Below are 55,126 nucleotides of genomic sequence, written 5' to 3'. Positions count from 1 at the left end.
ATAACTATCGAAACTCTGTCACCATTTTATGCAGGGCAGATTCGGGCGATTGGAATGGCGTCCCGATCCACAAACAGCGTGCGCGGGCACGCCGGGCCCATATTGCGAACAGCGGGCCCATGATCTATCGTGGGCCCGCTGTTCGGGCCCGGGCCCGGGCCCGGGACCGGGCCCGGGACAAAGTGCAGGGTGTGAAACGCGGCAAGGGGGGCATGGAGCAGGACGAGGCCCCACGGACACTGCGGGGCGGCAGGGCAAGAGTCTCGGCGCACAGCGAGAGTCCACTGAACGCTGCGGCGCTCAGCGAGAGTCCACTGAACGCTGCGGCGCTCAGCGAGAGTCCGCTGAACGCTGCGGCGCTCAGCGAGAGATCGGGAAAACAGTGACATACCGGGTGCAGACCCCCAGATCGCGGGACTACCGAGCCGGCAGTCGCGTCGTTAGCGTTACGGCTTACGTAGACCTCGGCGAACACGACTTACCCTCGTAGCGCCAAGCCTGCCAGCCTCGGTCACCGCACCCTCGATGACCGGTCGTCTTGCCCCGAACAACCAGCGCGGCCGTGTCTTTCGCGGCAATCAGTACCCGACGCCATTGCTTTGCGAGAAGGATCCCATGGACGACCCGAAAATGCCCCCGTCGCCGACCGACAATGCGGGCAGGCACGAGACCCCCGCGGCGAGCGACGCCATCGACTGGCACCCCGTTTCGGCCCGCGATGCGCTGGACGAGAGCCGCCCCGGTGAGGTGCAGGTGCTGCCCCAGCTCCGTGCCCGCACCCGGTCACTCGCCGACGCCACGACCGGCACAGTGCCGGAGCAGCGCCACGTCCATGCCGCGCCGTTCGACGAGGAGCCACCGTTGCCATCCGCCGACCAGCCTCAGCCGGTGCACCCGCTCGAGCCGGCCGATAAAGCGCTCGGTCCGATCGACGCTGACCTGCTCGCGGCGCTCGAGTGTGTCGTCGCGCAGCACGGTTCCGACCTGCACGTCACCGTGGGGTCCCCGCCGAAGATCCGCCGGGACGGGGGTCTGGGCTCGATCGACAATGCGCCGATCTGGTCGGCGGAGAAGGCGAGCCGGGCGATCCGCAGCATCCTCTCTGCCCCGCAGCAGAACATCTTCGACCGCGATCACGAGCTGGACTTCGCCTACACGCTGCACGGCGCAGGCCGGAAAGCCAGCCGGTTTCGGGTCAATGTGCACCAGCAGCGGGGAACGCCCGGGGCGGCCTTTCGACTGATTCCGAGCGAGATCCAAGACCTCAAGTCGCTCGGTATCCCCGAGTCCGTGGCCGAGTTCGCGCAGCTTCCCCGCGGGCTCGTGCTCGTGGCGGGGCCGACCGGCTCGGGAAAGTCGACCACCCTCGCCGCGCTCGTCGACCTCGTCAACAGCACGCGGGCCGACCATATCGTGACCGTGGAGGATCCAATTGAGTTTCTGCACGCGCACAAGAAGTCAGTGGTGACCCAGCGCGAGGTGGGAGCGGATACGGCCAGTTTCGCATCCGCTTTGAAGCACGTGTTGCGGCAGGACCCCGACGTGATTTTGATCGGCGAGCTGCGGGATCTCGAGACAATTCAGGTGGCGCTGACCGCCGCCGAGACCGGGCATCTCGTCTTCGCGACCCTGCACACGCAGAGCGCGGCCCAGACCGTCGACCGCATCGTGGATGTTTTTCCGCCGCACCAGCAAAACCAGGTGCGCGCGCAACTGGCCCAGACGCTGCAGGGAGTGATCTGCCAGGCCCTGGTCAAGTCGGCGACCGGCATCGGGCGTGTGGCGGCCACCGAGAATCTCGTGACGACTCCGGCGATCGCCAACCTCATTCGCGAGGGCAAGACACACCAGATCGAATCGATGATGCAAACCGGGCGCGAGCGTGGCATGCACACCCTGGATCAGCACCTCGCCGAACTCGTGAACAGAGGACAGGTCACGCGCCAGGCCGCGCTGGAGAAGGCCCAAAACGCCGTGGGACTCGAGAAACTCATTCGTCGCAGCGACACGCCAGGACAGACCGGCGGCTTCTCGTTCGCCGCCGATCCGGGCTTCGTGGAGGCCGGTTTCGCTGCGGCTGGACTTGCGCCGGCGGGATTTGCGCCGTCTGGATTTGCGGAGAAGCCGTTTGTCGAGCCCAGCTTTAGGCAGACCAGCTTTCGTGAGGCGGCGGCCGGCCTGCCCGGCGCGAACGGCGTGGCCGCGGCGGACAGCCCGACCGCTGCGACCGCTGACCTCGCCCGGTCGGCGAGCTGATGTCGACCGCCGTCGCTTTTTCTTACACCGGGCGGGACACCGCCGGCAAGAACGTGAAGGGGCAACTCGATGCCCTGAGTGAGTCCCAGGTGGCGTCCCGGCTGAACACCCTGGGTATCGCCCCCATCTCGATCGCCCCGGTCGTGCCGGGAACCGGGCTCGGGCGGTCACTGACTCTGTCGGTCTTCGCGCGCGGAGTGCGCCTGAAGGACCTCGCCATCATGAGCCGGCAGTTCGCCACCATGATCGGGGCCGGGCTGTCGCTGCTGCGCGCCCTGAGCATCCTCACCGAGCAGACCGAGAGTAAACCCCTCGCGGCTGTGCTCGCCCTGGTCCGCGACGACGTCGAAGCCGGGCAGTCGATCTCGGAGTCGCTCGCGAAGCATCCGCTGACCTTTCCGCCGATCATGGTGAACATGGTTCGCGCCGGTGAGACCGGCGGCTTTCTCGACGGCGCGCTGAACTCGATCGCCGAGAACTTCGAGAAGGAGGTCAAGCTGCGCGGCACCATCAAGTCGGCGATGACCTACCCGGTGATCGTGCTGGCAATGTCGTTCGCCGCCGTGCTGATCATGCTGATCTTCATCGTGCCGATCTTTCAAGACATGTTCACCGGCCTGGGCGGCGCCCTGCCGCTGCCCACCCAACTACTCGTCACCCTCTCGGAATCGATGATCTACGTTGTACCGATCGGCGCGGTGCTCGGCGTCGCCTTCGCCCTCTGGTGGCGACGCAACAAACACACCGAGGCCGTGCGCCGTCGACTCGACCCGTTGCGGCTGAAACTGCCGGTGTTCGGGTTGCTGCTCAAGAAGATCGCGGTGGCACGGTTCAGCCGCAACTTCTCCAACATGCTCGGCGCCGGCGTCCCCATTTTGCAGGCGCTGAAGATCGTGGGGGAGACCAGCGGCAACTGGGCCATCGAAAATGCGTTGACCGAGGTCGGCGAGGCGGTGCGGCGCGGAAAGTCCGTCTCGGAGCCGCTGCTCGAACACCCGGTCTTTCCGGCCATGGTCGTGCAGATGATCGCCGTAGGAGAGGATGCCGGAACGCTCGAGTTGATGCTCGACAAGATCGCCGACTTCTACGACCAGGAGGTGCAATCTGCCACCGAGCAGCTCACCGCCATGATCGAACCGCTGCTGATCGCCTTTCTCGGCGTCGTCATCGGCGGCATGGTGATCGCCCTCTACCTGCCCATCTTCAGCATCGCCAGCATGATCAAGTAAGCCAGCACTGCCCTCGACCCCGCCTCGCGGGTCGAGACGCTGGCGTAAAGCGTGCCGGCTTCTCGACCCGCGGTGTGGGGCGTTTGGTGTGCCCGCGGAGTGCGAACGATCCCGTTGTGGGGGTGGGTAATACCCAAAATCACCCTCACTTGTGGGTCGTGCGGAAGAAAAATGGCCCCCTAATCTGAAGCTCCGATCGCACCCTCGGTCGCCAAGAAACACAGCACGTAAGAAACACGGAACCACGAGCCCTTACCCGGCTCGCTTTGTACGGCCCACTTCCAACCCGAATGGACACACCATGATTATTCGCCTGCTCGCTTCACTGAACCAGCGCCGCGCACGCTTCACCGAGAACCAGAAAGGGTTCACGTTGATCGAGCTGCTCGTCGTCGTAATCATCATCGGCATCCTCGCCGCCATCGCCATCCCGGTGTACCTCGGCGTGCAGAACAACGCCAAGGACGCAAGCGTCAAGAGCGACCTCGCCAACGCCAAGACCGCGATCATCGCGCTGCAGACGGAAGCCGGTGAGATGGTGGACGACGCCACTGCGATTGCTTCTATGCCGGGCATTGTCAATTATGGCTACACCGACGGCCCCAACACTGAGTCGATCGGATACAAAGTACTCACAGTCGCGGCAACTGGCGATCCCACATTCTGCATCGGCGCCACGAGCTCGACAGCAGCGAAGTTCTACGTGACCGACCTCCTGGGTATCACCAACGATGCAACGGACGCAGCACCGACCGGTTGCGTCTTCGAGTAACAGCCCCACCGGCGTGAGCCGGGGCCACCCCTTCGGGCCGCCCCGGCCACCCGGTTCTGCAACACCTCGACCTGATTCTCGCGAAGGAGGCCCTCGTGCACGCTCCAAAACAGCTCAGCCTGGGCCGCCGCCTCGCCCGAAACGACGACGGCGTCAGTCTCATCGAAGTGCTCGTGGCCATGCTGATCTTCGCCATTATCGCCGTCGGTGTCGGCTACGGACTCGTCACCTCCCTCTATCTCGGCAACGACGCACGGTCCCGCGAATCGGCCGTCAACCTGGCCGCGCAGGAGATCGACCTCGCCCGCTCGGCCGGAAACGTATTCGCCGTGCTCGAAAGCACCAGCACGGTCGTACAAAACGGCACGACCTTCACCCTGCACCGCTCCACCGACTGGGAAACCACCACCGGTGCCGACGGCAACTGCGGTTCCGGCGGCGGCCAGCTGCGTTACCGCCGCGTCAACGTCACCGTCACCTGGGATAGCATGCGCGCCACGACTCCGGTCGTGCGCGCCGACAGCGCACTCGCCCCCGGCAGCCGCATCAACGATCCAGCACTCGGCACCATCCTCGTGTCGGTGCTGACCGCCTCCGGCAGCGGCGCCGCCGGCGTGGCCATCTCCGCAGCGCCGGGTGTCGTCCCGAACGGCGCTGCGATGCTCAGCGAGGCACCAGCGGCAACGGATGCCGAGGGTTGCAGTTATCTGCTCAAGGTGCAGCCCGGCACCTATGACGTCACCGTCTCCCGCCCCAACTTCGTCGACAAAAATCAGGCGACCAGCGGGGCGCAGACGGTCGGCGTCGCGGCCGGACGAGCGGCATCCGTCGCCTTCGCCTACGATCTGGCCGGAACGGTCACGGCCCACTACGGCACCAACTATTCGGAGGGCACGACGCTGCTGCCGAGCAACCTGAGCACCACCTTTCGCAGCGCGTACGAGCCCTACGCAGCTGTCAACCCGAGCAGCGCGAACGTGCAGACCTTTCGACTGCACCCGTTCGGCTATGAGGTCCTCGCCGGCCGTTTCATAGCGGCTACCCCGGTCGCCCCCGGCTGCGTATCGGTCGACCCTGCTGCCTGGACCACCGCGGCCGCCGATGGGGCCATCGGCACCGCGGCCGCCTCCATCGGTATCCTTCCCGGCGGCAGTGCCACCGTCGACGTGCCGCTCGGCGTGCTGTCCGTGACCGGCCTGGCCGGGCAATTCTTGCGGGCCGAGACGACGACCGCCCCGGCCGGCAGCGGAGATCCGGGCTGCGGAGTCGCCACGACCTACAACTTCGGGCAGCTCCCCGCCGACGCCACGACCCAACTCGGCCTGCCGTTTGGCTCCTGGACCTTCTTCTCCGGTGCCGCCAGCGGCTCCGAGACGACGCCCGTGCCCGCTGCAAACCTCGCCGTGCTCACCCGGGGCGTGGCCGCCGGCGGCGTCGTCACCCTCGACCCGCGAGCGGTGGCGCCATGATGCCGTCCCGCACCAACGAGGCCGGTCTGTCGCTGGTCGAGCTGCTCGTGGCGATGCTGCTGCTCGGCGTGTTCATGACCATGATCTCGAGCCTCTATCTGAGCGCCTCCCGCTCGCTCGGCCAGGCCAAGCTGCTCACCGCGAACACCCGGCAGGTGTCCAACGGCATGAACGAGGTCGCCCGGGTCATCCGTGCGGCCACCGAGAACCCGGTGTCCGGGCATCCGCTGCCCGACCCGGCCCTCGTCGAAGCGACCCCGGAAGTGGTGATCCTCTATGCCTACGTCAACCTCGGCATGCCCACCCAACAGCCGGTGAAGATTCGCCTGTCCCTCGACGCCGACCGGCGACTGGTCGAGACCCGCTGGGCAGCCACCGCCCTCAGCGGCGGGTATTTCGGGTTTTCCGGCGAGCCGGAATCGTCGCGCATCATCGCCGAAACCGTGGCGCCGGGCGACCCCGGCACATTTCTGTTCGGCTACCGTGACGCCGCCGGCCTGCCTCTGCTCGGCTCGGGGGGCGACGGCAGGCTGCTCACCAGTACCGAGCTACGCAGCGTCGCATCCGTTTCGGTGAATCTCACGGTGCAGGCCACCGTGACGGATGCCCGCAGCGCGGTCACCCTGCACAATACCGTCGGCATGCCCAACGTTGCCGTCGCGGCGGGGGCGTCATGAGCGCCTACCCGTTCTGGCGCCCCTCCCGGCGCCGGAGCACCTGGACGCCCCGAAAGCGATTCGCGTTGCTGAGCGTCTTTCGTCGCCTCATCCGCCGAGAACCGGACGAACGCGGCGCCGCCCTCGTCGTCGTGATCGGCCTCGGCCTGCTGCTGCTCACCCTCATCGCTACCGCGATGACGTTCTCCGTCAGCGGCAGCCTCAAAGCCTCGAGCGACCAGAACTGGAACGGCGCCATGGCCGCCGCCTATGCCGGTGTGGCCGACTACGAAAGCCGCCTCGCCAACGACAACACCTACTACCGGTTCGGCAACCCGGCGGCAAGCTTCAGCGCGGGCAGCACAGTCACTGCGCCCTCGGCGGCCACCGAGAACCCGGCATTCGGCCTCGGCACCGACGGCGCCTGGGACACCGTCACCGGCAGCGACGGCACCGCGTCTTTCCGCTACGAGGTCGACAACGCGGCCTATGCGTCGTCGGGAGTGTTGCGCATCCGCTCCACCGGGCGGGTGGGAGCCGTGGCCCGCAGCATCGTCGCCAATATCCGGCAGGACGGCTTCATCGACTACCTCTACTTCACCGTGTATGAGATGCAGGACCCGGCGCAGAGCGGAATCACGACGTCCGGCTGCGCCGACACCTACGCCTGGGCCGGTCGGCCGATGCCCTCCGGCGGCACGAGCGTGTGCGGCGACATCGCCTTCGGCAGCAGCGACGTCGTCAACGGTCCGGCGCACTCCAACGACACCATGCGCATCTGCGGGGCCACGTTCAACGGCACGATCACGACGGGCGATCCGGGAGCGCCCGGTGCGAATTACCTCAAGAAAGCCTCCGACGGCAGCGACTGCTCTGGGCAGGTTTTCAACGGCGGCCAGCCGACGACCAGCCCGGTCATCGCGATGCCGGCTACCAACATGCAGCTCAAGCAGGAAACCCGGACGGACGCCGGTATCGACGCTCCGGGTTGCCTCTACACCGGCCCGACCAGCATCGTACTGAACAGCTCGGGCACCATGACCATCCGTTCGCCCTGGACCAAGAAGACCCGCATCGTCGGGGACCCGGCGACGTCGGGCAGCACGCCGGCGGCCTGCGGCCTGCCGGGAACGGCCAATGGCCAGCTTGGCTCGACGGCCGGCGCCACCGTCCCGGTGTTGAACGCGAACCTGCTCTTTGTCCAGAGCGTTCCGGGCGTCGTCACTGATCCGAACTATATGAGCAGCACCGACTGGCCCAGCGGCCAAAGCGCGGCCACCTGCTCCGTCGGCAACGGTATCGGCTTTCCCGTGACGCATGAAACCGCGCCAAGCGCCCGGTCCTATGACTGCCGCAAGGGGGATGCCTTCGTGATGGGCACCCTGGACGGCACGATGACCATCGCCACCGACAACTTTCTCTACGTCACCGGCGACATCATTTATTCGGATGCATCCACCGACGTGCTCGGGCTGGTCGCGCAGAATGCCATCTGGGTTTGGAACCCGTACTGCGACAGTACGCATGGGGAGGTTTGCCCGGGGGTTGGCCTCGGTGAAGGTGGCGCCATCCTGCCTGACAATCGGCGCATCGACGCGGCCATGCTCTCGCTCGACCACACCATTCAGGTGCAGAACTACGATCGCGGCGGCAATCAGGGCGTGCTGACCATCAACGGGTCGCTCGCCCAGAAATATCGCGGCTCCGTGCGAATGACCAACAGCGGCGGCGCCAACGGGTACAGCAAGAACTACACCTACGATCCGCGCTTTCGCTACATTGCGCCGCCCAAATTCCTCTCACCGGTGTCGGCCCGCTACAGCGTGAACCTGCTGGTTGAAGTGAGTTCGGCGTTCACCGCGCGGGGAGCGACGATTCCGTAATGACCGGCCGCGCCCAGCATCCACTCGTCAGTTCACCCATCCCTATTTATAAGGAGCACTTCTCGTGGCTCAGAGCATCGTCGGAATAGACATCGGCACCGCGCACCTGCGCGCCGTCGAGGTGCGGGGTCCCGGCAAGCCCCGGCCGATGCTGCTGCGCTATCACGAGGTGTCGCTGCCGCCTGGAGCCGTCATCGCCGGCGAGGTGATCGAGCCGAATACGGTGGCCGCCGCGCTCAAAGCGCTGTGGTCTGGCGGTGGGTTCCGTTCCCGCCAGGTAGTACTCGGCATGGGCAACCAGCGCGTGCTGGCCCGCGACCTGAGCGTGCCCAAAATGTCGCTCGCGCGCATTCGACAAGCGCTCCCGTTCGAGGTGCAGGACCTGCTGCCGGTACCGGTCGCCGACGCACTGCTCGACTTCTATCCCATCTCGGAGTCGACGACCGAGCACGGCCAAACCGTGAACGGGCTGCTCCTAGCGGCCGTCAAGGCGGCCGTCGTCGCCAATGTCTCCGCGGTACGTCTGGCGGGACTCAGAACCATCGACGTCGACCTGATCCCCTTCGCGGTCAGCCGCCTGCTGGTCACCCGCCCCGGCATCGACGGCGTCGTGGCCGTCATCGACCTCGGCGCGACGACCACGAGCATCGTGATCACCCGCAACGGTGTACCCCAGTTCGTGCGCATCATCCCCACCGGAGCCAACGATCTCACCCAGGCTCTCAGCGACGGTTTGCAAACGGATGCCGCCGCCGCCGAGCAGCTGAAACGGCGCGTCGGTCTGCCGGCCGCGACCGAATCGTCCGCCGCCGCAGTGCTGTTCGCCGCCGCAGTGCCGGATTCCAGCCCGATCGAGGCGGCCGCCGCCCGCATCATTGCGGACACCATGCACGACCAGCTCGGCAGCATCGTCAACACGCTCAGCTACTTCGCCAACACCCGGCCGAGCGATCCAGTGTCGGCCATCATACTCAGCGGTGGGGGAGCCGAGCTTCCCGGCCTGGCCGAGGCGGTCTCGAAATTGACCCGCCTCGGCGTGACCCGGGGGGATCCGCTCGCAACGGTGGGTCTCGCATCCGTTATCGATGCTCAAGCGCTGCGGCTGAGCAGCTCCGCCTACACCGTGGCCCTCGGCCTCGCGCTCGGGCGTGCAGCATGAGACGAGCTTCGAACGACGATGTGCCCGTCATCGGCGGCGACCAACGGGTCGACCTGCTGCCGCCGGAGGTGCGAGCCGAGCGGCGCGGCCAGCGGCAACGGCGCAGCCTCGCCCTCGGCGTCACGGGCATCGCCGTGCTCGTCGCCCTCGGAGTCGGCGCGTCAACAGCGCTCGCGCTGAGCGCCCAAACCAAACTCGCGACCGAGCAGGCCCGCACCGAAACCCTGCTGACCGAACAGGGCAAGTACTTCGCCGTGCGGTCGTTGCAACACCAGATCGCGCTGAGCGAGGCGGCGCAGCAGCTGGGCGCCTCGACTGAAATTGACTGGAAGGGCTACCTCGACGCAGTGCAGGGCACCCTGCCGAGCAGCGTCGCGATCGGCACGGTACAGGTGGATTCGGCGACCCCGCTCGCGGCATACACCCAGGCGACCGCACCGCTGCAGGGACTGCGGGTGGCGACCGTGTCGTTCACCGCGACGAGCGCCGTGCTGCCGGACATTCCAGCCTGGCTGAACGCGCTCAGTACGCTCGACGGCTTTGCCGACGCGCTGCCGGGCTCGGTCTCGCTCGACCAAAACTTGGGCAGCTATACCGTTACCATCACGATGCACGTCAATGACGTGGCGTTCGCGCACCGCTTCGACCCGCCGAAAAAGGACTAGCCATGGACAAGAACAAGCTCTGGCTCATCGGTTCGGTGCTGGTGACGAGCGTCATCGTCGTTCTCGGCGTGCTTCTCGGAGTGCAGCCGCAGCTGGACAGCATGAACGCCGCCGACGCGAGCCGGGCGGCCGTGCAGAGTACGAATGCCGGGCACGTCGCCCTGCTCGCCCGCCTCAAGCACGACTTCGAAGACCTGGACGCGCTGACCGCGACGGCTGAGGCGCTCGCCGAATCCGTGCCGAGCGGCTCGGCCATGCCGGCCTTCGTTGACCAGCTCGACGCCCAGGCCCAGGCGGTGGGCCTCACCCTCACCGGAATGACCGTGACCGAGGCGCAGGCCTATGTGCCTTTGCTGCCCGAGGTTCCGGCGGCTGCGACTTCTACGGGGTCGGCTGCGCCGGATTCAGAAGGCGCGTCTGCGGCGGCTTCTTCGGCCGCGGCGGCTGCAACGCCAGCGCCCGTCGCGCTGATCACGGAGAGCAACTTCGCCGCCTTCCCGCTGCAGATCACCGTGACGGGAACCTACGCCCAGGTGCTTGAATTCGTGGCCAGTCTGCAATCCGGGAGCCGGTTGTTCCTCGTGCACGGGCTCGATACCGCGCAGGCCTCCGGCGAAGAGACCTTGGTGGACGCGACCATCTCTGGACTGGTGTATTCGCTGGTAGCGGCGACGACATCCGTTGGATAATGGCGCGGCACGCCGAGTCTCCGTGGCATTTGCCGTGCCCTTGGTACAATAAAGGCCAGTCACGGCGAAGGCCACGAGGAGTTCAGCATGAGCGACAACACGCCACTTGACGGCAAGAAGAATTCTGAAACGGATGCAACGGCGTCGCCCGACGAGACCGCTCGCGGGCATGCCGTGCCGGAGCCTGCAGAAGTACTTTCAGCGGAGGCAGCTTCGCCTGAGCCGGTGCAGGAGCCCCTCGTCATCGACTATGACGCCATCAACGCCAACCTGACCGCGGCCGAACGTGCCGATGCCGCGACCGCTTCGGCGAACTCTCGCAACCTGTCGCCGATGTCGACGGCCGAGCCGGTTGCATCGGCTGACGTTGACGCCCCGAGCCTCGCCGACGACTACGCCGACTCCTATACTCCGGCGGCCACCGTGTCGGCCCGGAGCACGGCCATCGATTCAGAACCCGTGGTCACCCCGTCGGCTCTTCTCGTTGTCGGAACGCCCGCCGCCGCTTCCACTGTGCCGGTCGATGACGTGCCGGTCGATGACGTGCCGGTCGATGACGTGCCGGTCGCCGCGCCGGCGCCTGCTGCTCCGGCTTACGCCGCGCCCGCAGCCCAGTCGCCGATCTACGTGCAGGCGCCGACCAAGCCGCGCCTGCGCAGCAACCGGGGCGGTGGCATCCTGATCGCCTTGCTCGCCACGGTGGTTTTCGCCCTGCTCTACGCTGCAGCAGCCTTCATCATCATCGGAGTGACCAGCACCAGCGTCGCCGCGACCGTGACCGGGTTCACCACCTTTGCCGCACTGCCGGTCTTCTACATTCCCATCCTGTTCTTCTTCCTCGCCTATGTCGGACTGATCGCTCTGGTCAACCGGGGCGGCTGGTGGGCGTACGTGCTGTTCGGATTCATCGTCGCCGTCGTCGTCTACTTCTCTTACATCGGCGGGGCGCTGCTCGGCCTCGTCTTCGATGGAACGGCCGACACGGTCGGTGCCGCCGACCTCAGTCGCTTCGTGTCCTCGCTCTGGCTGAACCCGGGCGCGATCGCCGCCGGACTCATCGCCCGCGAGGTTCCGATCTGGGCCGGCGCCTGGATCGCCCGTCGCGGACGCCGCGTCACCGCCCGCAACCTTGAGGCCCGCACCGAGTACGAGCGCCTGCTCGCCGACGGCCCCCACCCCACCCGCCCGTAGCGTTCTGTTTTTGGCCCCGACCGTGGGGCCAGTTTAGAAACTTGGCCTGGGTTCACAGGGTGGGCCCGGTCTTCACGCCAGCCGCGGCATCCGCTTCGCTGCACCGTGTGCGGCGGCTCGCGCTGCGCCCGCGGGCCTACGCTAGAGCCATGCGGGAATACCGAAAGTACGCGATCACCATGGCGGCCTTTTCGGTCGTCCTCTATGTGGCCCTCATCGTGGCGTCATTCGGGGTGCTCAGCCTGCTGCTCAATCGCGACGTCATCAACGAAACGGATGCCGGTGCCCTCCTCGGCCCCCTCATGGTCACGACCGCGGTCCTCGCCCTGGTCTGGGTCATTCTCTCCGCAGTGCTGCGCTCGCCCGAGCGCCTCACCCAGGTGCCGCCGCTGCCGATCTTCCTCGCCGGAGTCGCTGCCTACCTGACCTATTGCGTCTTCGGGGGAGTCTTCTACAGCCTCGGCGCCGGCGAACTCTTTCGCTCGGTAATCTTCATCGGCGGCGAGATGACGAGCCCCTTCGCGATCTCCGTCGCGGTCTGCGGCTGGCTCATCGCGTTTCTCTACTTCGTCGTGCTGCTGGCCAAGCCCGACGGATCCGGCACTCCCGAGTGGCCCTGGCAGAAGGACGACGACAACGAGCCCCGATGATGGGGTCGTTCGTGTCCCCTCGCGGGTAACGCCGGTCGAGTACCCTTGTGCAGTATGGAAGGGTCCATCGAATCGCGCGTCAACCATGAGGTTGAGAACTGGCTGCGTTGGATCACCCGGTGGCGGCCCGCAACGCACCGCGGCCGCGCACGGCTTTGCCGTCAGTGCTTCGGCTCGCCGATCATCGCGTCGGCCGGACTTGCCGTCGACGTGCCCCACGTCGTGCAGCACGCCCTCTCAATGCACATGAAGATCGTCATCGACGCATCGGTCGATGAATACACCGAGCGCAACCTCCCGCTGCTCGCGCACGAACTCAACCTGAGCGAGCGCCGCCAATCCGCGCAGGCGTATCGCCCGGCCGAAGGACTCGAGCCGGAATTTCGCGGCCTCGACCTTGACCCGCAACCGGCAGCGGATGCGCCCTACCTCTTCACCTTCAGCGAGCTCGCCGGCCTGGAACCCCCCGACTCACCGCCTGCGGCCCCCAAGCCTGCCGCCCCGGGCAGTGATTTCGAGTCCGAACCCGGTCAAGGTCCCGGCCGGAACCCCCAGGCCGACCACGACCCAGACGAAACAGCAAAGGAGCGCCTCCCGCCGCTCACCCCCGAAGAAAAGGCCGCCCTCCGGGTAGAAATCGGCCTCGCCGACGAGTTCGCCACCCAGGTCGGCCGCCGGGTCTGTGCCCAACTCCGGCAACAGCAGTCTCGCCTGCTCGCCGCGATCGCCGAGCACGTCGAGCCCCAGGTGCAGGCCCTGCTCGCCGACCTCGACAGCACCCTCGACTCCCCGCTCTGGCCGCGCAATCCCTAGCCGAGCCCGCGCATCCGCTCTGATACGAGAAGCAAATACCGACCGGGCCCGGGCCGGGAAACTGGGCCCACGATAGATCATGGGCCCAGCGACCGGGCCCAGGCCCGGGAAGTAGAAGTGCAGGAGAAGGGGCGCGCGGCGGCACCTGCGACGCGGGGCACAACCCATTTGACCGTCAAGGCCCCGCCGGGCTAGAATTACCCGGTGTGCGCTTTGTCGTGCGCCTGAATTATGCCCTCCTGAGAGCACAGGCCGAGATTCCACACATGTAGGGCTGGTCGAAGGCCATGCCCCCACGGCATACCCACCAAAACACGCGCGAGCAATCGTGTGGGTTCAAGCGGGTCCAGATGAACTCGACCTAACTCGCAAGAGCTAAGTCGAATGCTAACCATCACAAAGCTGTCACCGTGCAGCAATATCAAGGAGTATTTAGTGCCCACCATTCAGCAGTTGGTCAGGAAGGGCCGTAGCCCCAAGGTCACCAAGACCAAGGCTCCCGCCCTGAAGTCCAACCCGCAGCAGCGCGGCGTTTGCACCCGCGTCTACACCACCACCCCGAAGAAGCCGAACTCGGCTCTTCGCAAGGTCGCCCGCGTCAAGCTTTCCAACGGCACCGAGGTCACCGCCTACATTCCCGGCGAGGGCCACAACCTGCAGGAGCACTCCATGGTGCTCGTGCGCGGAGGCCGTGTTAAGGACCTCCCCGGTGTGCGTTACAAAATCATTCGCGGCGCACTGGACACCCAGGCCGTCAAGAACCGTAAGCAGGCACGTAGCCGCTACGGCGCAAAGATGGAGAAGAAGTAATGCCCCGTAAAGGACCCGCTCCCAAGCGCCCTGTCATTGCCGACCCGGTTTACGGTGCACCCATCGTCAGCCAGCTCGTCAACAAGATCCTTCTCGATGGCAAAAAGGGCCTCGCCGAGCGCATCGTTTACGATGCCCTCGCCGGAGTGTCCGCCAAGAACGAGCTGGATGCCGTTGTCACGCTGAAGAAGGCACTCGACAACGTCCGTCCGACCCTCGAGGTGCGTTCGCGCCGCGTCGGTGGTTCCACCTACCAGGTTCCGGTTGAGGTCAAGCCGCACCGCGCCAACACCCTGGCGCTGCGCTGGTTGACCAGCTACGCCAAGGCGCGTCGCGAGAAGACCATGACCGAGCGTCTCACCAACGAGATCCTCGACGCGAGCAACGGCCTCGGTGCCGCTGTCAAGCGTCGTGAAGACACTCACAAGATGGCTGAAGCGAACAAGGCCTTCGCTCACTACCGCTGGTAGCTAGCTCCATCGAGCATTCCTGATCAGCTGTTCAGGCGCGTGTCGGCATAGTCGGCGCGCGCCTGAACACAGCTGAGAAGCGGATGCTTACGGCCCTGTTCTGCATTTCCACCCCTACCCGCTGGAGGACCCCCGTGGCACTTGACGTGCTCACCGACCTGAGTAAGGTCCGCAATATCGGCATCATGGCTCACATTGATGCTGGCAAGACCACCACGACTGAGCGCATCCTGTTCTACACGGGTGTCAACCACAAGATCGGCGAGACCCACGACGGCGCCTCGACGATGGACTGGATGGCGCAGGAGCAGGAACGTGGCATCACGATCACCTCCGCTGCGACGACCTGTTTCTGGGACAACAACCAGATCAACATCATCGACACCCCCGGACACGTGGACTTCACCGTGGAGGTGGAGCGTTCGCTCCGCGTCCTCGACGGTGCTGTTGCCGTGTTCGACGGCAAGGAGGGCGTTGAGCCCCAGTCCGAAACCGTGTGGCGTCAGGCCGACAAGTACGACGTTCCCCGCATTTGCTTCGTCAACAAGATGGACAAGCTCGGCGCCGACTTCTACTTCACGGTCGACACCATCATCAAGCGCCTCGGCGCCAAGCCGCTGGTCATCCAGCTGCCGATCGGTGCAGAGTCTGACTTCGAGGGTGTCGTTGACCTCGTTCAGATGCGCGCACTGACCTGGCGTGGCGACTCCAAGGGTGACGTGGAGATGGGCTCGAAGTACGCCATCGAAGAGATCCCCGCCGACCTCGTCGAGAAGGCTGCTGAGTACCGCAAGCTTCTGCTCGAGACCGTTGCCGAAACCGACGATGACCTCATGGAGCGTTACTTCGCCGGCGAAGAGCTGACGGTTGCCGAGATCAAGGGCGCCATTCGCAAGCTCACCATCAACAGCGAGATCTACCCGGTTCTCTGTGGTTCTGCATTCAAGAACCGCGGCGTTCAGCCGATGCTCGACGCTGTCATCGATTACCTTCCGACGCCGCTCGACGTGCCTGCCATTGAGGCACACGACCCGCGCGACGAAGAAAAGGTCATCATGCGTCACCCCGACGCCGAGGAGCCCTTCACGGCTCTCGCGTTCAAGGTTGCGGTGCACCCGTTCTTCGGTCGCCTCACCTATGTTCGCGTGTACTCGGGCCGTCTCGACTCCGGAGCCCAGGTCATCAACTCGACCAAGGGCAAGAAGGAGCGCATCGGCAAGATCTTCCAGATGCACGCCAACAAGGAAAACCCGGTGGCCTTCGTGACCGCCGGTCACATCTACGCGGTCATCGGCCTCAAGGACACCACCACGGGCGACACCCTGTGCGACCCGAACGCCCAGGTCGTACTTGAGTCCATGACGTTCCCTGACCCGGTTATCGAGGTCGCGATTGAGCCGAAGACCAAGCAGGACCAGGAAAAGCTGGGCCTTGCCATTCAGAAGCTCGCCGAAGAAGACCCCACCTTCCGTACCGAACAGAACCAGGAAACTGGCCAGACGGTAATCAAGGGAATGGGTGAACTTCACCTGGACATCCTGGTCGACCGCATGAAGCGTGAATTCAACGTTGAGGCGAACGTCGGCAAGCCCCAGGTCGCGTACCGCGAGACGATCCGCAAGGCCGTCGAGCGTCACGACTACACGCACAAGAAGCAGACCGGTGGATCCGGCCAGTTCGCGAAGATTCAGATCGCGATCGAGCCGATGGAAATCACTGCTGAAAAGTCGTACGAGTTCCTGAACAAGGTCACTGGTGGCCGTATCCCGCGTGAGTACATCCCCTCGGTGGATGCTGGAATTCAGGATGCGCTCCGCGTAGGCGTCCTGGCCGGCTACCCGATGGTGGGCGTTCGAGCCAGCCTGCTTGACGGCGCTGCGCACGACGTTGACTCCTCGGAGATGGCGTTCAAGATTGCCGGATCGATGGGCTTCAAAGAAGCCGTTCGTAAGGCGAACCCCGTTCTGCTCGAGCCGCTGATGGCCGTCGAAGTTCGTACCCCTGAGGAATACATGGGTGACGTAATCGGAGACCTCAACTCGCGTCGTGGGCAGATCCAGACCATGGAGGATGCGCAGGGCGTGAAGGTAATTCGCGCTCACGTTCCACTGTCGGAGATGTTCGGATACATCGGTGACCTGCGGTCGAAGACCAGCGGCCGTGCGGTGTACTCGATGACGTTCGAGAGCTATGCGGAGGTCCCGAAGGCTGTTGCCGACGAGATCATCAACAAGAACAAGGGCGAATAGCCCTCTATTCTGGCCTTCGGGCCGAATCGCTTCGGCCACCTGGCCCGAGTAACATAAGTAGACACATCCAGCGCATACCGGCCGCTCATAACGGCGGCCGTGAATTTGCACGCGAGTCCTGAGGAGGACCCACAGTGGCCAAGGCCAAGTTCGAGCGGACAAAGCCGCACGTAAACATCGGAACGATCGGTCACGTTGACCACGGAAAGACCACGCTGACTGCAGCGATCTCCAAGGTTCTTGCCGATAAGTTCCCGTCCAAGATCAACGTTCAGCGCGACTTCGCGTCGATTGACTCGGCTCCGGAAGAACGCCAGCGCGGCATCACGATCAACATTTCGCATGTTGAGTACGAGACCGACAAGCGTCACTATGCTCACGTCGATGCTCCCGGCCACGCTGACTACATCAAGAACATGATCACCGGTGCTGCTCAGATGGACGGCGCAATCCTCGTGGTTGCCGCTACTGACGGCCCGATGGCTCAGACCCGTGAGCACGTTCTTCTCGCCAAGCAGGTCGGCGTGCCGACCCTCATGGTCGCGCTGAACAAGGCCGACATGGTTGACGACGAAGAGATCATGGAGCTCGTTGAGCTCGAAGTTCGTGAACTTCTCTCCAGCCAGGGTTTCGATGGCGACAACGCCCCCGTTATCCAGGTCTCCGCACTCAAGGCGCTTGAGGGCGACGAGAAGTGGACCGCCAACATCCTTGAGCTCATGAAGGCCGTTGACGAGTACATCCCGGACCCGATCCGCGACAAGGACAAGCCGTTCTTGATGCCGATCGAGGACGTCTTCACGATCACCGGCCGTGGCACCGTTGTTACGGGCCGCGCCGAGCGTGGAACCCTCAAGATCAACTCTGAGGTCGAGATCGTCGGCATCCGCCCGACGCAGAAGACCACGGTTACCGGTATTGAGATGTTCCACAAGCAGCTCGACGAGGCGTGGGCCGGCGAGAACTGTGGACTTCTTCTTCGTGGCACCAAGCGCGAAGACGTTGAGCGCGGCCAGGTCGTCGTCAAGCCGGGTTCGGTTACGCCGCACACCGACTTCGAGGGCACCGCGTACATCCTCAGCAAGAACGAGGGTGGGCGTCACAACCCGTTCTACGCGAACTACCGCCCGCAGTTCTACTTCCGCACCACGGACGTCACCGGCGTCATCACGCTGCCCGAGGGCACCGAGATGGTTATGCCTGGCGACACCACCGACCTGACTGTCGCGCTGATTCAGCCGATCGCCATGGAAGAGGGCCTCGGCTTCGCTATCCGTGAAGGTGGCCGCACCGTCGGCGCCGGCACGGTGACCAAGATCATCAAGTAGTCTTTTTCACCTACTGATCTCCTAAAAAGGGTCGGGCCTTCGGGCCCGGCCCCTTTTTTGTACGCACGCGGCTGTCGGCACTTTGCAGACGGATGCCTCGGCCCCGCTCGTCGCGAGGGTGCCAGGGTCTGGGTTCCGGCGAATGGCGTTGCCCCCGGTTCCCTGCAGGATCCTCAGTTTTCGGTTATGGTCTGCCCATGCAGATATCTAAGCTCGAAGTGCGCATCCTGATGGCGATCGCGATCCTGGTGGTCGGCATCCTCGCCGTGGTGATCGTGCCGCGACTGGTCGGGTCCGCCCCCGCTGCCCAATCGGCCGTTGGGCCGGGAGCGTCCGCCCCGGCGCCGAGCACGATCCCTACCCCGACGCTTGCGCCGACACCCATTTCCTCGCCGACTGCGAAGACGGAACAGCAGATCCTCGACGACATTGTGGCGAGCACGGTCAGCGTCTACAGCATGTTGGTCTGCAACAGTCTCGACGAGTACGCCGCCCTGTCGATCCCCGAAATCATCACCAAGGTGCTGGCCGAATACCCGACATCGGGCCTCTCCGACCAGTCGCGTCAAATCATGGCCGAGCGAGTGCTGACCGAGTCCGCCGCCAAGAGCTGCACCGACCAGAGCCCGCGCGTCGCCGCCGGCATTCAGGGCTAGCCCCGCACAGCGCAGCAGAGTGTAGGACCGCGGCCGGCCGCGGGCCTACGTCTGCGAATCGCCCGACAAGAACGAGCCGACGAGACGCGTGCGACACGCCCGGGTTGCATGAAGTGGTAACTGTGTGGCAGACTCTTCTAGTTCAACACTTTCGGCGTGCGCTACGCGTCGCCGGAATCACTGCCAGGCAGTGCATAGTCGCGTCACCCTCTACGAAGAACACTTGTCGCAAGAGCAACGATCGCAGGCTAGGCCGCAGGGAGCAGAGCGCAGCATAAATCAACGATCTGGTCGGCGTGGGTAAAACCGTGTCGTCCCCCAGGTTCTGCTCTGGGAGTCGGCGTTGATGATGAGCGTCGTTTATTCGTACGTGAATCAAATTGACATTTGAACAGTGGTGCTTTCAGCAGCAGTGCTACTACGGCGTCCAATGCAACCTCGGCAAACAGTGCCGTTGTCTGTAAGACGCCTCGACAGAGAGAGAGTTCGACATGGCGGGACAGAAGATCCGCATTCGACTTAAGTCGTATGACCACGAGGTCATCGACATTTCGGCGCGCAAGATCGTCGACACAGTGACCCGTGCGGGCGCTACAGTCGTCGGCCCGGTGCCGCTTCCGACCGAGAAGAACGTGGTGTGTGTCATCCGTTCTCCTCACAAGTACAAGGACAGCCGGGAGCACTTTGAAATGCGCACCCACAAGCGTCTGATCGACATCATCGACCCGACCCCGAAGGCTGTTGACTCGCTCATGCGCCTCGACCTTCCGGCCGACGTCAACATCGAGATCAAGCTCTAGGGCCCGCGATGTCTTACGCAGATACCAAAACCACCAAGGGTCTCCTTGGCAAGAAGCTCGGCATGACCCAGGTGTGGGACGAGAACAACAAACTTGTTCCCGTTACCGTCATCGAAATCGCGCCGAACGTTGTCACGCAGGTTCGTACCAAGGCCGTCGACGGCTACAACGGCGTTCAGATCGCCGCTGGCCCCATCGACCCGCGCAAGGTCAACAAGCCCCTTGCCGGTCACTTCGACAAGGCCGGCGTCACGCCGCGTCGCCACATCACCGAGCTCCGCACCGCGGATGCCGCTGACTACAACCTCGGCCAGGAGCTCACCGTTGACGGTGTTTTCGCTGCCGGCACCAAGGTTGACGTCATGGGCACCAGCAAGGGTAAGGGCTTCGCCGGTGTTATGAAGCGTCACAACTTCAAGGGTGTTTCCTCTTCACACGGTTCGCACCGTAACCACCGCAAGCCCGGTTCCATCGGTGCTTCTTCGACCCCGAGCCGTGTCTTCAAGGGCATGCGCATGGCTGGTCGTATGGGTGGCGAGCGCGTAACCGTGCTGAACCTCAAGGTGCACGCTATTGACGCCGATAAGGGCCTCATGCTCGTCAAGGGTGCCGTTCCCGGTGCTCGTGGCCGCCTCGTATTCGTTCGCAACGCAGTGAAGGGAGCGTAGTCCTTATGGCTACAGCACTCGACATCATTGACGCCAAGGGCAAGAAGGCAGGCTCTGCCGAGCTTCCCGACGAGCTCTTCGACGTTCCCGCCAACATTCCTCTCATCCACCAGGTCGTTGTTGCGCAGCTTGCTGCCGCACGCCAGGGAACGAGCAAGGTCAAGCGCCGTGGAGAAGTTTCCGGTGCCGGCCGCAAGCCGTTCAAGCAGAAAGGAACCGGTCGCGCTCGTCAGGGCTCGATCCGCGCTCCTCAGATGACCGGTGGTGGAATCGTCCACGGACCGACCCCGCGCAGCTACGACCAGCGCACCCCGAAAAAGATGATTGCCGCAGCCCTCAAGGGCGCACTGAGCGACCGCGCCCGCGGTGGCCGCCTGCACATCGTCGAGGCACTGTTCACGGCTGAGACCCCCAACACGAAGATTGCCCTGGAGCTGCTCTCGCAGATTGCCACGAGCAAGCACGTGCTGGTTGTTCTTGAGCGTACCGACGAGATCACGTTGCGCAGCATTCGCAACATCCCGACGGTGCACATCCTCTCGTGGGACCAGCTCAACGCCTACGACGTGCTCGTCAGCGACGACATTGTCTTCACCACCGCCGCGTTCAACGCGTTTGTGGAGAGCAAGACCAAGAAGGAAGAGGTGGCCGCATAATGACTATCGCGACCAACAAGGACCCCCGCGACATCATCATCTCTCCGGTTGTCTCTGAGAAGAGCTACGGCCTGATTGACGAGGGTAAGTACACCTTCATCGTTGACCCCCGCTCGAACAAGACGGAGATCAAGCTCGCGATCGAAAAGATCTTCAAGGTGCAGGTCGCTTCGATCAACACCCTGAACCGCGTGGGCAAGACTCGCCGCACCAAGTTCGGCATGGGCAAGCGCAAGGACACCAAGCGTGCCATTGTCACGCTCAAGTCTGGCTCCATCGACATCTTCACGGCCGTCGGCTAAGCGACAGGCAGAGGGATAACTAATGGCTATTCGTAAGTACAAGCCCACGACCCCGGGTCGACGCGGTTCATCCGTTGCCGACTTCGCGGAAATCACGCGTTCCACCCCGGAGAAGTCGCTTCTGCGTCCCCTCTCCAAGACCGGTGGACGTAACAACCAGGGCCGCATCACGACCCGTCACATCGGTGGTGGCCACAAGCGCCAGTACCGCGTGATCGACTTCAAGCGCAACGACAAGGACGGCGTCAACGCCCGCGTCGCTGAAATTGAATACGACCCGAACCGCACGGCGCGCATCGCGCTCCTGCACTTCATCGACGGCACGAAGCGTTACATCATCGCGCCGAACAAGCTCAGCCAGGGCGACATCATCGAGTCGGGAGCCGGGGCTGACATCAAGCCCGGCAATAACCTGCCGTTGAAGAACATCCCCACCGGTACCATCATTCACGCGATCGAGCTGCGTCCGGGTGGCGGCGCCAAGATGGCCCGTTCCGCCGGAGCATCCGTTCGTCTGGTCGCGAAGGAGGGCGTTTACGCCCAGCTTCGTCTGCCGTCTGGTGAAATCCGCAACGTGGATGCTCGCTGCCGCGCGACGATCGGCGAGGTCGGTAACGCCGAGCAGTCGAACATCAACTGGGGCAAGGCCGGACGTATGCGCTGGAAAGGCGTTCGCCCGACCGTTCGTGGTGTTGCCATGAACCCGGTCGATCACCCGCACGGTGGTGGTGAGGGTAAGACGTCCGGTGGACGTCACCCCGTCAGCCCCTGGGGCCAGAAGGAAGGGCGCACCCGCCACCCGAATAAGGAAAGCGACAAGCTCATTGTTCGTCGCCGCACCGTCGGCAAGAAGCGTAAGTAGGAGTAGACGATGCCAAGAAGTCTTAAGAAAGGCCCTTTCGTTGACGACCACCTGCTTCGCAAGGTGTTCGCGGCGAACGAAGCCAAGAGCAAGAACGTAATCAAGACCTGGTCGCGCCGCTCGATGATCATCCCCGACATGCTCGGACACACCATCGCAGTGCACGACGGACGCAAGCACATCCCGGTGTTCGTCACCGAGAGCATGGTCGGCCACAAGCTCGGCGAGTTTGCGCCCACCCGCACCTTCCGTGGACACGTGAAGGACGACAAGAAGGGCCGTCGCCGCTAGCGCGGGGACGTGAAGGAGGAGAAGAAATGGTGGAGTCGATCGCACGCGTGCGTCACATCCGCGTTACCCCCCAGAAGGCTCGTCGCGTCGTTGACATGATCCGCGGCAAGCAGGCGCATGAAGCGCTGGGAATTCTGAAGTTTGCGCCCCAGGGCGCATCCGATCCGGTGTACAAGCTGGTGGCCTCGGCCATCGCCAACGCCCGGGTCAAGGCAGATGCAGCCAACACGTATCTGGACGAGCAGGACCTGTTCATCAGCCGGGCATTCGTTGACGAGGGTACGACCCTCAAGCGTTTCCAGGCTCGTGCCCAGGGTCGCGCATTCGAAATCAAGAAGCGCACCAGCCACATCACGGTTGTGCTCACCACTCCTGAGGAGGGTACGAAGTAATGGGTCAGAAAGTAAACCCCTATGGCTTCCGTCTGGGAATCACCACCGATCACGTATCGCGTTGGTTCTCTGACTCGACCAAGCCGGGTCAGCGTTACGCTGACTTTGTCGCAGAAGACGTCAAGATCCGTCGCCTGCTGAGCACCAGCCTCGACCGTGCCGGCGTCAGCCGCATCGAAATCGAGCGCACTCGTGACCGCGTTCGCGTTGACATCCACACTGCCCGTCCGGGCATTGTGATTGGTCGCCGCGGCGCGGAGGCCGAGCGCATCCGCTCTGACCTGGAGAAGCTCACCGCCAAGCAGATTCAGCTGAACATCCTCGAGGTCAAGAACCCCGAGCAGGATGCCCAGCTGGTCGCGCAGGGTATTGCCGAGCAGCTCAGCGCACGTGTGGCCTTCCGCCGCGCGATGCGTAAGGGCCTGCAGGGCGCACAGCGCGCCGGCGCCAAGGGTGTTCGTATCCAGGTGTCCGGTCGTCTGGGTGGCGCCGAGATGAGCCGCAGCGAGTTCTACCGCGAAGGCCGGGTGCCCCTGCACACGCTTCGCGCGAACATCGACTACGGCTTCTACGAAGCCAAGACCACCTTCGGCCGCATCGGCGTGAAGGTCTGGATCTACAAGGGCGACATCACCAACAAGGAACTCGCTCGCGAGCAGGCCAACGCTAAGTCGTCCCGCCCCGAGCGTCGTGACGATCGACCGCGCCGTGCACCTCGTGCAGATGCTCCGGCAGCGGCACCGGTCGCAGCAGGAGTTGAGGCTAAATAATGTTGATTCCACGTAGAGTCAAGCACCGCAAGCAGCACCACCCGGGTCGTACCGGCCACGCTACTGGTGGCACCACGGTCTCCTTCGGTGACTATGGCATCCAGGCGCTGACCCCCGCGTACGTGACCAACCGTCAGATCGAGTCCGCTCGTATCGCTATGACACGTCACATCAAGCGTGGTGGAAAGGTGTGGATCAACATCTACCCCGACCGCCCGCTGACCAAGAAGCCGGCCGAAACCCGCATGGGTTCCGGTAAGGGTTCGGTCGAGTGGTGGGTTGCCAACGTCAAGCCGGGACGCGTTCTCTTCGAGCTCAGTGGTGTCACCGACGCCGTTGCGAAAGAGGCACTTACCCGTGCAATTCACAAGCTGCCCCTCAAGGCACGCATCATCAAGCGCGAGGAGGGCGACGCATAATGGCGATCGGAACCAAGGAGCTCGCCCCAGTCGAGCTCGACACTTTTGACAATGAGAAGCTGTTCGAAGAGCTGAAGAAGGCCAAGGAAGAGCTGTTCAACCTGCGCTTCCAGTCGGCCACCGGTCAGCTCGAGAGCCACGGCCGCCTCCGCGCGGTCAAGCGCGACATCGCTCGCATCTACACGGTTCTCCGTGAGCGCGAGCTGGGCATTCGTGCAACCCCGGTCGCAGCCCCGGCTCCGGCCAAGGCTGAGAAGGCCGACAAGAAAACCAAGAAGGCCAAGGCCGCAGACGAGTCCACGGACGACGCTGCAGCCGAGACCGTCGAGACGAAGGAGGCCTAGTCATGGCGAAGACTGACGAAACGGTCGTCGCAGCCGAGGCAGAAGCTCTCGTTCGCGGTTACCGCAAGACGCTGCGTGGTTACGTGACCAGCGACAAGATGAACAAAACCATCATTGTCGTTGTCGAAGACCGCGTGAAGCACCCGTTGTACGGCAAGGTCATCCGCCGTACATCCAAGCTGAAGGCGCACGATGAGGCGAACTCCGCCGGCATCGGCGACCTGGTCCTGATCAGTGAGACCCGTCCGCTTAGCGCCTCCAAGCGCTGGCGTCTGGTCGAGATTCTTGAGAAGGCCAAGTAAGCCTCGCGCTTACTTGACGTAAAGGAGTTATAAAGTGCTTCAGCAAGAATCACGAGTACGGGTTGCCGACAACAGCGGCGCCAAGGAACTCTTGACCATCCGCGTTCTCGGTGGCTCCGGCCGTCGTTACGCCGGCCTGGGCGACGTCATCGTCGCCACGGTCAAGGATGCAATCCCGGGCGGAAACGTCAAGAAGGGTGACATCGTCAAAGCTGTCATCGTTCGCACCAAGAAGGAAACCCGTCGTCCAGACGGCTCCTACATCAAGTTCGATGAGAACGCTGCAGTGATCTTGAAGGCAGACGGTGACCCCCGCGGCACCCGAATCTTCGGACCGGTCGGTCGCGAGCTTCGCGACAAGAAGTTCATGAAGATCATCTCGCTGGCACCGGAGGTTATTTAATCATGGCCAGAATCAAAAAGGGTGACCTCGTACAGGTCATCAGCGGCCGCAGCCAGGCTCGCGGCGGAGACCGTGGCAAGCAGGGCAAGATCATCTCCGTCGACGTCGAGAAGAACCGTGTCCTCGTTGAGGGCGTCAACTTCGTGACCAAGCACGTTCGCGTCGGACAGACCCAGCGCGGCACCAAGACGGGTGGCATCGAGACCTTCGAAGCCGCCATCCACGTGTCCAACGTTGCCATCGTCGACCCGGAGACCAAGAAGCCGACCCGCGTCGGTTTCCGCCAGGAAGAGGTAACGAAGGACGGCGTCACCAAGACGGTCCGCATTCGTTACGCCAAGAAGTCAGGGAAGGACCTCTAATGACTGACACCGTTACCGGCACCGCCCCTGCGGGCACCGCACCCGTCAAGGCCCTGCCGCGTCTGAAGCAGAAGTACCGCGATGAGATCAGTGCCAAGCTCTCCGAGGAACTCGGCTTCACCAACGTGCACCGTATCCCCACCCTGACGAAGATTGTCGTCAACATGGGTGTCGGAGAAGCAGCACGCGACGGCAAGGTGATGGACGGTGCGGTTTCTGACCTCACCAAGATCACCGGCCAGAAGCCGCAGGTCACCAAGGCTCGCAAGTCCATCGCGCAGTTCAAACTGCGTGAGGGACAGCCCATCGGCGCCCACGTCACCCTTCGTGGCGACCGCATGTGGGAGTTCCTGGACCGGCTGCTCAGCCTGGCCCTTCCTCGCATCCGTGACTTCCGCGGCCTGTCCGACAAGCAGTTCGATGGTGCGGGCAACTACACCTTCGGTCTGACCGAGCAGGTTATGTTCCACGAAATCGACCAGGACCGCATTGACCGCGTTCGCGGTATGGACATCACGGTTGTTACGACCGCGAAGTCCAACGATGAGGGTCGCGCGCTGCTCAAGGCGCTCGGCTTCCCGTTCAAGACGGCCGACGCACAGAAGTAGCGTTTTTCAACTAGAGTTGGGAGCTTGCGCTTGCGAGCTCCCAACTCATGGTTGGCCCCGCCCTGCAGAAATGCCAGGCGCACACAGATTTTCACCCCGGAAGCCGTTCAACCGATCGGTTTCCTCACCACCACAGGTCGTCATTCGCGTAACGGATGATGAAACCAGGCGAGAAAGGCACCACAAAATGACAATGACAGATCCGGTCGCAGACATGCTGACCAGACTGCGCAACGCTAACTCGGCGTACCACGACACAGTGTCGATGCCGCATAGCAAATTGAAAGCGCACATCGCTGACATCCTCAAGGCACAGGGTTATATCTCTGCCTGGACCGTCAAGGATGCAACAGTAGGCAAGACCCTCACGCTGGACCTCAAGTTCGGTCCGAACCGTGAGCGTTCCATCGTCGGCATCAAGCGGGTTTCCAAGCCCGGCCTGCGCGTGTACGCAAAGTCGACTGAGATCCCCACGGTTCTCGGCGGCCTCGGCGTTGCCATCCTGTCCACCTCCAGCGGTCTGCTTACCGACCGCCAGGCTGAGAAGAAGGGCGTAGGCGGAGAAGTTCTCGCCTACGTGTGGTAACTGAGAATGTCACGTATTGGAAGACTCCCCATCCCGATCCCTGCCGGGGTCACGGTTGTGGCTGACGGCCAGGCCGTCTCCGTCAAGGGCCCGAAGGGCGAGCTCGCGCTCGTCGTTTCCAACCCCATCACGGTGTCGATCGAGGACGGTCACGTTCTCGTCACCCGTCCGAACGACGAACGCCAGTCGCGTTCGCTGCACGGTCTGACTCGCACCCTGATCAACAACCAGATCATCGGCGTAACCGTTGGTTACACCAAGGGTCTCGAAATCGTCGGTACCGGTTACCGCGCGGCGCAGAAGGGCACCTCTGTTGAGTTCGCCCTCGGCTTCTCGCACCCGGTCGTCGTCGAGCCGCCCGTCGGCATCGTTCTGACCGTGGAGAGCGTCAACAAGCTCACGGTCAGCGGAATCGACAAGCAGGCCGTCGGCGAGGTTGCCGCCAACATCCGTAAGATTCGCAAGCCAGAGCCATACAAGGGCAAGGGTGTGCGTTACGCCGGCGAGATTGTTCGCCGCAAGGCCGGAAAGAGCGGTAAGTAGCCATGGGACTCGGAACTAGAGGCAAGAGCAAGGCCGCCGCCCGCGGACGTCGACACACCCGTCTTCGCAAGAAGATCGAGGGAACGGCGCTTCGCCCGCGCCTCGTCGTCACGCGCTCGGCTCGCCACGTATTCGTGCAGGTCGTCGACGACAGCAAGGGATTCACCCTTGCGTCGGCATCCACGCTCGAAACGGACTTGCGCACCTTCGATGGTGACAAGACCGCCAAGGCCCGCAAGGTCGGTGAGCTCGTTGCTGAACGTGCGAAAGCCGCCGGCATCGAAGCCGTTGTATTTGACCGTGGTGGCAGCAAGTACGCAGGACGCGTCGCAGCCATCGCTGAAGGAGCTCGAGAGGGTGGATTGAACCTGTGAGCACTGAAAAGATCGAAACCACAGCACCTGTTGCTGCCGAAGCGGTTGCACCGGTTGAAACCGCTGCGTCCACGACCCCGCCGCAGAACGAGCCCCGCGAGGCTCGTCGTGGTGGCCGTGAGCGCAACCCGAACAAGGACCGCGGAAGCCGCGATGCCGACAAGAGCCAGTTCCTGGAGCGCGTCGTCACCATCAACCGCGTGTCGAAGGTCGTCAAGGGTGGTCGTCGCTTCAGCTTCACCGCTCTCGTCGTTGTCGGCGACGGTAACGGACTGGTCGGCGTTGGATACGGTAAGGCCCGCGAGGTCCCGACCGCTATCTCCAAGGGCGTCGAAGAGGCGAAGAAGAACTTCTTCCGCGTTCCTCGCGTTGGCCTGACCATCCCGCACCCCGTACAGGGTGAGGCCGCAGCCGGCGTCGTTCTGCTTCGTCCGGCAGCAGCAGGTACCGGCGTTATCGCCGGTGGCCCGGTGCGCGCCGTACTCGAATGCGCTGGCATCCACGACGTGCTGAGCAAGTCGCTCGGTTCGTCGAACACCATCAACATCGTGCACGCCACGGTCGAGGCACTGCACCAGCTCGAAGAGCCGCGTGCGGTTGCGGCTCGCCGCGGCCTGGCCTATGAAGACGTGGCTCCGGCCCGTTTCCTGCGTGCCGACGCTGCTGCAGCTGCAGCTGCAGCAGCCGCAACCGCGAAGGCAGGTGCCTGATGGCCCAGCTGAAGATCACACAGATCAAGTCCAAAATTAGTGAGAAGCAGAACCAGCGCGACACTCTTCGCAGCTTGGGTCTGCGACGCATTGGCGCCGTTACGATCCGCGAGGACAACTCGCAGAACCGTGGCTACGTCAACACCGTCGCTCACCTCGTAAAGGTCGAGGAGATTGACTAATGGCTGACGAGAAGGAAGCTACCAAGGTAGCCGACAAGCCCGCCGCGAAGAAGGCCGCTGCCCCCAAAAAGGCCGCAGCACCGAAGAAGGCCCCCGTTGCAGCCGAGCCGACTGAGCCCCGCGAGCACGTGCTGAAGGTACACCACCTTCGCCCGGCTCCCGGAGCGAAGAAGGCCCGCATGCGCGTTGGCCGTGGTGAAGGATCCAAGGGTAAAACCGCGGGTCGAGGCACCAAGGGCACGAAAGCGCGTTACAGCGTACGCGTCGGCTTCGAGGGTGGGCAGATGCCTCTGCACATGCGCACCCCGAAACTGCGTGGATTCAAGAACCCGTTCCGCGTCGAGTACCAGGTTGTCAACCTGGAAAAGCTCGAACTGCTCTACCCGAACGGCGGCGATGTCACCATCGCCAGCCTGATCGCCAAGGGTGCGGTTCGTGACAACGAAAAAGTCAAGGTTCTCGGTACCGGTGAGATTACCGTTAAGCTGAACGTGACGGTCGACAAGGTCTCTGCTTCAGCTGAGCAGAAAATTGTTGCCGCGGGCGGAACTGTAAAGTAAACCCGTAGACGCTCCATCGAGCTTGTCGAATCCGTCAATCGAGTTAAATCGTTTGGTGTGATTCGACAAGCTCGATCGTTTTAAGTCGACCCGCGCGGGTCGGTCTGCGTAAATATCTGGAGGCCTTTTTGTTCAGCGCCATTGCGCGGATCTTCCGCACACCCGACCTTCGCAAGAAGATCGGCTTCACCCTGGGCATTATTGCTCTGTTCCGCCTGGGCTCGTTCATCCCGGCCCCGTTCGTGGACTTCGGCAACGTGCAGATGTGTCTGGCAGCCAACCAGGGATCGAGCGGCCTCTACGAGCTCGTCAACCTGTTCAGCGGTGGCGCCCTGCTCCAGCTCAGCGTGTTCGCCCTCGGCATTATGCCGTACATCACGGCCTCGATCATCGTGCAGCTGCTGCGCGTGGTCATCCCCCACTTCGACACCCTCTACAAGGAGGGTGCCTCCGGTCAGAGCACACTGACCCAGTACACCCGGTACCTCACGATCGCCCTCGGCATTCTGCAGTCGACCACGCTGATCACTGTCGCCCGCAGCGGCGCCCTGTTTGGCACATCCGCCAGCACCGAGTGCACGCAACTGATCACCAACGACGCCTGGTACGCCATCATGCTCATGGTCATCACGATGACCGCCGGCACCGGCGTCATCATGTGGATGGGTGAGCTCGTCACCGAACGCGGCGTCGGCAACGGCATGTCGCTCATGATCTTTATCTCGATCGCAGCTTTGTTCCCCGGATCGCTCGGCTCCATCGGGCAGCAGCAGGGCCTCGACACCCTCATCATCGTGCTGATCGTCGGAATTCTGGTGGTCGCCGGTGTGGTCTTCGTCGAGCAATCCCAGCGGCGAATTCCGGTGCAGTACGCCAAACGCATGGTGGGGCGCCGCACCTACGGCGGCAACAACACCTATATTCCGATCAAGGTCAACATGGCCGGCGTGATCCCCGTGATCTTCGCCTCCTCTCTGCTGTACCTGCCCGCCCTGCTTGCGCAGTTCAACCAGCCGGCCGCTGGCACCGAGGCTCCGGCCTGGGTCGTCTGGATCTCCAACAACCTCACCGGTGGGGACCAGCCGCTGTACATGGCCATGTACTTCTTCCTGATCATCGGCTTCACCTACTTCTACGTGGCGATCACGTTCAACCCCGAAGAAGTCGCCGACAATATGAAGAAGTATGGCGGATTCATTCCCGGCATCCGCGCCGGCCGCCCGACCGCCGAGTACCTCGACTTCGTGCTGACCCGCATCACGCTTCCGGGCTCGCTCTACCTGGGCTTTATCGCCTTGATTCCACTCGTAGCATTCTCGGTTATCGGCGCCGACCAGAACTTTCCGTTCGGCGGCGCGAGCATTCTCATCATCGTCGGCGTGGGGCTCGAGACGGTCAAGCAGATCGACTCGCAACTGCAACAGCGACACTATGAGGGGCTTCTTAAATGACGCGCTTACTACTGATCGGCCCGCCCGGCGCTGGCAAAGGCACCCAGGCGGAGCGCTTGGCGCTCGCCTTCGATATTCCCGCCATCTCCACCGGCGACATTTTTCGCTACAACGTGACCAACAACACCCCGCTGGGGATCGAGGTCAAGTCGTTCATGGACGCCGGGGCATACGTTCCCGACACCCTCACCAACGCCATTGTCGCTGACCGGCTCAACGAAGCGGATGCTGCCGACGGCTTTCTGCTTGACGGCTACCCGCGCACGACCGACCAGGTCGCTGAGCTCGACCGTCTGCTAAGTGCAGCGGGTACCCAGCTCGACTTCGTCGTTCTCATCACCGCCGACACTGACGAGGTCGTCGCGCGGCTGCTGAAGCGTGCGGCCGAGCAGGGCCGCGCGGACGATACGGCCGACGTCATCCGTCATCGTCTGGACGTCTACGCGGAGCAGACCGCTCCGCTGATCGATGTGTACAGCGCTCGTGGCCTCGTCGTCACGATCGATGGCCTCGGTGCCGTTGAGGCGGTCACCGACCGCATTCTCGCGGCCCTGGCCGAGGGCGGCCTGCGCCCCGACAGCAGCACGCTCTAATACCCGTTTGGGGCCGGGCCTGACTCGGCCCATCATCATCTGCACCACCACGTAAATAAGAAAAGATCGCTCCCCTTCTCGGAGCTAGTTTGTAGGAAATCAGTGAGTTTTCGTCGTTCCATCTACAAGAACCCCGCCCAGCTGCGCCTCATGGTCGCGCCGGGCCTGGCCACCGCGGCATCGCTCGCGGCCGCCCGCGCGGCCATGGTGATCGGGGCCACAACCCTCGAACTCGACGCTGCGGCCGAGGCCGCCATCGTCGCGCTCGGCGGCAAGCCGAACTTCAAGCTCGAAGCCGGATATCACCACACTGTGTGCGCCTCAGTGAACGACGACGTCGTGCACGGCATCCCCTCCGGGCGACGCCTCGCGGCCGGTGACATCGTCTCGATCGACAGCGGAGCCATTATCGAGGGCTGGAACGGCGACGCCGCGTTCAGCTTCGTGCTGCCGGACGCGTCGCGGCCCGAGGTCGTGGCCGAGCGTCAGAAGCTGTCCGATGTCACCGAGCAGTCCCTGTGGCACGGCATCGCCCGGCTGCACACCGCACGCCACCTGAACGAGGTCGGCGAAGCCATCGAAGATTACGTGGAGTCGCAGGGCAGCTACGGCATCCTGACCGACTATGTCGGCCACGGCATCGGCCGTTCGATGCACGAGGCTCCGCCCGTGTTCAACTACCGCGTACGCCCCAAGGGTCCGGATGTGAAGCCGGGCCTCGTCGTCGCGATCGAGCCGATGGTCGTGCTCGGATCGATCGATACCTACACCCGGGACGACGACTGGACCGTCGCCACCAGCGACGGCAAGGCAGCAGCGCACTGGGAACACAGCATTGCCGTGCACAAGGACGGCATCTGGGTGCTCACCGCCGAAGACGGCGGCGTAGCCGGCCTCGCCCAGTTCGGCATCACCCCGGTCCCGATCCCGTAGCGCCGCTTCGCGAGACCGCCGTCGACCAAAGCGAGCGCCCCCCGCGAAAAGCGGGTCAGGCGGTCGCGCGGAACGTCTCGATGGCCAGGATGCCCGCGGCCGGGTTCTCCGACGACAGGTGCACGATCGAGAACCCGCCGGTGTCGAGGTCTGCGGCGTCGAACAGCGCCGTGGTCGGCTGACTCCCGGTAGCAAACGCGATTTCCCGCATGATCTCAGGCAGCACCGGACCGTGGCTGCACAAAACAGCGGTTTTGCGGGAGCGTACGCGCTTGCCGACGATGGAGCGAACATCCGCTTCACCGCTTTCGAGCGCGTCCTGGCAGATCAGATCCGTCTGCTTGATCGGGATGCCCGTAGCGGCGGCGAGCGGAGCCACCGTCGTGACGCACCGCACGGCCGTGCTCGAGATAATGCGCAGCGGGCGCCAGGCCGTGATCGTGGCCACGAGGTCCGTTGCCTGCGTGACCCCGCGTGCCGTCAGCGGACGACGCGCATCGGGGCCGGCGCCGGTGCGCGGCGCGGCCTTGCCATGGCGCAGCGCGATCAGCGCGAACGTGCGGGTGACGCCGGACTCGACGAGGGCGGAGAACGTCTCGAGAATCTCGACATCGGCCGGGTAGCTCAGGTAGCTGCGGGCCTTTTTGATGGTCACCCACTCGATCGCGGCGACCTCACCGTTGGGAACGAAGGTTGACCGCGCGATCGCGTCCGGCGTGATTTCGGCGGCCCAGTAGTGCACAATCTTGGTGCGGCCGTCGGGCATGTCGTAGTGCGACACCCCGAGCGGAACCCCGAGCGCCACGTCCAGCCCGGTCTCTTCCGCGACCTCGCGGACCGCGGTGCGGGGCAGCGACTCGCCAGGATCCACCTTGCCCTTGGGGATGGTGACATCGCCGTGCACGGTGCGGTGAATGAGCAGCACGTGCATGCGGCCGTCGATCAGGCGCCAGCAGACGGCTCCGGCGGCGTACACGTTCGGGTCGGTGGTCTTGACCGCCATCAGCGCCGCGCCGGCGGTCGTTTGCGGGCACTGATCTGCTGCATCAACCGGTTCTGCATGTCGCTGAGGTGCACGCCGTTCTCGTCGACGTCGTGGCGGGTCCAGTGACCGGTGTCATCGAGCCACCAACTGGAGGTTCGATCGTCCATGGCCCGTTCGAACAGCGCCTCGATCTCGAGCAGATGTTCCGGGTCGACCAGTCGCACGAGCGCCTCCACCCGGCGGTCGAGGTTGCGGTGCATCATGTCGGCGCTGCCGATGAACACCTGCGTGTCCCCGAGGTTGTGAAAGGAGAAGATGCGCGAGTGCTCGAGGTACCGGCCGAGAATCGACCGCACCCGAATGTTCTCGCTCATGCCGGGAACGCCCGGCTTGAGGCTGCAAATGCCGCGCACCCAGACGTCGACGTGCACGCCGGCCTGGCTGGCCCGGTACAGCGCGTCGATGATGTCCTCGTCGACCATCGAGTTGACCTTGATGCGGATGCCGCTGGTCGCCCCCGAGAGGGCGTTGTCGGTTTCCGCCTGGATCTGCTTGAGCAGGGCCTTGCGCAAATGCAGGGGAGCCACGAGCAGTCGCTTGAACTTCTTCTCGATGGCGTAACCCGACAACTCGTTGAACAGGCGGGTGAGGTCCTTGCCGACCTGGGCATCCGCTGTCAGCAAGCCGAGGTCTTCGTAGATGCGGCTGGTCTTCGGGTTGTAGTTTCCGGTGCCGATGTGGCTGTAGTGCCGCAAAACGCCCTTCTCGTAGCGCACCACGAGGGCGAGCTTGCAGTGCGTCTTGAGGCCGACCAGTCCGTAGACGACGTGCACGCCGGCCTTTTCGAGCTTGCGTGCCCAGGTGATGTTGGCCTGCTCGTCGAACCGTGCCTTGATCTCGACCAGGGCGAGCACCTGCTTGCCGCTGTCGGCGGCGGCGATGAGCGCCTCGACGATGGGGCTGTCTCCGCTTGTGCGGTACAGCGTCTGTTTAATGGCGAGCACGTTCGGGTCGGCCGCGGCCTGCTCCAGAAATGCCTGCACGCTCGTGGCGAATGACTCGTAGGGGTGGTGCAGCAGCACGTCGCGCCGTGCGACCGCCGTAAAGATGTCCTGCTCGGCGTTCGGCTCGCTCGGCAGCAGCTGCGCGGCCGTGGTCGGTACGTGCTTGGCGAAGTGCAGGTCGGGGCGGTCGATGCGCAGGTCGAACAGTCCGCCGAGGTCGAGCGGCGCCGGCAGGTGGTAGACCTCCTGCTCGGTCACGTCGAGTTCGCGCACGAGCAGCCCGAGGGTGACCTCGTCCATGTCCTCGGTGATCTCCAGTCGAATGGGCGGGCCGAACCGGCGCCGCAGCAGCTCCTTCTCGAGAGCTTTGATCAGGTTCTCGGTTTCGTCCTCGTCGATTTCGACGTCTTCGTTACGGGTGACCCGAAACACGTGGTGTTCCAGAATTTCCATGCCCGGAAACAGGTCGCCGAGCTGGTTGGCGATGAGGTCTTCGAGCGCGATATAGCGGATGCGATCAACCGACTCGGTGCGGTCGACCCGCACGAAGCGCGGCAGCATCGGTGGCACCTTGAGCCGGGCGAACTCTTGCTTGCCCGTTTTGGTGTTGCGCACCCGCACGGCCAGGTTGAGGGAGAGGCCGGAGATATAGGGGAACGGATGCGCGGGGTCGACGGCCAGGGGCATCAGCACCGGAAATATCTGGTTGGAGAAGTAGGTGCGCAGCGAGCGACGGTCGGCGTCGCCGAGGCTCTGCCAGTCGACGACGTCGACGCCGGCCGTGGCGAGGGCGGGCCGCACGAGGTTCTGAAAAGCGAGGGCGTGGCGATCCTGCAGGGCGTGGGCGGCCGCCGAGATGTCGCTCAGTACGTCCTGCGGGGCCCGGCCGACGTTCGTCGGAACGGCCAGACCGGTGAGGATGCGGCGCTTCAGGCCGGCGACGCGCACCATGAAGAATTCGTCGAGGTTACTGGCGAAGATGGCGAGAAAGTTGGTGCGTTCCAGCACCGGAAGGGACTCGTCCTCGGCCAGTTCGAGCACGCGCTGGTTGAAGGCGAGCCAGCTCAGCTCGCGGTCGAGGTAACGGTCGTCGGGCAGCGCCGGATCGAGTTTTGAGAAGAGTGGGTCGAAGTCGTCATCGAAGTCCGTTCCGAGACCCGAGTCCGCTTGAGTGATTTCGCCGTCCATCTGTCCATCCTGACACCCTTGGTCACGCCACCGCGACGAACCGGGTGAACGTCTGACGAAATATTCTCTGAGCCGTTGACTTTTCGGCGCGTCGCCCGGATTAACTCGCCGGTGTTACCCTGCGAGTCGGCTCCGACCGGATGAAATGGCCTCAGCCGGCGAGGCGGCGGTACTGCACGTCGACCGTGTGGTCGGTGAAACCGAGCGACCGATACAGGTGCACGGCGCCGGCGCTGTCGGCCTCCACGTAGAGGGCGGCTGTACTGCAGCCGGCAGCGTGCAAGCGCTGAAGCCCCGCCTGCATGAGCGCGCGGCCGAAGCCGTGACCGGCGGCATCCGGATACACCCCGATCACATAGATCTCGCCGATCGCCCCGTCAATTTTCAGCCAGTTGTAGCCGATCATGCGACCCTCAACGTCCCGCAGAATCAGAAAGTCGTCGCTGCTGAACCACGACTCGGCCTGTCGCGCTGCCAGGTCGGCCTCGGTAATAGCGCCCTGTTCCGGGTGCGTCGCAAACACGAGCGCGTTCAGGTCAACCCACTCCGCATCGTCCAGGCCTGGCCGAAATGCCGAAATGCCTGCGCCATCCAGGGAAACGGATGCCGACTCCATGGTGTCCGCCAATGTCTTGCGCAATTCCAAAAGGGTTCGCACCGCAACGAAGTTCAGCTCGACCGCCAGGGCGCGCGCGCCGGGGTGGTCGCCGTGCGACCACGCGGTCACTTCGCCGGGCTCGAGCGCGCCGAGTTCGCCCCATGCCGCCCGTCCGTACCCGCGTCGGCGACACTCCGGCGTAATAACCAGGTCGATTTCGCCGCGCCCAGCCAGCGCCGCCCCCACCAGAAGGTCGTTCGATCGCACCAAATAGGCGGTCCGCAGGCCGCTGTGCAGGTCGAACAGCCCCTGCTCGTTGAAGGGCGCGTAGCCGTCGAAGGCGAGCGCCTCCGCGGCGATGCGGTGGAATTCGGTCAGCCCGGCGGCATCCGTTTTACTAAGCGCGGAGAGAATTGGGAACTCGCTCATCGTTTTCCTCGTGCACATTGAACCGGTAGCCGACGTTGCGTACGGTGCCGATAAGCGATTCCTGGTCGCCCAGCTTGGCGCGCAGGCGCCGCACGTGCACGTCGACCGTGCGAGTGCCGCCGAAATAGTCGTAGCCCCAAACCTCGCTCAAGAGCTGTTCACGGGTGAACACCCGTGACGGATGCGCGGCCAGGAACCGCAGCAGTTCGAACTCCTTATAGGTGAGGTCGAGCGGTTTTCCGTGCACCTTGGCCGAGTAGCTCGCCTCGTCGATCACGACTCCGGCCGCGCGGATCGTGTTCGAGGGCACCGTCTGGGCGAGCCGGCCGATGCTCAGGCGGATACGGGCATCCACTTCGGCTGGGCCGGCCGTGTCGAGAATGACATCGTCGACGCCCCAGTCCGGACTGACCGCGGCCAGTCCGCCCTCGGTGATGACGAGAAGCAGGGGAGTAATGGTGCCCATCGTGCGCAGAATCTGGCAGAGCGACTTGGCCGCGGCAAGGTTGCTGCGGGCATCCACCAAAATCAGATCAGAATCCGGGGCGTGAAGGAGCTGATCCGCTTGGGCGGGAATCAGTTTCGCACTGTGTGACAGCAACGCCAGGGCGGGGAGTACGTCATTGTTGGCCGCCGAGGTCAGGATCAACAACTGCGCCACGGGCGCCCTCCAAGTGTCTCGAATTTCATACTAGCGTGCCACGGGATGCGACCGTTCAGGCACAATAGAGACGTGAGCTGGCACTGGAGAACGATCGCGACCGTGTGGTTACTGGCGATTGTGGGGGCCATTCTCACCGGATTGCTCGCCACGCCGGCGTCGGCGCTCGGCTGGTTCGGGCTCACCCTGGCCGGCTGCACGCTCGTCACGCTCGGACTGCAGATCGCCACCGGAACCAAAGAAGGTTACGTGAAACGGGTCACGCTGAGCATCGCCGGCGCCCTCGTGATCCTCGTCGCGGCGACGATTGTGGTCGCTCTGCTCTGAGCTCCCGCTAGACTCGCAGCATGGATCTGTTAGCACTGGAACTTTTCTTTTTAGGCCTGCTCGGACTGGCCAGCTTGTCGATCGCCTGGGTATCCGGCATGGTCGTTTTCAAGCTGTTCCGGGGGCAGCGGTAAGTACGCATGTTTGACCTTCCGGTCGGTTTGCCGTCCGAACTTGTTCCACTCTCCTGGTTGATCGGAGTCTGGGAAGGTTCCGGTGTGCTCGAATACAAAATCGGCGAGGAGTCGGTCAGCCGTACCTTCGGCCACCGCATCAGCTTCAGCCACGACGGTCTGCCGCACCTGAACTACAGCTCGTATACCTGGCTGGAGCCGCTGGCTGCGGCCGCCTCTAAATCGGATACCGCTGTGCCCGAGTCCGAGGGCGCTTCTGGTTCTGGCGCTGCTTTTGAGGCGGATGCCGCATCCGCTTTGGCTGAACAAAACGTTCCCTCTGAAACGGATGTCGCCACGCCGGCCCCGACGCTGCCGCCCGAGATGCTGTCCGACGAGAAGCTCCCGCTGGTCACCGAAACCGGGTATTGGCGGCTCAGTCGTCACCAGGGTGACGGCGACCCGGGGCCCGGCATGCTGCCGGGCATGGGGGAGCGCCCGTTCACCTCGGTGGCGGCCGTTGAAACGTTGCGCAATCGTGACGGTGGTTTCGACATCGAGGTCACGCTCGTGCATCCCGGCGGCGTCGCCGAACTCTACCTCGGCCAGGTAAAGGGCCCCCGTATCGACCTCGCCACGGATGCCGTGCTGCGCACCGCCGGATCCAAGCCCTACGCGGCCGCCACCCGCCTCTACGGCTTGGTCGACAATGACCTGCTTTGGGCCTGGGACATCGCCGCCCTGGGCCAGGACCTGCGCACCCACGCCTCCGGCCGCCTCGCCCGGGTCTCCTAGCCCTGCTTCTGTGCCATCTGGGTTGCCGACGCGTCGTGGCACTGGTAAAGGCTGGCGGGACTTGTTCGTAGGAGTGTTCTCAACGTGAACGAGTGCCACGAGTCATCCGACGCCCCACGCCTGTCGAATAAATCCGCGGGCCGTAGTGTTGTTAGTGCATGAGCCGTGCCAACGAGCACGCCCCCAAGCACGATCGCCGACCGTCAACCCGGATCGGCAGAATTGAGTGCCATGACTGACCCGGCAACAACCGTCTCACCGCTGCTCGGACTGCCCGGCGCGGTGCAGTCCGCGGGAATCGATGCCGGCGTCGCCGCGCACTACGGCAACCCCATGATCGAACAACGCTCGCTCGTTGCCGGACACGCCATCGTCGACCTCTCGCACCGCGGCGTGCTTTCCGTCGCCGGCCCCGACCGTCTCAGCTGGCTCAACTCCATCGCCAGCCAGGAACTCAAAACCCTCGCCCCCGGCGAATCCACCGAGATGCTGTTGCTCGACCCCAACGGACACCTTCAGTACGCCGTCCGCGTGCTCGATGACGGCGTCGAAACCTGGCTCCTCGTTGAGGCCGCCGAGCTGCCCGGCCTGCAAACCTTCCTCGACCGCATGAAGTTCATGCTGCGGGTGCAGGTCGTCGACCACACCCTCGCCTACGCCACCATCGGCGCCATGACGGATGCCCCCGCCTCCGTTGGCATCACCGCCGCCGCCCCGAACGGCGTGCCGCTGACCTGGCTGGATCCTTGGGCCACTGTCGCCCGAGGCGGCTATCAGTATGCCGAGGCGCCCGAGCATCCCGGAACCCGCTGGACCTACACCGAGACCCTCGTGGCCCGCGCCAGCCTCCCCGCCCTGCGTGACGCACTCGCCGCCGGCGCCCTCACCGTCAGGCCCGAGTCCGCCACGCCCGCCGCAACCGCGCCCGCCTCCGACCCGGCCGCCCCAGTCCCAACCGGCGCTGCAGCATCAGCTTCACTGGTAAAACCGGCCGGACTGCTCGCGCTCGAGGCGCTGCGCATCGCCGCGTGGCGTCCGCGCCGGGCCCGGGAGGTCGATGAGAAGAGCATCCCGCACGAGCTGGACTGGCTGCGCACCGCCGTGCACCTCAGCAAGGGCTGCTACCGCGGACAGGAAACCGTGGCCAAGGTGCACAACCTCGGCCACCCGCCGCGCCGCCTCGTCATGCTGCACCTCGACGGGTCGGAAGGCGTGCTGCCTGCGCCCGGCGACCCGGTGCAGGCCGACCGCGTCCGGCCCGAAGCCGAGCCCGAACGGGTCGTTGTCGGCAGCATCACGTCGAGTGCCATCCACTATGAGCTCGGACCGATCGCGCTCGCCGTGATCAAGCGCACCATCCCGGGCGCATCGACGCTCTACGTCGAGTCCGAGGGCATCTCCATCTCGGCCGGCCAGGAGATCATCGTGCCGCAGTCCGCCGGGTCGGTCGCCGACATTCCCCGTCTGCCCCGCCTCGGAGTTCGCACCCCCGTTCGCTGACCTTCCAGGGTCCCCGGGCTCGCCGACTTTCGATGGCTTATTCAGGAAATCCTCTGTGACGGATGCTGCTTCCCGCGTGTAGGCGCGGGTGGCAGCACCCGTTGTGACCAGTTTTCCTGAATTAGCCCCCGCCGGCGGGTGCGCTCCGGCGCAATTGCGTCACCCACGCTCGATAGAGTGGGCACATGTCTGCCCCCTACACACTCGTCCTCCTCCGCCACGGCCAAAGCACCTGGAATCAGCAGAACCTGTTCACCGGCTGGGTGGACGTTCGCCTCAGCGAGCAGGGTGCCACCGAAGCCGCGCGCGCCGGTGTACTGCTCAAGGACGCCGGCCTACTGCCCGACGTGCTGCACACCAGCCTGCTGTCCCGCGCCATCCAGACGGCGAACCTCGCGCTCGAAGAAGCCGACCGCTCGTGGATCCCGGTCAAGCGCTCCTGGCGCCTCAACGAACGCCACTACGGCGGACTGCAGGGCCTCGACAAGGCGGCCACCCAGGCCAAGTTCGGCCAGGAGCAGTTCATGCTGTGGCGCCGCTCCTACGACACCCCGCCGCCCGTGCTCGACGACTCCAGCGAGTTCTCGCAGGCGCACGACGCGCGCTACGCCGACCTCGGCGACGACCTTCCCCGCACCGAATGCCTCAAAGACGTCGTCGAGCGGATGCTGCCCTACTGGCAGTCCGACATCGTGCCCGACCTGCAGGCGAACAAGACCGTCCTGGTGACCGCGCACGGCAACTCCCTGCGTGCCCTGGTCAAGCACCTCGACGGCATCAGCGACGCCGACATCGCCGAACTGAACATCCCCACCGGAATCCCGCTGGTATATCGGCTCGGCGAAGACTTCATGCCGCTTGGCCCGGGGGAATACCTCGACGCCGAGGCCGCCGCCGCCGGAGCTGCCGCCGTCGCAGCCCAGGGCAACAAGAAGTAGCCCCCATAGAAGGCCCCGGAGCAGGTGCTCCGGGGCCTTCTATGTGCCCGCAGGTTATGAGCGCGCCCGAAACTGGTGCGCGCTACGCCCGTTACCGTAGCGGCTACCGATATCGGGCGCTCACCCGTGCCGCAACCGGGCGGGGCATCAGTTTCACGCAAAAGGCCCCGCGAGAGCATGCTCCGGGGCCTCTCACGTGCAATAAGTCAGTCGTTGTTGTCCTGGTGCCAGGCCCCCGTGCCGAGGTACTGCACCTTCTTCGCGATGGACACAGCGTGGTCGGCGAACCGCTCGTGGTACCGGCTGGCCAGGGTCGCATCGACGGTGTCGGCGGCGAGCCCCTTCCAGGTTTCGCCGAGCACGGCGTCGAACACGCTCACGTGCAGCGCGTCGACCTTGTCGTCTTCATTACGAATGGTCTCGGCGAGGGCCATGTCCTGGTGCAGGAGTAGCTCGGTGAGCATGTTCGCGATGACCACGTCGAGCGCGCCCATTTCGGCGAACGTGCCGCGCAGTCCCTTGGGAATGACTTTGTCGGGAAAACGGTAGCGGGCCAGCTGGGCGATGTGCGTCGAAAGGTCGCCCATCCGCTCAAGGGAGGCGCTGATGCGCAGGGCACTCACGACAATTCGCAGGTCGCGGGCGACCGGCTGCTGGCGGGCCAAAATGGTGATCGCGAGCTCGTCGAGCTCGACCGTGAGTTCGTCGATCTTCTCGTCTTCGGTGATGGCCTCTTCGGCGAGGCTGACGTCACTCTCGTTGAAGGCGCGAGTGGCCTTGTCCATCGAGATGGCGACGAGCCGAGAGATCTCGACTAGTCGTTGTTGAACTTCTGCCAGCTCCTGCTGGAATACGTCGCGCATGCTGTGGTCCTTCCTTGCCGCGCGGGCACGCACGGGCCTGTGAGACCCGCCTTGGCCTCCGACCTAGAATGCCGGATTTAGGTTAACGGCAGGTGCCGTGGTCTTGAACACTTTCTAAAGTACAGGTCTCCGGCGGCCTTCGCTGCGAAGTAGAGCCCCAGAGTGTCAGTAACCTGTAGGTTATGGAATCGACGTTGCTGGTGTTGCTGTCGCTGGCACTCGGCCTCGGCGTCGGGGCTGGCTTCGTGACCCTGTTGCACGTCGCCGAACGGCACGGACGCCGCGCCAGCGAAGTGGTCAACCCGGCCGTGCCTGACGGAATCGACCAGGTGCTCGACGCCCTCGAGACCGCCGGCGTCGTGCTCGACCCGTCCAACAACGTCATCAAGACCAGCCCGGGCGCCCTCACTCTCGGTCTGGTCTGGAACCATCAGCTCGTGCATCCCGAACTGCTCGAACTCGCCCGACGAGTGCGCAGCACCGGCGAGCCGATCAGCGAAGACCTCGTGCTCTCCCGCGGCCCGTTCGGCGACGCAAGCATGCGGTTTCGGGTGCGCCTGGCCCGGCTCGGCACTCGCTACGTGCTGCTCCTGGCCGAAGACCGCACCGAAGCCTTCCGCCTCGACGAGGTGCGCCGCGACTTCGTCGCAAACATCAGCCACGAACTGAAGACCCCGATCGCCTCCGTCGGTCTGCTCGCCGAGGCGCTCGACAAGGCAGCGGATGAACCGGCGCAGGTTCGCCGCTTCGCCAACCGGTTAACGACCGAGTCGGCCAGGCTCGGCCGCCTCACCCAGGAGATCATCGAACTGTCCCGGCTGCAGGCGCAGGACGTGCTCGCCGAGCCGGAGAATCTCAGCGTCGACGACATCGTCGCCGCGGCCGTCGACCAGAGTCGGGTCGTCGCCGAGGCGGAACGCATCACCATTGTTCTGGGCAAGAAGTCTGGTGCCCACGTCTACGGCGATGAAGCCCTGCTCATCGTGGCCGTGCACAACCTGGTCGCCAACGCGGTGAACTACTCCCTCGAGGGATCGCGCGTGGGCGTTGGCGTGCGCCTGCAGAAGGGCATCGTCGAAATCACCGTCACCGATCAGGGCGTCGGAATTGCCGAGGCCGATCTGGACCGGGTCTTCGAACGGTTTTTCCGGGTCGACCAGGCCCGTTCGCGCCACACCGGCGGAACCGGACTGGGCCTGTCCATCGTCAAACACGTCGTGCAGAACCACGGCGGAGACATTCGCGTCTGGTCCCAGCCGGGCAGCGGATCCACCTTCACCATCCGTCTCCCCGAGGCGGCGCAGCCGATCGAACCCGGCCCCAAGAAGCCGCAACCAGCCGCACGTGCGGCCGCAGGAGACACACCATGACACGCATCCTTCTGGTCGAAGACGAGAGCGCGCTGAGCGAGCCGCTGAGCTTCCTGCTCGAACGTGAGGGCTACGAGGTCGTCGTGGCCGAAGACGGGCCGAGCGCGATCAGCGAATTCGACCAGAACGGCAGCGATCTCATCCTGCTCGACCTCATGCTGCCCGGAATTCCGGGCACCGAGGTGTGCCGTGAGATCCGCACCCGGTCGACGGTGCCGATCATCATGCTCACCGCCAAGGACTCCGAAATCGATATCGTCGTCGGGCTGGAACTCGGCGCCGACGACTACGTGACCAAGCCGTATTCGACGCGCGAACTCGTTGCGCGCATCCGTGCGGTGCTCCGGCGCCACGACGATCAGGGCGGCGATGACGACGACACCACGCTTGCCGCCGGCACCGTGCGCATGGACGTCGAGCGGCACGCCGTCTCAGTGTCCGGCGAACTCGTGAATATGCCGCTCAAGGAATTCGAGCTGCTCGAGTTTCTACTGCGCAACGCCGGCCGGGTGCTCACCCGCGGTCAGCTCATCGACCGGGTCTGGGGCACGGACTACTTCGGCGACACCAAGACGCTCGACGTGCACATTAAACGCATCCGTTCGCGCATCGAGGCGGTCCCGTCTGACCCGACCATGCTCGTCACCGTGCGCGGGCTCGGTTACCGCTTCGAGGCCTGAGCAGTCACGGACGGGCGGCATCCGCTTGACCAGGCGGGCAGTGGATTCGCGCACCCGCGCGCGTCCCGCCGGCCGCGCGGCGCAGGCTGCCGCAGACATAAAACAGGCCGCCGTCCCCGAGAGAATGGCGGCCAGTGTGCCGAAAAACCTACGCTGCGGGCGTCTCAGCCGGCTCGGGGGTCTCGGTCGGCGCGAGCGTCGGCAGCAGGGTCGAGTACTCACCCTGAGTGCCGGTCAGCACCGGCAACAGCAGCTCGACGCCGGTCTCTTCGCCGTACTGGAAGAACACCGGAAATAGCGAGCCGGGCTGGCTGTCCATGTTCTCGAGAATGACCGATTCTTCACCCTCGGTGCCGAACGTCACGGTCGTGTTGGCCTCGACCGGAATATCCTGCGTGACCGTGCCGGTGCTGGACTCGTACTGCACGACCAGGTTCTGCTCGGAGTCGGTCGTGTTCACGACGGACACGATCAGGTTCGCCAGTTCACCGTCGGTCGAGAGCAGCAGACCGTTGCGAATGTGGATCTCGCCAACATCACCACTGACTCCGTCGCTCGCGTTGTATTCGATCGAGGTGGCCTGCGGTGCGAAAAATCCGCATGCGCTCGTGCCCAACAGAATGCCGGCCGCCAGTACAACGGATGCAGCGATGCGCGCTCTCACAAGACCTCCATACCGAAGCAGCGTTCGACGGTGGGCCGGCGCTGCAGAATTCGCTTTGGCACTAGCTTAGCGGCGAGTCTGGGCGGTGACATGTCGTCGCCGCGCCTCGCGGGGGCGCGCGTACTTTAGCACTACCTTGATGTGGTATTCTGGTCGTTGCTGAAGGGATCCCTATGCTGTTTGAGGTTGGCGAAACTGTTGTTTATCCCCACCACGGCGCTGCGACGATCACCGAGGTGAAAACGCGCATCATCAAGGGTGAAGAGAAGCTCTACCTCAAGCTCAACGTCACGCAGGGTGATCTGACAATTGAGGTTCCCGCCGAGAACGTCGACCTGGTCGGCGTGCGCGACGTGATCGGCCAGGAGGGCCTCGACCAGGTGTTCGAAGTGCTGCGGGCACCGTTCACTGAGGAGCCCACCAACTGGTCCCGCCGGTACAAGGCCAACCTCGAGAAGCTCGCCAGCGGCGATGTCATCAAGGTATCGGAGGTCGTGCGCGACCTGTGGCGTCGTGACCAGGACCGCGGCCTGTCCGCCGGTGAGAAGCGCATGTTGGCCAAGGCCCGGCAGATCCTGATCAGCGAGTTGGCCCTGGCCGAGAAGACCGATGAAGAGCGGGCCTCCACCGTTCTGGATGAAGTCCTCGCTTCCTGATTCTTTATTTTGCTTCGTGAGGGGCGGTGCCGCGAGGTGCCGCCTTTTGCTTGTCCATCCCGCTGCATCGCCCAGATAGATACCCTCCAGATATGACTGTTCCCCTCCTGCCGCCGGCCAGCCCGCTCGACGACCCCTCACCCGATTCGCCCACCGTTGCCGTGATCATCGTCGCTGCCGGCAGCGGAATTCGTCTGGGGCACGCCGAACCTAAAGCATTCGTTTTGCTGCATATGCGCCCCCTGCTCGACCACGTCCTAGATTCCATTTTTGGAATGCGTTCGCCCGTGCAGATCATCGTTGTTGCCCCCAGCGAGCGGGTAGCGGATGCCCGCGCCATCGCCGCCGCTGCTGCGGCTCGTCACGAGTCGCCCGCGGCGGCCCTAACGATCGTCGCCGGCGGACGCACCCGCCAGGACTCCGTCGACCTGGGCGTCGCAGCCCTGCTGCCGGGTGTCGACGTGGTGCTCGTACACGATGCCGCGCGTGCTCTCACCCCCGCCAGCTTGTGCGATGCCGTCGTCGACGCCGTGCGCTCCACCGGGCACGGCATCATTCCGGGGCTCCCGGTCGTGGACACCATCAAACGGGTCGCCGCCTCCGGCGCCATCCTCGGCACCGTCGACCGATCCGAACTCTCCGCCGTCCAGACCCCGCAGGGATTTCCCCGTGCCATGCTCGCCGCTGCCCGCGCCTGGGCCGTGCAGAACGGCCGGTTCGAGGCGCTCACCGACGATGCGGCCCTTGTCGCCGACGCCGGTCACCCGGTCTCCGTCATTGCCGGCGACGCCCTCGCCTTCAAGATCACCACGCCGGAAGACCTCGACCGAGCTGACTTGATCCTGCACGCCGCCGCAACCCCGCCGCTGCTCCCGCTCCTGCCGCGCATCGGGACTGGCCTTGACGTGCACGCCTTCGCCGCCGACACTGAGCCTGACGGCACCACCGAGCTCTGGCTGGCCGGGCTGTATTGGCCGGGGGAGCGCGGCCTCAGCGGGCACAGCGACGGCGACGTCGCCTGCCACGCTATCTGCGACGCCCTGCTCGGCGCCGCCGGTCTCGGTGACATCGGCAGCGTGTTCGGCACGACTGATCCGCGGTTCAGCGGCGCCCACGGCGACGTTTTTCTCACCGAAACGGTGCGCCTGGTCGCAGCCGCCGGCTACCAGATCGGCAACGTCTCGGTGCAGATCATCGGCAACCGCCCCAAGTTCGCGCCGCGTCGGGCCGAGGCCGAAACGCGACTCGCCGGCATCCTCGCTGCACCGATCAATATCGCAGCGACCACGACCGACGCCCTCGGATTCACCGGTCGCGGCGAGGGCGTCGCGGCGACGGCCACGGCGCTGCTCTACCCGCTACCGCCCGCGGCACCAGAGCCGGGTCAGACCCCTGACCTAAACTGGGAGGTGTGACCATGCAACTGTACGATTCGAAGGCCCAGGCCTTGCGTGACTTTGTCCCCCTCGAACCGGGCCAGGTCGGAATGTACGTGTGTGGACCCACTGTGCAGTCCAGCCCTCACATCGGTCACCTGCGCAGCGCCCTGGTCTACGACCAGTTGCGCCGCTGGCTCAGCTACCGTGGACTGAACGTCACGTTCGTGCGCAACGTCACCGACATCGACGACAAAATTCTGATCAACGCCAAGGGCTCGAGCGAGCAATGGTGGGCGCTGGCCTACCGCTACGAGCTGGAGTTCACCGCGGGCTATCAGCGCCTCGGCATTCTTGCCCCCACCTACGAGCCGCGCGCGACGGCGAGCATCACCGAGATGCAGACCCTCATCGCCACCCTGATCGAACGCGGCAACGCCTACCCGGCCGCTGACGGTTCGGCCGACGTGTATTTTTCCAGTGCGAGCTGGGCCGCCTATGGCGCGCTCACGCACCAGTCGCCGGGCAATATGGAAGCGGCAGCGGATGCTTCGCCGCGCGGCAAGCGCGACCCCCACGACTTCGCCCTGTGGAAGGCCCACAAGGAGGGCGAGCCGACCTCAGCCGCCTGGCCATCGCCGTGGGGCGTTGGTCGCCCCGGCTGGCACATCGAGTGCTCGGCTATGGCAGCCCGCTATCTCGGCGACCGGTTCGACATTCACGGCGGCGGACTCGACCTGCGGTTTCCGCACCACGAGAACGAGATGGCTCAGTCGAACGCGGCCGGCAGCGAGTTCGCGAACTACTGGGTGCACAACGGCCTGGTGAACGTGAACGGGCAGAAGATGTCCAAGTCGCTCGGCAATTCCGTGTTCGCGGCCGAACTGCTCGACCAGGCTCGCGCCATCGTCGTTCGCTATTTTCTCGGCGCGGCCCACTATCGCTCGACCATTGACTACAACGACGGGTCCCTGGCCGAGGCCGAAGCGGCCCTCGAGCGCGTCGAAAGTTTTCTCGACCGTGCAGACCGGCGCCTCGCCGGTACCCGGTTCGCCGGGAGTGGCGTCGAGGTCGTGCCCGACGAGTTCGCCGCGGCCATGGACGACGACCTTGCCGTTCCGCAGGCGCTCGGCGTGTTGCACGACACCGTGCGGGCCGGAAACGCCGCGCTGGATGCCGAAGACCTGCACGCTGCGGCATCCGCTCGCAGTGAAGTACTCGCGATGAGCGAAGTGCTGGGAATCAACCCTTTGTCGCCCGGCTGGGCCGTGGCGACGGACGAACCGGCCATGGTGGCCCTGAGTGCGTTGGTCGAGCGGCTGCTCGGCGACCGCAACCTCGCCAGGGAAAACCGCGACTACGCGGCCGCAGACCGAATCCGGGACGAACTCGTCGCCGCCGGAATTACCATCGAAGACACCCCGTCGGGTGCCCATTGGAGCTTTGACTGATGAAGAACTTAGACCGCAAATCGCGTACCGGAGCGGTGCGCAAGGGCAGCCGTGGAGCCCAAGTCGGCTCCGGCGGCCAGGGCCGTCAGGCGCTCGAGGGCAAGAAGCCCACGCCTAAGGCCGAAGACCGTCCGTACCACCCCGCGGGCAAGCGCAAGGCTGCTGCCGAGCGCTTCACCGCGGCCGGCGGCTTCAACTCCCGCCCCGCAGCGGATGCTTCCGCCAACCGCGGCGGCTCGCGCGGCGGCCCCGCTGCTCGCGGCGGTGCCCGCGGCGCATCGCAGGGCGGCCCGCAGCGCGGCACCGGCAACACCGGCGGCGGTGGCTCTTCGACCCGTCGCGCCCAGCAGATCGACGAGCACGAGATTGTCACCGGCCGTAACTCGGTGCTCGAGGCGCTGCGCGCGAAGATTCCGGCGCTGACCCTGTACATCGCGGCGCGCATCGAAATGGATGAGCGCGTTAAAGAGGTGCTGCTTATGGCGACGAGCCGCAACATCCCCATTCTCGAGGTCATGCGCCCCGAGCTTGACCGTCTCGCCGGTCGCGACGCCGTGCACCAGGGCCTCGCGCTCAAGGTTCCGGCCTACGAGTACGCGCACCCGATGGAGTTGCTCGAACTGACCATCAGCCGCGGCCATAAGCCGTTGTTCGTGGCCCTCGACGGCATCACCGACCCGCGCAACCTGGGTGCGATCATCCGTTCGACCGCTGCGTTCGGCGGCCACGGCATCATCGTTCCGCAGCGTCGCTCGGTCGGCGTCACCGCCTCAGCCTGGAAGACCAGCGCCGGCGCCGCCGCCCGAACGCCCGTCGCGATGGCGAGCAACCTGACCCAGACGCTCAAGGCCCTCAAGGCGCAGGGCGTGTTCGTGCTCGGCCTGGCCGGCGATGGCGATGTGTCGCTGCCCGACCTCGGCACCGGTTTCGCCGAGCGCCCGATCGTGATCGTCGTCGGCAGCGAGGGCAAGGGCTTGTCCCGCCTCGTCACCGAGACCTGCGACGCGATCGTCTCGATTCCGATCAGCGCCTCGACCGAGTCGCTCAACGCCGGAATCGCCGCCGGCGTCACCCTGTACGAGGTCTCCCGCCTGCGCGCCGAGATCAAGAAGGCCAAGCAGGCCGCGAAGCAGTAGCACCTGCGCGGCGGCCCGCGCGCCGCTGCCGCCGTGTCCTTTTGCGACGGGGCCCGGGCCCGGTTCCGTAAGGTGGGCCCGGCCGGGCAAGCGGGGCGAGGTCGACGTGCGCTCCGCGGCGGCCCGCGGCTCTCCTCCACAGCGGATGCCGCCATCCAGTTCCCACAAGTCCGCCATCTTTTCGACGCTCGAGACCCGTACCCGGTAAAAAGTAGCCATGCTTGACAGCCTGGATCTACCAAATGCCCGCAACGAGGGACTCATTCTTGCCGAATCCCTGCTCGCGTCGGGACTCACCACCCATGCCGTGCGCGCACTCCTTGCGAATGGGCAGCTGGTGCGCATCCGTCGTGGAATTTACGCCCTGGGGGCGGCCTGGCGCTCCGGCCACAGCGAGGACCGATATCGACTCTTTGTGCGTGCCACCGTCCTCGCGGCCGAGCAGCCGCTGCTACTCTCGCATCATTCGGCGGCGGTGCTGCATGGCCTGCCCATCATCGGCCCGTGGCCGCAGGTCGTGCACGCGATCAACAATGACACCGCTGGCGGGAGCAGTGCCCGATTCACCACGAGTCATCGCAGCGTGGTCGAGCCCGAAACAGTCACGGTGAACGGATGCGCCGCCACCAGCCTTCCCCGCACCCTCATCGACGTGGCAGCCAATTCGACTTTTCTCGTCGGCGTCACGATGATGGACCACGCCCTACGAGTGGAGCAGGAGCGCGCGGAGGCGGAACGCCGGCATGGAACCCTTGGCCCCCCGGTCCTCACCAAAGACGCGCTGTATGCCGAACTCACCAGTGTGCATCCGCGGAACGGAGGCGCTCAGGCGCGCCGCGCAATTGAATTCGCGAATCCGCTCTCAGCTAACCCGGGCGAGTCCCTCAGTCGCGTTCGCATGGCCGAGTTGGGCTTCGAGATTCCCGACCTTCAGGTGCGTTTTGTGGTGAAGGGGCGCGAGTACTGGGTCGACTTCTTCTGGCAGAGTGTGCGCAAGATCGGCGAATTCGACGGCGAAATTAAGTACACCCGGGGTGCCATTCTGGGGGACCGTCATCCCTCAGAAGTTGTCACCGTTGAAAAGGATCGCGAGAACCTGCTGAGACCCGGTGTCAGCAGCTTCGATCGGTGGGACTGGGACACGGCCTACTCGCCCCGCCTGTTTTACGAATTCCTGACCGAGCACGACGTTCCCCGAGCCTAATCAGTAAAGCGGATGCCCGCCGCCTCACGATCCGACCTTGGCGTCAGAGTGGTGTTCTGGTGCTCCAGGCCTACCTTACGGAACGGGGCCCATGATCTATCATGGGCCTCGTTCCGGGCCCGGGCCCGGTCGAAGAATAGGAGGGAGCTAGACCTTGAGGGTCCAGTCGTCGGCGTCATCGGGGTCGACCGAGGTATCGTCGCCGAGCTGCACGCGGATCGGCAGCGTGATTGCGCCAGTCAGCGGGTCCAGCACGGTTGCCTCGTCGCGGCGGTGCCGCAGCACATCCTGCACATACGAGGTCACGGCCTCGGCCAGCGGAATGTCCCGCGACTGGTTCTGCGCCATGTACCAGCGGTGATCGAGCAGCTGGTGGAACACCTGCGCCCGCTCGAGCTTGCCCTGCATCTCCACGGGTATCGCCCGCACCACCGGCTCGAACACGCGCACGAGCCACTCGTGCGCGACCATTTCCTCGTCGGCGGCCGGCGAACCATACGCAGCGCGGTAGGAGTCGAGGTCGTTGAGCAGCCGACGAGCCTGGTTCTCTTCGGCATCGAGGCCGGTCAGGCGCAGCAGGCGACGCTGATGGTGGCCGGCGTCGACAACCTTGGGCTGAATCCGCACGCGCGAACCGGTCCCATCGGTCTTGATCGCGAGTTCCTCGATGTCGAAGCCGAGGTTATTGAGGCGCTCGACGCGTTCGGTGATGCGCCACCGTTCGGAACTGGAGAACGACTCGGAGCCGGTGAGCTCCTTCCAGAGCAGCCGGTAGGCCGCAACGATGCCGTTGCTGATCCGGATCGGGTCGAGTTCGTCGGCGACGCGGCCGCCGGCTTCGAGGTCCATCAATTCGCCGGCAATGTTCACCCGGGCGATTTCCAAATCGTTCTCGCGCTGGCCGTTCGACAGCCCACCGGAATACAACTGTCCGGTCTCGGCGTCGACGAGATAGGCCGCAAAGGCGCCGGCATCGCGCCGAAACAGGGTGTTCGATAGCGACACGTCGCCCCAGAAGAATCCGATCATGTGCAGCCGCACCAGCAGAACGGCGAGGGCGTCGACCAGCCGGGTGGCAGTATCCGGGCGCAGGGCGTGCGAATACAGGGCGCGATAGGGGAGTGAAAACTTGAGGTGCCGGGTGACCAGAACCGAATTCAGGGGGTCGAGGTCGGCATCCGTTCTATTGGTGATGACGGCGACCGGCTCGACACAGGGAATCTCGAGGTTGGCCAGGGTGCGCAGCATGTCGTACTCGCGCTTGGCCATCTCGCTTGTGGTCTCCTTGATGGCGACCACCCGCCCGCTCAGGTGAGCGAACCGCACCAGGTGCCGGGAAATGCCCTTGGGCAGCGAGGCGATGTTCTCGTTCGGCCAGGCGTCCAGGGGCAGATGCCACGGCAGGTCGAGCAACGCCGGGTCGGCCGTGGCCGCGGTGATATTGAGGGAACCGCTCATAGTGTGACCCTAAGAAAAAGGCTGGAGGGAGCAAACTCCCTCCAGCCGAAAGCCAAAATACTCGAAAAGCTGACTAGTCGGTGACGGCGCCGCCGAGGCGCAGGCCGGTTTCAGCGTCGAACACGTGCAGGTGGTTCGGGGTAGCCGTGAGGTACACCGTCTCGCCGGCGTTCGGGTGCGAGCGGCCGTCGACGCGAGCGACAATGTCGGTGCGCTTGCCCTCGATCGTGGAGTGACCGTAGAGGTAGCCGTCGGCGCCGAGCTCTTCGACCAGGTCGACCTCGATCTGCAGGCCCTCGCCGGCGGTCGACGACATCTGGATGTCTTCCGGACGGATTCCCACGGTGACCTTCTTGCCGGTGGAACTGGCCAGGGTGTCGCGCTGCACGGGAACGGTCGCGGTGCCGAACTTGATGCCGCCGTCGACGGTGTCCGCGAGGAACAGGTTCATCGCGGGGCTGCCGATGAAGCCGGCCACGAAGACGTTCTGCGGCTTCGCGTACAGGTCGCGGGGCGAACCTACCTGCTGCAGGATGCCGTCCTTGAGTACCGCAATCCGGTCGCCCATGGTGAGCGCCTCGGTCTGGTCGTGGGTCACGTAGACGGTCGTGACGCCGAGTCGGCGCTGCAACGAGGCGATCTGGGTACGCGTCTGCACGCGCAGCTTGGCGTCAAGGTTGGAGAGCGGCTCATCCATCAGGAACACCTGCGGCTGACGCACGATCGCGCGTCCCATAGCAACACGCTGACGCTGACCACCGGAGAGGGCCTTCGGCTTGCGGCTGAGGTAGGGCTCCAGGTCGAGCAGCTTGGCGGCCTCGAGTACGCGGGCGGCACGCTCGTCCTTGTTGATGCCGGCGATCTTGAGCGCGAAGCCCATGTTCTCGGCGACGGTCATGTGCGGGTACAGCGCGTAGTTCTGAAAGACCATGGCGATGTCGCGGTCCTTCGGCGGAACATCCGTCACGTTGCGGTCACCGATGAGGATGTTGCCGTCGTTGACCTCTTCGAGGCCGGCGAGCATCCGCAGCGAGGTGGACTTTCCGCAGCCGGACGGGCCGACCAGAACCAGGAACTCGCCATCGGCGACCTGCAGGTCGAGCTGGTCAACAGCGGGCCTGGTGGAACCAGGGTAGAGCCGAGTTGCCTTGTCAAAGGTCACTGAAGCCATGATTATTACTCCTTCACCGGCAGGAACGTGCCGGACGATCCGTTGTGAATAGGAATTATCCGCCGCACGCCGAAGCACACGACCTTTTTATTATTGCACGACGGATGCCTCGCTGCCGGTTTTCGCCCGCCCGCCCCGTTTGGTCGATTCCCAGTCAGGGGATCTACTATTCGAAAGGTGCGCTAACGCGCGCGCTCACTTCTCGAAAGCGATCTTTATGACTATTGGCGGACCCAGCGACAGCAGTCCCTCAAAAAACCGACGCCGTGACGCGGCCCGCATCAAGGCCAAGCAGCTGCGCGTCAGCCAGAAGAAGAAGGACCGCCGCAACAAGGTCTTCCTGCAGGGCGGAATCGGCATCGCGGGCATCGCCATCGTCGTGCTCGTTGCCGTCATCATCGTCAATTCGATCAAACCGGCCGGTCCCGGCCCCAGGAACATGGCGAGCGATGGCGTCCTCATCGGCGAAGGCATGATCACGGCCCTCACCCCGGCGCTGCAGCCCGACGCCGCAGCTCGGCCCTCCGAACCCGATCCCACCGGTGCCGTCGCCAACATTCGCGTCTACCTGGACTACCTCTGCCCGTTCTGTGCGGACTTCGAAGCAGCCAATACCGAGCAGATCGCCGAGTGGGTCGACTCCGGTGCCGCCACCATCGAAATTCACCCGGTGTCGATTCTCAAGAGCAAGTCCGCCGGCACCAAATACTCCCTGCGAGCCGCCAACGCTGCAGCTTGCGTCGCCAACTACTCGCCCGATGACTTCTTCGACTTCAACTCGGCGCTGTTCGTTGACCAGCCCGAGGAAAACAAGCCCGGCCGCAGCAACGATGAGCTCAAGGCCGTGGTCAAGGATTCCGGAGTGCGCACCGCGCTCTCCAGCATCAACACCTGCATCGACGACGGAACCTTCGAGTCCTGGGTTCAGGCCGCCACCGACCGATCCCTCGACGGTCCGATCGCCAACTCGTCGATCAAGGCCATCACCGGCACCCCGACCGTTCTGGTCAATGGCAAGCCCTACACCGGCTCGCTCGATGACCCCAAGGAATTCGCCTCCTTCGTGCAGCAGGCCCTCGGCGAGACCTACTCGACCTCGACGCCGACCCCCACCCCGACACCCGCCGGGTAGCTATTAAGCGGATGCTGCTGCTCGCGCCGTTGCATCCGCTTCGCCTGGCCGATGGCGGCAAAGGCGCGGGAATCATTTAGGATGGTCTTTCGAGGCCCTGGTCTCATGCCGGCCTGGCGCAATTGGTAGCGCACCACTCTTGTAAAGTGGGGGTTACGGGTTCAAGTCCCGTGGCCGGCCCTCTCAACCCTTACTCCCCACTGGGATGTAGGGGTTTCTTTGTGCCGCCAAGGTCGCACAGGGCCGCCACGTACACTGATGGCTGGGGTTTTTCGAGCGGATGCCCGCTGCAGAAACCCCGGGAGGAAACACACATGAGCCTGATCCGGCTGAACGATGTCAGCATCCGCTTTGAGAACACGCAGATTCTGCGCGAGGCGTTCTTTCGCCTCGAACCCGGCGACCGGGTCGGCTTGATCGGTAAGAACGGCTCCGGCAAGTCCACCATTCTCAAGCTGATTCTCGACCAGGTCTCGCCAGACGCCGGCGAGGTCACCCTCGAAGATGGCATTCGGGTCGGCTATTTCTCCCAGTTCTCCGAACTCAACGGTGCACAGACCATAACCGAGGTGCTCGACGAACTGTTCGTGGCCGTGAAGGCAGTTGAGGCCGAGCTCGCCGCGATTGATGCGGCGATCGCCCTCGATTCCTCGGCCAGCGCCGAACTCGACCGGCTGATCGGGCGGCAGGGCGAGCTGTTCGAGGAGATGGATCGGCTGGACGGCTGGGACTACAAGCGGCACATCGACACCGCGCTGACCACCCTCGGATTCAACGAGGCGCACCGCGTCTGCGCGATCGATGAGCTTTCCGGTGGCTGGCGTAATCGGGCTGCCCTGGCCAAGATCGTGCTGGAAGCTCCCGATGTACTGCTGCTCGACGAGCCGACCAACTACCTCGACGTGGCCGGGGTTGAGTGGCTCGAAGCCTGGTTCAAGAGCTTCAAGGGTGCTGCCATCGTCGTCTCGCACGACCGTAAGTTTCTCGACGCTGTCGTCACCCGCATCATTGAGGTCGAGAACTTTCACCTGCACGAGTACCCCGGCAACTTCGGCGAGTACATCGTGCAGAAGCAGTTTCGCCTCAAGACCCTTGAGGCACAGTTCGTGCACGAATCCGAGCTGCTCGCCTTCGAAGCCGAGGGGATCGCCGACCGTCGGGAGGCCGCCAAGGCCGAGAGTCGTCAGCTCGGCAATCAGCTGGCGCACATCAAGAAGTCGCGCACACCGCGCCCGGTCGACCAGATCATCACCGAGATCTACGGCAACCTGCACGTCAAGGACGTCCTCTGCCGGGTCGACGGCCTGGCAAAAAGCTTCGGCGACAAGGTGCTGTTCGAAAACCTCAGTTTCGAGGTGCGCCGCGGCAACC

Annotated in this window: 61 protein-coding genes and 1 tRNA gene (1 of these 62 running past the window's edge); 54 read left to right on the top strand and 8 right to left on the bottom strand. The window is 64.5% G+C overall.

Going from position 1 to position 55,126, the window contains the following annotated elements; translation table 11 throughout:
* The first annotated feature begins 615 nt into the window (after nt 1-615).
* The 40 genes from CXY80_RS20070 to map all read left to right on the top strand — a co-directional run bounded on the left by CXY80_RS20070 (nt 616) and on the right by map (nt 32,056).
* Nucleotides 616-2,256 (top strand): type IV pilus twitching motility protein PilT, encoded by a 1,641-nt coding sequence (locus tag CXY80_RS20070; RefSeq protein ID WP_304466171.1) that lies wholly within the window; start codon nt 616-618, stop codon nt 2,254-2,256.
* Nucleotides 2,256-3,485 carry a type II secretion system F family protein gene (locus CXY80_RS07040; protein ID WP_158251593.1) on the top strand — a complete coding sequence of 410 codons (1,230 nt, stop codon included), beginning with the start codon at nt 2,256-2,258 and terminating at the stop codon, nt 3,483-3,485. The genes CXY80_RS20070 and CXY80_RS07040 overlap by 1 nt, the downstream gene beginning before the upstream one ends.
* 301 nt (nt 3,486-3,786) lie before the next feature.
* On the top strand, nt 3,787-4,257 hold the full coding sequence (locus CXY80_RS20520) for a type II secretion system protein (RefSeq protein WP_092451179.1): 471 nt from the start codon (nt 3,787-3,789) through the stop codon (nt 4,255-4,257).
* Nucleotides 4,258-4,352: 95 nt separating this feature from the next.
* Nucleotides 4,353-5,726 carry a prepilin-type N-terminal cleavage/methylation domain-containing protein gene (locus CXY80_RS07030; protein WP_158251592.1) on the top strand — a complete coding sequence of 458 codons (1,374 nt, stop codon included), beginning with the start codon at nt 4,353-4,355 and terminating at the stop codon, nt 5,724-5,726.
* On the top strand, nt 5,723-6,403 hold the full coding sequence (locus CXY80_RS07025; protein ID WP_104132063.1) for a type II secretion system protein J: 681 nt from the start codon (nt 5,723-5,725) through the stop codon (nt 6,401-6,403). Before CXY80_RS07030 ends, CXY80_RS07025 begins: the two co-directional genes overlap by 4 nt.
* On the top strand, nt 6,400-8,265 hold the full coding sequence (locus CXY80_RS07020; protein WP_233195093.1) for a hypothetical protein: 1,866 nt from the start codon (nt 6,400-6,402) through the stop codon (nt 8,263-8,265). Before CXY80_RS07025 ends, CXY80_RS07020 begins: the two co-directional genes overlap by 4 nt.
* 64 nt (nt 8,266-8,329) lie before the next feature.
* On the top strand, nt 8,330-9,424 hold the full coding sequence (pilM, locus tag CXY80_RS07015; RefSeq protein WP_104132062.1) for a type IV pilus assembly protein PilM: 1,095 nt from the start codon (nt 8,330-8,332) through the stop codon (nt 9,422-9,424).
* Complete coding sequence (locus CXY80_RS07010; RefSeq protein WP_104132061.1) at nt 9,421-10,089, top strand: hypothetical protein; 669 nt, start codon at nt 9,421-9,423, stop codon at nt 10,087-10,089. Before pilM ends, CXY80_RS07010 begins: the two co-directional genes overlap by 4 nt.
* 2 nt (nt 10,090-10,091) lie before the next feature.
* Complete coding sequence (pilO, locus tag CXY80_RS07005) at nt 10,092-10,778, top strand: type 4a pilus biogenesis protein PilO (protein ID WP_104132060.1); 687 nt, start codon at nt 10,092-10,094, stop codon at nt 10,776-10,778.
* Between the two features lie 87 nt (nt 10,779-10,865).
* A complete protein-coding gene (locus tag CXY80_RS07000) occupies nt 10,866-11,969 on the top strand; it encodes a hypothetical protein (RefSeq protein ID WP_104132059.1) in 1,104 nt (367 codons plus the stop codon).
* Between the two features lie 41 nt (nt 11,970-12,010).
* Entirely contained in the window at nt 12,011-12,619 is a 609-nt protein-coding gene (locus CXY80_RS06995) for a DUF6121 family protein (protein ID WP_158251591.1), read from the top strand.
* A 54-nt stretch (nt 12,620-12,673) separates the two neighbouring features.
* Nucleotides 12,674-13,432, top strand: coding sequence for a spermidine/putrescine ABC transporter substrate-binding protein (locus tag CXY80_RS06990; protein ID WP_104132057.1), 759 nt, complete (start codon nt 12,674-12,676; stop codon nt 13,430-13,432).
* A gap of 435 nt (nt 13,433-13,867) precedes the next feature.
* The gene (gene rpsL, locus CXY80_RS06985; RefSeq protein ID WP_035834602.1) at nt 13,868-14,242 is read left to right on the top strand and encodes a 30S ribosomal protein S12; all 375 of its coding nucleotides are present in this window, start codon (nt 13,868-13,870) and stop codon (nt 14,240-14,242) included.
* Entirely contained in the window at nt 14,242-14,712 is a 471-nt protein-coding gene (gene rpsG, locus CXY80_RS06980; RefSeq protein ID WP_092107221.1) for a 30S ribosomal protein S7, read from the top strand. Before rpsL ends, rpsG begins: the two co-directional genes overlap by 1 nt.
* Before the next feature lie 134 nt (nt 14,713-14,846).
* Complete coding sequence (gene fusA, locus CXY80_RS06975; protein WP_092451163.1) at nt 14,847-16,961, top strand: elongation factor G; 2,115 nt, start codon at nt 14,847-14,849, stop codon at nt 16,959-16,961.
* 134 nt (nt 16,962-17,095) lie between these two features.
* Complete coding sequence (gene tuf / locus CXY80_RS06970; RefSeq protein WP_092451161.1) at nt 17,096-18,289, top strand: elongation factor Tu; 1,194 nt, start codon at nt 17,096-17,098, stop codon at nt 18,287-18,289.
* A 197-nt stretch (nt 18,290-18,486) separates the two neighbouring features.
* Nucleotides 18,487-18,945 carry a hypothetical protein gene (locus CXY80_RS06965; protein WP_104132056.1) on the top strand — a complete coding sequence of 153 codons (459 nt, stop codon included), beginning with the start codon at nt 18,487-18,489 and terminating at the stop codon, nt 18,943-18,945.
* 491 nt (nt 18,946-19,436) lie between these two features.
* Nucleotides 19,437-19,745: a 30S ribosomal protein S10 gene (gene rpsJ, locus CXY80_RS06960; protein ID WP_035834607.1), complete on the top strand. Its 309-nt coding sequence runs from the start codon at nt 19,437-19,439 to the stop codon at nt 19,743-19,745.
* An 8-nt stretch (nt 19,746-19,753) separates the two neighbouring features.
* Complete coding sequence (gene rplC / locus CXY80_RS06955) at nt 19,754-20,413, top strand: 50S ribosomal protein L3 (protein WP_092451157.1); 660 nt, start codon at nt 19,754-19,756, stop codon at nt 20,411-20,413.
* A gap of 5 nt (nt 20,414-20,418) precedes the next feature.
* Nucleotides 20,419-21,069, top strand: coding sequence for a 50S ribosomal protein L4 (gene rplD, locus CXY80_RS06950; RefSeq protein WP_092451155.1), 651 nt, complete (start codon nt 20,419-20,421; stop codon nt 21,067-21,069).
* A complete protein-coding gene (gene rplW / locus CXY80_RS06945) occupies nt 21,069-21,371 on the top strand; it encodes a 50S ribosomal protein L23 (protein ID WP_092107233.1) in 303 nt (100 codons plus the stop codon). Before rplD ends, rplW begins: the two co-directional genes overlap by 1 nt.
* A gap of 22 nt (nt 21,372-21,393) precedes the next feature.
* Nucleotides 21,394-22,233, top strand: coding sequence for a 50S ribosomal protein L2 (gene rplB, locus CXY80_RS06940; protein ID WP_092451153.1), 840 nt, complete (start codon nt 21,394-21,396; stop codon nt 22,231-22,233).
* 9 nt (nt 22,234-22,242) lie between these two features.
* On the top strand, nt 22,243-22,524 hold the full coding sequence (gene rpsS / locus CXY80_RS06935) for a 30S ribosomal protein S19 (RefSeq protein WP_092107237.1): 282 nt from the start codon (nt 22,243-22,245) through the stop codon (nt 22,522-22,524).
* A 26-nt stretch (nt 22,525-22,550) separates the two neighbouring features.
* Nucleotides 22,551-22,916 (top strand): 50S ribosomal protein L22, encoded by a 366-nt coding sequence (gene rplV, locus CXY80_RS06930; protein WP_092339439.1) that lies wholly within the window; start codon nt 22,551-22,553, stop codon nt 22,914-22,916.
* On the top strand, nt 22,916-23,686 hold the full coding sequence (gene rpsC / locus CXY80_RS06925) for a 30S ribosomal protein S3 (protein ID WP_092107240.1): 771 nt from the start codon (nt 22,916-22,918) through the stop codon (nt 23,684-23,686). The genes rplV and rpsC overlap by 1 nt, the downstream gene beginning before the upstream one ends.
* Complete coding sequence (rplP, locus tag CXY80_RS06920; RefSeq protein ID WP_092451151.1) at nt 23,686-24,105, top strand: 50S ribosomal protein L16; 420 nt, start codon at nt 23,686-23,688, stop codon at nt 24,103-24,105. The genes rpsC and rplP overlap by 1 nt, the downstream gene beginning before the upstream one ends.
* Nucleotides 24,105-24,449 carry a 50S ribosomal protein L29 gene (gene rpmC / locus CXY80_RS06915; RefSeq protein WP_104132055.1) on the top strand — a complete coding sequence of 115 codons (345 nt, stop codon included), beginning with the start codon at nt 24,105-24,107 and terminating at the stop codon, nt 24,447-24,449. Before rplP ends, rpmC begins: the two co-directional genes overlap by 1 nt.
* A 2-nt stretch (nt 24,450-24,451) precedes the next feature.
* Nucleotides 24,452-24,751, top strand: coding sequence for a 30S ribosomal protein S17 (gene rpsQ, locus CXY80_RS06910; RefSeq protein ID WP_092451147.1), 300 nt, complete (start codon nt 24,452-24,454; stop codon nt 24,749-24,751).
* A gap of 34 nt (nt 24,752-24,785) precedes the next feature.
* Complete coding sequence (gene rplN, locus CXY80_RS06905) at nt 24,786-25,154, top strand: 50S ribosomal protein L14 (protein ID WP_092451145.1); 369 nt, start codon at nt 24,786-24,788, stop codon at nt 25,152-25,154.
* Between the two features lie 2 nt (nt 25,155-25,156).
* Nucleotides 25,157-25,516 (top strand): 50S ribosomal protein L24, encoded by a 360-nt coding sequence (rplX, locus tag CXY80_RS06900; RefSeq protein ID WP_104132054.1) that lies wholly within the window; start codon nt 25,157-25,159, stop codon nt 25,514-25,516.
* Entirely contained in the window at nt 25,516-26,124 is a 609-nt protein-coding gene (gene rplE / locus CXY80_RS06895) for a 50S ribosomal protein L5 (RefSeq protein ID WP_104132053.1), read from the top strand. Before rplX ends, rplE begins: the two co-directional genes overlap by 1 nt.
* Nucleotides 26,125-26,311: 187 nt before the next feature.
* Nucleotides 26,312-26,710, top strand: a complete 399-nt coding sequence (gene rpsH / locus CXY80_RS06890; protein ID WP_092107248.1) for a 30S ribosomal protein S8 — start codon at nt 26,312-26,314, stop codon at nt 26,708-26,710.
* A gap of 6 nt (nt 26,711-26,716) precedes the next feature.
* Nucleotides 26,717-27,253, top strand: a complete 537-nt coding sequence (gene rplF, locus CXY80_RS06885; protein ID WP_092451139.1) for a 50S ribosomal protein L6 — start codon at nt 26,717-26,719, stop codon at nt 27,251-27,253.
* A gap of 2 nt (nt 27,254-27,255) precedes the next feature.
* Nucleotides 27,256-27,627 (top strand): 50S ribosomal protein L18, encoded by a 372-nt coding sequence (rplR, locus tag CXY80_RS06880; protein WP_092107252.1) that lies wholly within the window; start codon nt 27,256-27,258, stop codon nt 27,625-27,627.
* Nucleotides 27,624-28,337 (top strand): 30S ribosomal protein S5, encoded by a 714-nt coding sequence (gene rpsE, locus CXY80_RS06875; protein WP_369828649.1) that lies wholly within the window; start codon nt 27,624-27,626, stop codon nt 28,335-28,337. The genes rplR and rpsE overlap by 4 nt, the downstream gene beginning before the upstream one ends.
* Nucleotides 28,337-28,519 (top strand): 50S ribosomal protein L30, encoded by a 183-nt coding sequence (gene rpmD, locus CXY80_RS06870; RefSeq protein WP_066597599.1) that lies wholly within the window; start codon nt 28,337-28,339, stop codon nt 28,517-28,519. Before rpsE ends, rpmD begins: the two co-directional genes overlap by 1 nt.
* Nucleotides 28,519-29,079 carry a 50S ribosomal protein L15 gene (rplO, locus tag CXY80_RS06865; protein WP_092451137.1) on the top strand — a complete coding sequence of 187 codons (561 nt, stop codon included), beginning with the start codon at nt 28,519-28,521 and terminating at the stop codon, nt 29,077-29,079. The genes rpmD and rplO overlap by 1 nt, the downstream gene beginning before the upstream one ends.
* Nucleotides 29,080-29,207: 128 nt before the next feature.
* The gene (gene secY, locus CXY80_RS06860; protein ID WP_092451135.1) at nt 29,208-30,530 is read left to right on the top strand and encodes a preprotein translocase subunit SecY; all 1,323 of its coding nucleotides are present in this window, start codon (nt 29,208-29,210) and stop codon (nt 30,528-30,530) included.
* Nucleotides 30,527-31,123, top strand: a complete 597-nt coding sequence (locus tag CXY80_RS06855; RefSeq protein ID WP_092451133.1) for an adenylate kinase — start codon at nt 30,527-30,529, stop codon at nt 31,121-31,123. The genes secY and CXY80_RS06855 overlap by 4 nt, the downstream gene beginning before the upstream one ends.
* A 102-nt stretch (nt 31,124-31,225) precedes the next feature.
* The gene (map, locus tag CXY80_RS06850) at nt 31,226-32,056 is read left to right on the top strand and encodes a type I methionyl aminopeptidase (protein ID WP_233195092.1); all 831 of its coding nucleotides are present in this window, start codon (nt 31,226-31,228) and stop codon (nt 32,054-32,056) included.
* A 55-nt stretch (nt 32,057-32,111) separates the two neighbouring features.
* On the opposite strand, the gene CXY80_RS06845 is transcribed toward map, so the two are convergent.
* The 4 genes from CXY80_RS06845 to CXY80_RS06830 form a co-directional block, all read right to left on the bottom strand.
* Nucleotides 32,112-33,059 carry an NUDIX domain-containing protein gene (locus CXY80_RS06845; RefSeq protein ID WP_104132052.1) on the bottom strand — a complete coding sequence of 316 codons (948 nt, stop codon included), beginning with the start codon at nt 33,057-33,059 and terminating at the stop codon, nt 32,112-32,114.
* Nucleotides 33,059-35,233, bottom strand: a complete 2,175-nt coding sequence (locus tag CXY80_RS06840) for an RNA degradosome polyphosphate kinase (protein WP_104132051.1) — start codon at nt 35,231-35,233, stop codon at nt 33,059-33,061. The genes CXY80_RS06845 and CXY80_RS06840 overlap by 1 nt, the downstream gene beginning before the upstream one ends.
* A 151-nt stretch (nt 35,234-35,384) precedes the next feature.
* A complete protein-coding gene (gene mshD / locus CXY80_RS06835) occupies nt 35,385-36,260 on the bottom strand; it encodes a mycothiol synthase (protein WP_158251590.1) in 876 nt (291 codons plus the stop codon).
* On the bottom strand, nt 36,229-36,921 hold the full coding sequence (locus CXY80_RS06830; RefSeq protein WP_092451197.1) for a response regulator transcription factor: 693 nt from the start codon (nt 36,919-36,921) through the stop codon (nt 36,229-36,231). The genes mshD and CXY80_RS06830 overlap by 32 nt, the downstream gene beginning before the upstream one ends.
* A 72-nt stretch (nt 36,922-36,993) precedes the next feature.
* Here CXY80_RS06830 and CXY80_RS06825 point away from each other — a divergent pair, with 72 nt between their 5' ends.
* The 4 genes from CXY80_RS06825 to CXY80_RS06810 all read left to right on the top strand — a co-directional run bounded on the left by CXY80_RS06825 (nt 36,994) and on the right by CXY80_RS06810 (nt 40,594).
* On the top strand, nt 36,994-37,248 hold the full coding sequence (locus CXY80_RS06825) for a hypothetical protein (protein WP_092451125.1): 255 nt from the start codon (nt 36,994-36,996) through the stop codon (nt 37,246-37,248).
* A gap of 140 nt (nt 37,249-37,388) precedes the next feature.
* Entirely contained in the window at nt 37,389-38,156 is a 768-nt protein-coding gene (locus CXY80_RS06820; protein WP_104132050.1) for an FABP family protein, read from the top strand.
* 231 nt (nt 38,157-38,387) lie between these two features.
* The gene (locus CXY80_RS06815) at nt 38,388-39,656 is read left to right on the top strand and encodes a folate-binding protein YgfZ (RefSeq protein WP_104132049.1); all 1,269 of its coding nucleotides are present in this window, start codon (nt 38,388-38,390) and stop codon (nt 39,654-39,656) included.
* Nucleotides 39,657-39,841: 185 nt separating this feature from the next.
* Entirely contained in the window at nt 39,842-40,594 is a 753-nt protein-coding gene (locus CXY80_RS06810; protein WP_092451119.1) for a phosphoglyceromutase, read from the top strand.
* A 206-nt stretch (nt 40,595-40,800) separates the two neighbouring features.
* On the opposite strand, the gene phoU is transcribed toward CXY80_RS06810, so the two are convergent.
* The gene (gene phoU, locus CXY80_RS06805; RefSeq protein ID WP_104132048.1) at nt 40,801-41,457 is read right to left on the bottom strand and encodes a phosphate signaling complex protein PhoU; all 657 of its coding nucleotides are present in this window, start codon (nt 41,455-41,457) and stop codon (nt 40,801-40,803) included.
* A gap of 182 nt (nt 41,458-41,639) precedes the next feature.
* On the opposite strand from phoU, the gene CXY80_RS06800 reads away from it, so the two are divergent.
* Nucleotides 41,640-42,827, top strand: a complete 1,188-nt coding sequence (locus CXY80_RS06800; RefSeq protein WP_092451115.1) for a cell wall metabolism sensor histidine kinase WalK — start codon at nt 41,640-41,642, stop codon at nt 42,825-42,827.
* Nucleotides 42,824-43,507 (top strand): response regulator transcription factor, encoded by a 684-nt coding sequence (locus CXY80_RS06795; protein ID WP_092451113.1) that lies wholly within the window; start codon nt 42,824-42,826, stop codon nt 43,505-43,507. Before CXY80_RS06800 ends, CXY80_RS06795 begins: the two co-directional genes overlap by 4 nt.
* Before the next feature lie 148 nt (nt 43,508-43,655).
* Here the strand turns inward: CXY80_RS06795 and CXY80_RS06790 are convergent, their stop codons facing one another.
* Entirely contained in the window at nt 43,656-44,171 is a 516-nt protein-coding gene (locus CXY80_RS06790; RefSeq protein ID WP_092451111.1) for a hypothetical protein, read from the bottom strand.
* Between the two features lie 173 nt (nt 44,172-44,344).
* On the opposite strand from CXY80_RS06790, the gene CXY80_RS06785 reads away from it, so the two are divergent.
* The 5 genes from CXY80_RS06785 to CXY80_RS06765 all read left to right on the top strand — a co-directional run bounded on the left by CXY80_RS06785 (nt 44,345) and on the right by CXY80_RS06765 (nt 49,994).
* Nucleotides 44,345-44,827, top strand: coding sequence for a CarD family transcriptional regulator (locus CXY80_RS06785; RefSeq protein ID WP_092451109.1), 483 nt, complete (start codon nt 44,345-44,347; stop codon nt 44,825-44,827).
* A gap of 92 nt (nt 44,828-44,919) precedes the next feature.
* On the top strand, nt 44,920-46,242 hold the full coding sequence (gene ispD, locus CXY80_RS06780) for a 2-C-methyl-D-erythritol 4-phosphate cytidylyltransferase (protein WP_092451107.1): 1,323 nt from the start codon (nt 44,920-44,922) through the stop codon (nt 46,240-46,242).
* Nucleotides 46,239-47,654: a cysteine--tRNA ligase gene (gene cysS / locus CXY80_RS06775; RefSeq protein WP_104132047.1), complete on the top strand. Its 1,416-nt coding sequence runs from the start codon at nt 46,239-46,241 to the stop codon at nt 47,652-47,654. Before ispD ends, cysS begins: the two co-directional genes overlap by 4 nt.
* Complete coding sequence (gene rlmB / locus CXY80_RS06770) at nt 47,654-48,790, top strand: 23S rRNA (guanosine(2251)-2'-O)-methyltransferase RlmB (protein WP_092451103.1); 1,137 nt, start codon at nt 47,654-47,656, stop codon at nt 48,788-48,790. Before cysS ends, rlmB begins: the two co-directional genes overlap by 1 nt.
* 217 nt (nt 48,791-49,007) lie before the next feature.
* A complete protein-coding gene (locus CXY80_RS06765; RefSeq protein ID WP_104132046.1) occupies nt 49,008-49,994 on the top strand; it encodes a type IV toxin-antitoxin system AbiEi family antitoxin domain-containing protein in 987 nt (328 codons plus the stop codon).
* Between the two features lie 147 nt (nt 49,995-50,141).
* Here the strand turns inward: CXY80_RS06765 and CXY80_RS06760 are convergent, their stop codons facing one another.
* The gene (locus tag CXY80_RS06760) at nt 50,142-51,452 is read right to left on the bottom strand and encodes a DUF4032 domain-containing protein (RefSeq protein ID WP_104132045.1); all 1,311 of its coding nucleotides are present in this window, start codon (nt 51,450-51,452) and stop codon (nt 50,142-50,144) included.
* Nucleotides 51,453-51,525: 73 nt separating this feature from the next.
* Nucleotides 51,526-52,623, bottom strand: coding sequence for an ABC transporter ATP-binding protein (locus CXY80_RS06755; RefSeq protein WP_092451097.1), 1,098 nt, complete (start codon nt 52,621-52,623; stop codon nt 51,526-51,528).
* Between the two features lie 217 nt (nt 52,624-52,840).
* Here CXY80_RS06755 and CXY80_RS06750 point away from each other — a divergent pair, with 217 nt between their 5' ends.
* From CXY80_RS06750 to CXY80_RS06740, 3 genes are all read left to right on the top strand, one after another.
* Nucleotides 52,841-53,755 (top strand): thioredoxin domain-containing protein, encoded by a 915-nt coding sequence (locus CXY80_RS06750; RefSeq protein ID WP_092451095.1) that lies wholly within the window; start codon nt 52,841-52,843, stop codon nt 53,753-53,755.
* 107 nt (nt 53,756-53,862) lie between these two features.
* A tRNA-Thr gene (locus CXY80_RS06745) sits at nt 53,863-53,935 on the top strand.
* Nucleotides 53,936-54,069: 134 nt separating this feature from the next.
* A protein-coding gene (locus CXY80_RS06740; RefSeq protein ID WP_092451093.1) for an ABC-F family ATP-binding cassette domain-containing protein crosses the window boundary here: on the top strand, nt 54,070-55,126 show its 5' portion. 539 nt of this gene lie beyond the right edge of the window; the window shows 1,057 of its 1,596 coding nt (coding positions 1-1,057); its start codon is at nt 54,070-54,072; its stop codon lies off the right edge, out of view.

The organism is Cryobacterium sp. M91 (assembly GCF_002929615.1).
Lineage (GTDB): Bacteria > Actinomycetota > Actinomycetes > Actinomycetales > Microbacteriaceae > Cryobacterium > Cryobacterium levicorallinum.
The sequence above is the reverse complement of the archived record's forward strand: the minus strand, read 5'-3'. Positions and strand labels throughout refer to the sequence as shown.

Excerpts from the sequence above, each read along its gene's own strand:
- CXY80_RS20070 (WP_304466171.1), top strand. The coding sequence starts at position 616 with ATGGACGACCCGAAAATGCCCCCGTCGCCGACCGACAATGCGGGCAGG.
- CXY80_RS07040 (WP_158251593.1), top strand. The coding sequence starts at position 2,256 with ATGTCGACCGCCGTCGCTTTTTCTTACACCGGGCGGGACACCGCCGGC.
- CXY80_RS20520 (WP_092451179.1), top strand. The coding sequence starts at position 3,787 with ATGATTATTCGCCTGCTCGCTTCACTGAACCAGCGCCGCGCACGCTTC.
- CXY80_RS07025 (WP_104132063.1), top strand. The coding sequence starts at position 5,723 with ATGATGCCGTCCCGCACCAACGAGGCCGGTCTGTCGCTGGTCGAGCTG.
- CXY80_RS07020 (WP_233195093.1), top strand. The coding sequence starts at position 6,400 with ATGAGCGCCTACCCGTTCTGGCGCCCCTCCCGGCGCCGGAGCACCTGG.
- CXY80_RS07010 (WP_104132061.1), top strand. The coding sequence starts at position 9,421 with ATGAGACGAGCTTCGAACGACGATGTGCCCGTCATCGGCGGCGACCAA.
- pilO (WP_104132060.1), top strand. The coding sequence starts at position 10,092 with ATGGACAAGAACAAGCTCTGGCTCATCGGTTCGGTGCTGGTGACGAGC.
- CXY80_RS07000 (WP_104132059.1), top strand. The coding sequence starts at position 10,866 with ATGAGCGACAACACGCCACTTGACGGCAAGAAGAATTCTGAAACGGAT.
- CXY80_RS06990 (WP_104132057.1), top strand. The coding sequence starts at position 12,674 with ATGGAAGGGTCCATCGAATCGCGCGTCAACCATGAGGTTGAGAACTGG.
- rpsG (WP_092107221.1), top strand. The coding sequence starts at position 14,242 with ATGCCCCGTAAAGGACCCGCTCCCAAGCGCCCTGTCATTGCCGACCCG.
- CXY80_RS06965 (WP_104132056.1), top strand. The coding sequence starts at position 18,487 with ATGCAGATATCTAAGCTCGAAGTGCGCATCCTGATGGCGATCGCGATC.
- rpsJ (WP_035834607.1), top strand. The coding sequence starts at position 19,437 with ATGGCGGGACAGAAGATCCGCATTCGACTTAAGTCGTATGACCACGAG.
- rplC (WP_092451157.1), top strand. The coding sequence starts at position 19,754 with ATGTCTTACGCAGATACCAAAACCACCAAGGGTCTCCTTGGCAAGAAG.
- rplD (WP_092451155.1), top strand. The coding sequence starts at position 20,419 with ATGGCTACAGCACTCGACATCATTGACGCCAAGGGCAAGAAGGCAGGC.
- rplW (WP_092107233.1), top strand. The coding sequence starts at position 21,069 with ATGACTATCGCGACCAACAAGGACCCCCGCGACATCATCATCTCTCCG.
- rplB (WP_092451153.1), top strand. The coding sequence starts at position 21,394 with ATGGCTATTCGTAAGTACAAGCCCACGACCCCGGGTCGACGCGGTTCA.
- rpsS (WP_092107237.1), top strand. The coding sequence starts at position 22,243 with ATGCCAAGAAGTCTTAAGAAAGGCCCTTTCGTTGACGACCACCTGCTT.
- rplV (WP_092339439.1), top strand. The coding sequence starts at position 22,551 with ATGGTGGAGTCGATCGCACGCGTGCGTCACATCCGCGTTACCCCCCAG.
- rpsC (WP_092107240.1), top strand. The coding sequence starts at position 22,916 with ATGGGTCAGAAAGTAAACCCCTATGGCTTCCGTCTGGGAATCACCACC.
- rplP (WP_092451151.1), top strand. The coding sequence starts at position 23,686 with ATGTTGATTCCACGTAGAGTCAAGCACCGCAAGCAGCACCACCCGGGT.
- rpmC (WP_104132055.1), top strand. The coding sequence starts at position 24,105 with ATGGCGATCGGAACCAAGGAGCTCGCCCCAGTCGAGCTCGACACTTTT.
- rpsQ (WP_092451147.1), top strand. The coding sequence starts at position 24,452 with ATGGCGAAGACTGACGAAACGGTCGTCGCAGCCGAGGCAGAAGCTCTC.
- rplX (WP_104132054.1), top strand. The coding sequence starts at position 25,157 with ATGGCCAGAATCAAAAAGGGTGACCTCGTACAGGTCATCAGCGGCCGC.
- rplE (WP_104132053.1), top strand. The coding sequence starts at position 25,516 with ATGACTGACACCGTTACCGGCACCGCCCCTGCGGGCACCGCACCCGTC.
- rpsH (WP_092107248.1), top strand. The coding sequence starts at position 26,312 with ATGACAATGACAGATCCGGTCGCAGACATGCTGACCAGACTGCGCAAC.
- rplF (WP_092451139.1), top strand. The coding sequence starts at position 26,717 with ATGTCACGTATTGGAAGACTCCCCATCCCGATCCCTGCCGGGGTCACG.
- rplR (WP_092107252.1), top strand. The coding sequence starts at position 27,256 with ATGGGACTCGGAACTAGAGGCAAGAGCAAGGCCGCCGCCCGCGGACGT.
- rpmD (WP_066597599.1), top strand. The coding sequence starts at position 28,337 with ATGGCCCAGCTGAAGATCACACAGATCAAGTCCAAAATTAGTGAGAAG.
- rplO (WP_092451137.1), top strand. The coding sequence starts at position 28,519 with ATGGCTGACGAGAAGGAAGCTACCAAGGTAGCCGACAAGCCCGCCGCG.
- CXY80_RS06855 (WP_092451133.1), top strand. The coding sequence starts at position 30,527 with ATGACGCGCTTACTACTGATCGGCCCGCCCGGCGCTGGCAAAGGCACC.
- CXY80_RS06845 (WP_104132052.1), bottom strand. The coding sequence starts at position 33,059 with ATGGCGGTCAAGACCACCGACCCGAACGTGTACGCCGCCGGAGCCGTC.
- CXY80_RS06840 (WP_104132051.1), bottom strand. The coding sequence starts at position 35,233 with ATGGACGGCGAAATCACTCAAGCGGACTCGGGTCTCGGAACGGACTTC.
- mshD (WP_158251590.1), bottom strand. The coding sequence starts at position 36,260 with ATGAGCGAGTTCCCAATTCTCTCCGCGCTTAGTAAAACGGATGCCGCC.
- CXY80_RS06820 (WP_104132050.1), top strand. The coding sequence starts at position 37,389 with ATGTTTGACCTTCCGGTCGGTTTGCCGTCCGAACTTGTTCCACTCTCC.
- CXY80_RS06815 (WP_104132049.1), top strand. The coding sequence starts at position 38,388 with ATGACTGACCCGGCAACAACCGTCTCACCGCTGCTCGGACTGCCCGGC.
- CXY80_RS06810 (WP_092451119.1), top strand. The coding sequence starts at position 39,842 with ATGTCTGCCCCCTACACACTCGTCCTCCTCCGCCACGGCCAAAGCACC.
- phoU (WP_104132048.1), bottom strand. The coding sequence starts at position 41,457 with ATGCGCGACGTATTCCAGCAGGAGCTGGCAGAAGTTCAACAACGACTA.
- CXY80_RS06800 (WP_092451115.1), top strand. The coding sequence starts at position 41,640 with ATGGAATCGACGTTGCTGGTGTTGCTGTCGCTGGCACTCGGCCTCGGC.
- CXY80_RS06795 (WP_092451113.1), top strand. The coding sequence starts at position 42,824 with ATGACACGCATCCTTCTGGTCGAAGACGAGAGCGCGCTGAGCGAGCCG.
- CXY80_RS06785 (WP_092451109.1), top strand. The coding sequence starts at position 44,345 with ATGCTGTTTGAGGTTGGCGAAACTGTTGTTTATCCCCACCACGGCGCT.
- ispD (WP_092451107.1), top strand. The coding sequence starts at position 44,920 with ATGACTGTTCCCCTCCTGCCGCCGGCCAGCCCGCTCGACGACCCCTCA.
- rlmB (WP_092451103.1), top strand. The coding sequence starts at position 47,654 with ATGAAGAACTTAGACCGCAAATCGCGTACCGGAGCGGTGCGCAAGGGC.
- CXY80_RS06765 (WP_104132046.1), top strand. The coding sequence starts at position 49,008 with ATGCTTGACAGCCTGGATCTACCAAATGCCCGCAACGAGGGACTCATT.
- CXY80_RS06760 (WP_104132045.1), bottom strand. The coding sequence starts at position 51,452 with ATGAGCGGTTCCCTCAATATCACCGCGGCCACGGCCGACCCGGCGTTG.
- CXY80_RS06755 (WP_092451097.1), bottom strand. The coding sequence starts at position 52,623 with ATGGCTTCAGTGACCTTTGACAAGGCAACTCGGCTCTACCCTGGTTCC.
- CXY80_RS06750 (WP_092451095.1), top strand. The coding sequence starts at position 52,841 with ATGACTATTGGCGGACCCAGCGACAGCAGTCCCTCAAAAAACCGACGC.